At 55.6% G+C, this 57,671-nt stretch carries 54 protein-coding genes and 3 rRNA genes (1 of these 57 running past the window's edge); 32 read left to right on the top strand and 25 right to left on the bottom strand.

Features of this window, described 5'->3' with window-relative positions:
- The 3 genes from rrf to OVA10_RS03880 all read right to left on the bottom strand — a co-directional run.
- Window positions 1-77 (bottom strand): 5S ribosomal RNA (rrf, locus tag OVA10_RS03870); the annotation flags it as partial.
- Between the two features lie 95 nt (window positions 78-172).
- Window positions 173-3,078: ribosomal RNA gene (locus OVA10_RS03875) — 23S ribosomal RNA — on the bottom strand.
- A 233-nt stretch (window positions 3,079-3,311) separates the two neighbouring features.
- A 16S ribosomal RNA gene (locus OVA10_RS03880) occupies window positions 3,312-4,851 on the bottom strand.
- A gap of 501 nt (window positions 4,852-5,352) precedes the next feature.
- Between OVA10_RS03880 and OVA10_RS03885 the strand changes: the two genes are divergently transcribed.
- Window positions 5,353-6,714, top strand: coding sequence for an HdeD family acid-resistance protein (locus OVA10_RS03885; protein ID WP_248859522.1), 1,362 nt, complete (start codon window positions 5,353-5,355; stop codon window positions 6,712-6,714).
- A gap of 64 nt (window positions 6,715-6,778) precedes the next feature.
- Window positions 6,779-7,732, top strand: coding sequence for a nickel/cobalt transporter (locus OVA10_RS03890; RefSeq protein WP_268195384.1), 954 nt, complete (start codon window positions 6,779-6,781; stop codon window positions 7,730-7,732).
- A gap of 33 nt (window positions 7,733-7,765) precedes the next feature.
- On the opposite strand, the gene proP is transcribed toward OVA10_RS03890, so the two are convergent.
- Window positions 7,766-9,268, bottom strand: a complete 1,503-nt coding sequence (proP, locus tag OVA10_RS03895) for a glycine betaine/L-proline transporter ProP (RefSeq protein WP_100777950.1) — start codon at window positions 9,266-9,268, stop codon at window positions 7,766-7,768.
- 653 nt (window positions 9,269-9,921) lie between these two features.
- Here proP and kdgT point away from each other — a divergent pair.
- Window positions 9,922-10,917 (top strand): 2-keto-3-deoxygluconate transporter, encoded by a 996-nt coding sequence (kdgT, locus tag OVA10_RS03900; RefSeq protein ID WP_268195396.1) that lies wholly within the window; start codon window positions 9,922-9,924, stop codon window positions 10,915-10,917.
- Between the two features lie 34 nt (window positions 10,918-10,951).
- Here the strand turns inward: kdgT and OVA10_RS03905 are convergent, their stop codons facing one another.
- Window positions 10,952-11,833, bottom strand: a complete 882-nt coding sequence (locus OVA10_RS03905) for a diguanylate cyclase regulator RdcB family protein (RefSeq protein WP_102105749.1) — start codon at window positions 11,831-11,833, stop codon at window positions 10,952-10,954.
- Complete coding sequence (gene crfC, locus OVA10_RS03910; RefSeq protein ID WP_123429914.1) at window positions 11,830-14,184, bottom strand: clamp-binding protein CrfC; 2,355 nt, start codon at window positions 14,182-14,184, stop codon at window positions 11,830-11,832. The genes OVA10_RS03905 and crfC overlap by 4 nt, the downstream gene beginning before the upstream one ends.
- Window positions 14,185-14,785: 601 nt before the next feature.
- Between crfC and OVA10_RS03915 the strand changes: the two genes are divergently transcribed.
- From OVA10_RS03915 to phnP, 16 genes are all read left to right on the top strand, one after another.
- Window positions 14,786-15,121, top strand: coding sequence for a zinc ribbon domain-containing protein YjdM (locus tag OVA10_RS03915; protein WP_100777954.1), 336 nt, complete (start codon window positions 14,786-14,788; stop codon window positions 15,119-15,121).
- A 145-nt stretch (window positions 15,122-15,266) separates the two neighbouring features.
- Window positions 15,267-15,698, top strand: a complete 432-nt coding sequence (yjdN, locus tag OVA10_RS03920) for a VOC family metalloprotein YjdN (RefSeq protein ID WP_123429913.1) — start codon at window positions 15,267-15,269, stop codon at window positions 15,696-15,698.
- A gap of 132 nt (window positions 15,699-15,830) precedes the next feature.
- Window positions 15,831-16,619 carry a phosphonate ABC transporter ATP-binding protein gene (gene phnC / locus OVA10_RS03925; protein ID WP_123429912.1) on the top strand — a complete coding sequence of 263 codons (789 nt, stop codon included), beginning with the start codon at window positions 15,831-15,833 and terminating at the stop codon, window positions 16,617-16,619.
- Between the two features lie 63 nt (window positions 16,620-16,682).
- Window positions 16,683-17,705 (top strand): phosphonate ABC transporter substrate-binding protein, encoded by a 1,023-nt coding sequence (gene phnD / locus OVA10_RS03930; protein WP_268195400.1) that lies wholly within the window; start codon window positions 16,683-16,685, stop codon window positions 17,703-17,705.
- Window positions 17,706-17,756: 51 nt separating this feature from the next.
- On the top strand, window positions 17,757-18,536 hold the full coding sequence (phnE, locus tag OVA10_RS03935) for a phosphonate ABC transporter, permease protein PhnE (protein WP_268195401.1): 780 nt from the start codon (window positions 17,757-17,759) through the stop codon (window positions 18,534-18,536).
- 20 nt (window positions 18,537-18,556) lie between these two features.
- A complete protein-coding gene (gene phnF / locus OVA10_RS03940; RefSeq protein WP_181827197.1) occupies window positions 18,557-19,282 on the top strand; it encodes a phosphonate metabolism transcriptional regulator PhnF in 726 nt (241 codons plus the stop codon).
- Window positions 19,283-19,735, top strand: a complete 453-nt coding sequence (phnG, locus tag OVA10_RS03945; protein WP_100777959.1) for a phosphonate C-P lyase system protein PhnG — start codon at window positions 19,283-19,285, stop codon at window positions 19,733-19,735. It abuts the gene before it with no gap.
- A complete protein-coding gene (phnH, locus tag OVA10_RS03950) occupies window positions 19,732-20,316 on the top strand; it encodes a phosphonate C-P lyase system protein PhnH (RefSeq protein ID WP_100777960.1) in 585 nt (194 codons plus the stop codon). Before phnG ends, phnH begins: the two co-directional genes overlap by 4 nt.
- Window positions 20,316-21,380: a carbon-phosphorus lyase complex subunit PhnI gene (locus OVA10_RS03955; protein WP_268195404.1), complete on the top strand. Its 1,065-nt coding sequence runs from the start codon at window positions 20,316-20,318 to the stop codon at window positions 21,378-21,380. The genes phnH and OVA10_RS03955 overlap by 1 nt, the downstream gene beginning before the upstream one ends.
- A complete protein-coding gene (phnJ, locus tag OVA10_RS03960; protein ID WP_100777962.1) occupies window positions 21,373-22,218 on the top strand; it encodes an alpha-D-ribose 1-methylphosphonate 5-phosphate C-P-lyase PhnJ in 846 nt (281 codons plus the stop codon). Before OVA10_RS03955 ends, phnJ begins: the two co-directional genes overlap by 8 nt.
- Entirely contained in the window at window positions 22,215-22,970 is a 756-nt protein-coding gene (gene phnK / locus OVA10_RS03965; RefSeq protein ID WP_194514336.1) for a phosphonate C-P lyase system protein PhnK, read from the top strand. The genes phnJ and phnK overlap by 4 nt, the downstream gene beginning before the upstream one ends.
- A gap of 9 nt (window positions 22,971-22,979) precedes the next feature.
- Window positions 22,980-23,660, top strand: a complete 681-nt coding sequence (gene phnL, locus OVA10_RS03970) for a phosphonate C-P lyase system protein PhnL (protein WP_107702422.1) — start codon at window positions 22,980-22,982, stop codon at window positions 23,658-23,660.
- Window positions 23,657-24,793, top strand: coding sequence for an alpha-D-ribose 1-methylphosphonate 5-triphosphate diphosphatase (gene phnM, locus OVA10_RS03975; protein ID WP_268195407.1), 1,137 nt, complete (start codon window positions 23,657-23,659; stop codon window positions 24,791-24,793). Before phnL ends, phnM begins: the two co-directional genes overlap by 4 nt.
- On the top strand, window positions 24,790-25,341 hold the full coding sequence (phnN, locus tag OVA10_RS03980) for a ribose 1,5-bisphosphokinase (protein ID WP_102105739.1): 552 nt from the start codon (window positions 24,790-24,792) through the stop codon (window positions 25,339-25,341). Before phnM ends, phnN begins: the two co-directional genes overlap by 4 nt.
- A complete protein-coding gene (phnO, locus tag OVA10_RS03985; protein WP_107702424.1) occupies window positions 25,334-25,768 on the top strand; it encodes an aminoalkylphosphonate N-acetyltransferase in 435 nt (144 codons plus the stop codon). The genes phnN and phnO overlap by 8 nt, the downstream gene beginning before the upstream one ends.
- Window positions 25,769-25,814: 46 nt before the next feature.
- Complete coding sequence (phnP, locus tag OVA10_RS03990) at window positions 25,815-26,573, top strand: phosphonate metabolism protein PhnP (RefSeq protein WP_268195410.1); 759 nt, start codon at window positions 25,815-25,817, stop codon at window positions 26,571-26,573.
- A gap of 43 nt (window positions 26,574-26,616) precedes the next feature.
- On the opposite strand, the gene yjdP is transcribed toward phnP, so the two are convergent.
- Both yjdP and OVA10_RS04000 read right to left on the bottom strand, forming a co-directional pair.
- Window positions 26,617-26,937, bottom strand: coding sequence for a DDRRRQL repeat protein YjdP (gene yjdP / locus OVA10_RS03995; RefSeq protein ID WP_100777969.1), 321 nt, complete (start codon window positions 26,935-26,937; stop codon window positions 26,617-26,619).
- A gap of 104 nt (window positions 26,938-27,041) precedes the next feature.
- Window positions 27,042-29,321, bottom strand: a complete 2,280-nt coding sequence (locus OVA10_RS04000; protein ID WP_268195412.1) for an ATP-binding protein — start codon at window positions 29,319-29,321, stop codon at window positions 27,042-27,044.
- Between the two features lie 144 nt (window positions 29,322-29,465).
- Here OVA10_RS04000 and OVA10_RS04005 point away from each other — a divergent pair, with 144 nt between their 5' ends.
- From OVA10_RS04005 to OVA10_RS04030, 6 genes are all read left to right on the top strand, one after another.
- Window positions 29,466-30,983 carry a sugar ABC transporter ATP-binding protein gene (locus tag OVA10_RS04005; protein WP_100777971.1) on the top strand — a complete coding sequence of 506 codons (1,518 nt, stop codon included), beginning with the start codon at window positions 29,466-29,468 and terminating at the stop codon, window positions 30,981-30,983.
- Entirely contained in the window at window positions 30,980-31,975 is a 996-nt protein-coding gene (locus tag OVA10_RS04010) for an ABC transporter permease subunit (protein WP_100777972.1), read from the top strand. Before OVA10_RS04005 ends, OVA10_RS04010 begins: the two co-directional genes overlap by 4 nt.
- A 32-nt stretch (window positions 31,976-32,007) precedes the next feature.
- Window positions 32,008-32,949: an ABC transporter substrate-binding protein gene (locus OVA10_RS04015; RefSeq protein ID WP_100777973.1), complete on the top strand. Its 942-nt coding sequence runs from the start codon at window positions 32,008-32,010 to the stop codon at window positions 32,947-32,949.
- A 79-nt stretch (window positions 32,950-33,028) separates the two neighbouring features.
- On the top strand, window positions 33,029-33,715 hold the full coding sequence (locus OVA10_RS04020; RefSeq protein ID WP_100777974.1) for a D-lyxose/D-mannose isomerase: 687 nt from the start codon (window positions 33,029-33,031) through the stop codon (window positions 33,713-33,715).
- 10 nt (window positions 33,716-33,725) lie between these two features.
- On the top strand, window positions 33,726-34,586 hold the full coding sequence (locus tag OVA10_RS04025) for a ketose 1,6-bisphosphate aldolase (RefSeq protein WP_181827909.1): 861 nt from the start codon (window positions 33,726-33,728) through the stop codon (window positions 34,584-34,586).
- On the top strand, window positions 34,586-35,578 hold the full coding sequence (locus tag OVA10_RS04030) for a carbohydrate kinase family protein (protein WP_100777976.1): 993 nt from the start codon (window positions 34,586-34,588) through the stop codon (window positions 35,576-35,578). The genes OVA10_RS04025 and OVA10_RS04030 overlap by 1 nt, the downstream gene beginning before the upstream one ends.
- On the opposite strand, the gene OVA10_RS04035 is transcribed toward OVA10_RS04030, so the two are convergent.
- Window positions 35,575-36,306: a response regulator gene (locus OVA10_RS04035; protein WP_102105730.1), complete on the bottom strand. Its 732-nt coding sequence runs from the start codon at window positions 36,304-36,306 to the stop codon at window positions 35,575-35,577. The two genes, OVA10_RS04030 and OVA10_RS04035, sit on opposite strands and share 4 nt — an antisense overlap.
- 258 nt (window positions 36,307-36,564) lie before the next feature.
- Between OVA10_RS04035 and fdhF the strand changes: the two genes are divergently transcribed.
- From fdhF to OVA10_RS04050, 3 genes are all read left to right on the top strand, one after another.
- Window positions 36,565-38,712 (top strand): formate dehydrogenase subunit alpha, encoded by a 2,148-nt coding sequence (fdhF, locus tag OVA10_RS04040; protein ID WP_123429900.1) that lies wholly within the window; start codon window positions 36,565-36,567, stop codon window positions 38,710-38,712.
- Between the two features lie 324 nt (window positions 38,713-39,036).
- Window positions 39,037-39,189 (top strand): Hok/Gef family protein, encoded by a 153-nt coding sequence (locus tag OVA10_RS04045; protein ID WP_102105728.1) that lies wholly within the window; start codon window positions 39,037-39,039, stop codon window positions 39,187-39,189.
- A 117-nt stretch (window positions 39,190-39,306) separates the two neighbouring features.
- Window positions 39,307-39,981 (top strand): tetratricopeptide repeat protein, encoded by a 675-nt coding sequence (locus OVA10_RS04050; RefSeq protein WP_102105727.1) that lies wholly within the window; start codon window positions 39,307-39,309, stop codon window positions 39,979-39,981.
- Between the two features lie 58 nt (window positions 39,982-40,039).
- Here OVA10_RS04050 and gltP read toward each other — a convergent pair whose 3' ends face one another.
- Window positions 40,040-41,353, bottom strand: coding sequence for a glutamate/aspartate:proton symporter GltP (gltP, locus tag OVA10_RS04055; RefSeq protein ID WP_100777981.1), 1,314 nt, complete (start codon window positions 41,351-41,353; stop codon window positions 40,040-40,042).
- A 421-nt stretch (window positions 41,354-41,774) separates the two neighbouring features.
- Between gltP and acs the strand changes: the two genes are divergently transcribed.
- A complete protein-coding gene (acs, locus tag OVA10_RS04060) occupies window positions 41,775-43,733 on the top strand; it encodes an acetate--CoA ligase (RefSeq protein ID WP_268195416.1) in 1,959 nt (652 codons plus the stop codon).
- Window positions 43,734-43,976: 243 nt separating this feature from the next.
- Here the strand turns inward: acs and OVA10_RS04065 are convergent, their stop codons facing one another.
- The 13 genes from OVA10_RS04065 to OVA10_RS04125 form a co-directional block, all read right to left on the bottom strand.
- Complete coding sequence (locus OVA10_RS04065) at window positions 43,977-44,822, bottom strand: DUF4942 domain-containing protein (protein ID WP_174339962.1); 846 nt, start codon at window positions 44,820-44,822, stop codon at window positions 43,977-43,979.
- 68 nt (window positions 44,823-44,890) lie between these two features.
- Window positions 44,891-45,091 (bottom strand): DUF957 domain-containing protein, encoded by a 201-nt coding sequence (locus OVA10_RS04070; protein WP_174339961.1) that lies wholly within the window; start codon window positions 45,089-45,091, stop codon window positions 44,891-44,893.
- A gap of 29 nt (window positions 45,092-45,120) precedes the next feature.
- A complete protein-coding gene (locus tag OVA10_RS04075; protein ID WP_174339960.1) occupies window positions 45,121-45,612 on the bottom strand; it encodes a DUF5983 family protein in 492 nt (163 codons plus the stop codon).
- On the bottom strand, window positions 45,609-45,986 hold the full coding sequence (locus OVA10_RS04080) for a TA system toxin CbtA family protein (protein ID WP_174339959.1): 378 nt from the start codon (window positions 45,984-45,986) through the stop codon (window positions 45,609-45,611). The genes OVA10_RS04075 and OVA10_RS04080 overlap by 4 nt, the downstream gene beginning before the upstream one ends.
- 61 nt (window positions 45,987-46,047) lie before the next feature.
- Entirely contained in the window at window positions 46,048-46,278 is a 231-nt protein-coding gene (locus OVA10_RS04085) for a hypothetical protein (protein ID WP_174339958.1), read from the bottom strand.
- A gap of 5 nt (window positions 46,279-46,283) precedes the next feature.
- On the bottom strand, window positions 46,284-46,652 hold the full coding sequence (locus OVA10_RS04090; protein WP_050862682.1) for a type IV toxin-antitoxin system YeeU family antitoxin: 369 nt from the start codon (window positions 46,650-46,652) through the stop codon (window positions 46,284-46,286).
- 23 nt (window positions 46,653-46,675) lie between these two features.
- Window positions 46,676-46,897, bottom strand: coding sequence for a DUF987 domain-containing protein (locus OVA10_RS04095; protein ID WP_048961313.1), 222 nt, complete (start codon window positions 46,895-46,897; stop codon window positions 46,676-46,678).
- Window positions 46,898-46,911: 14 nt separating this feature from the next.
- Window positions 46,912-47,391: a RadC family protein gene (radC, locus tag OVA10_RS04100; protein WP_174339957.1), complete on the bottom strand. Its 480-nt coding sequence runs from the start codon at window positions 47,389-47,391 to the stop codon at window positions 46,912-46,914.
- Window positions 47,392-47,402: 11 nt separating this feature from the next.
- A complete protein-coding gene (locus OVA10_RS04105) occupies window positions 47,403-47,888 on the bottom strand; it encodes an antirestriction protein (protein WP_268195424.1) in 486 nt (161 codons plus the stop codon).
- A 16-nt stretch (window positions 47,889-47,904) separates the two neighbouring features.
- Window positions 47,905-48,159, bottom strand: a complete 255-nt coding sequence (locus tag OVA10_RS04110) for a hypothetical protein (protein WP_174339955.1) — start codon at window positions 48,157-48,159, stop codon at window positions 47,905-47,907.
- Window positions 48,159-48,977 carry a DUF932 domain-containing protein gene (locus OVA10_RS04115; protein WP_268195425.1) on the bottom strand — a complete coding sequence of 273 codons (819 nt, stop codon included), beginning with the start codon at window positions 48,975-48,977 and terminating at the stop codon, window positions 48,159-48,161. The genes OVA10_RS04110 and OVA10_RS04115 overlap by 1 nt, the downstream gene beginning before the upstream one ends.
- A 91-nt stretch (window positions 48,978-49,068) precedes the next feature.
- The gene (locus OVA10_RS04120) at window positions 49,069-49,749 is read right to left on the bottom strand and encodes a hypothetical protein (protein ID WP_268195426.1); all 681 of its coding nucleotides are present in this window, start codon (window positions 49,747-49,749) and stop codon (window positions 49,069-49,071) included.
- 68 nt (window positions 49,750-49,817) lie between these two features.
- Window positions 49,818-50,561, bottom strand: a complete 744-nt coding sequence (locus OVA10_RS04125; RefSeq protein ID WP_268195427.1) for a helix-turn-helix transcriptional regulator — start codon at window positions 50,559-50,561, stop codon at window positions 49,818-49,820.
- Window positions 50,562-51,739: 1,178 nt separating this feature from the next.
- Between OVA10_RS04125 and OVA10_RS04130 the strand changes: the two genes are divergently transcribed.
- Entirely contained in the window at window positions 51,740-53,938 is a 2,199-nt protein-coding gene (locus OVA10_RS04130; RefSeq protein WP_174339952.1) for a hypothetical protein, read from the top strand.
- Window positions 53,938-55,644, top strand: coding sequence for a LeoA/HP0731 family dynamin-like GTPase (locus OVA10_RS04135; RefSeq protein WP_268195428.1), 1,707 nt, complete (start codon window positions 53,938-53,940; stop codon window positions 55,642-55,644). Before OVA10_RS04130 ends, OVA10_RS04135 begins: the two co-directional genes overlap by 1 nt.
- 214 nt (window positions 55,645-55,858) lie before the next feature.
- Here OVA10_RS04135 and OVA10_RS04140 read toward each other — a convergent pair whose 3' ends face one another.
- Together OVA10_RS04140 and parM are read right to left on the bottom strand one after the other, a co-directional pair.
- Window positions 55,859-56,200, bottom strand: a complete 342-nt coding sequence (locus OVA10_RS04140) for a plasmid partitioning/stability family protein (protein WP_326493391.1) — start codon at window positions 56,198-56,200, stop codon at window positions 55,859-55,861.
- A 7-nt stretch (window positions 56,201-56,207) separates the two neighbouring features.
- Window positions 56,208-57,164 (bottom strand): plasmid segregation protein ParM domain-containing protein, encoded by a 957-nt coding sequence (parM, locus tag OVA10_RS04145; protein ID WP_268195430.1) that lies wholly within the window; start codon window positions 57,162-57,164, stop codon window positions 56,208-56,210.
- 325 nt (window positions 57,165-57,489) lie between these two features.
- Between parM and OVA10_RS04150 the strand changes: the two genes are divergently transcribed.
- Window positions 57,490-57,671 carry the 5' portion of a hypothetical protein gene (locus tag OVA10_RS04150; RefSeq protein WP_268195431.1) on the top strand. It continues 781 nt past the right edge of the window, so 182 of the gene's 963 nt are visible here — the first part of the coding sequence; the start codon lies at window positions 57,490-57,492; its stop codon lies beyond the right edge, outside the window.

Here is a 57,671-nt window from a genome sequence, read left to right on the forward strand (position 1 = left end):
CTACCATCGGCGCTACGGCGTTTCACTTCTGAGTTCGGCATGGGGTCAGGTGGGACCACCGCGCTAAAGCCGCCAGGCAAATTCTGTATCAACACGCATCTCTGCGCATCAAGTAATCTGTATCAGCTGAAAATCGACTGTCTCTGCTTCGCCAAAACATCTTCGGCGTTGTAAGGTTAAGCCTCACGGTTCATTAGTACTGGTTAGCTCAATACATCGCTGCACTTACACACCCAGCCTATCAACGTCGTAGTCTTCAACGTTCCTTCAGGACTCTCAAGGAGTCAGGGAGAACTCATCTCGGGGCAAGTTTCGTGCTTAGATGCTTTCAGCACTTATCTTTTCCGCATTTAGCTACCGGGCAATGCCATTGGCATGACAACCCGAACACCAGTGATGCGTCCACTCCGGTCCTCTCGTACTAGGAGCAGCCCCCCTCAATTCTCCAGCGCCCACGGCAGATAGGGACCGAACTGTCTCACGACGTTCTAAACCCAGCTCGCGTACCACTTTAAACGGCGAACAGCCGTACCCTTGGGACCTACTTCAGCCCCAGGATGTGATGAGCCGACATCGAGGTGCCAAACACCGCCGTCGATATGAACTCTTGGGCGGTATCAGCCTGTTATCCCCGGAGTACCTTTTATCCGTTGAGCGATGGCCCTTCCATTCAGAACCACCGGATCACTATGACCTGCTTTCGCACCTGCTCGAGCCGTCACTCTCGCAGTCAAGCTAGCTTATGCCATTGCACTAACCTCCTGATGTCCGACCAGGATTAGCTAACCTTCGTGCTCCTCCGTTACTCTTTAGGAGGAGACCGCCCCAGTCAAACTACCCACCAGACACTGTCCGCAACCCGGATTACGGGTCTACGTTAGAACACCAGCCATTAAAGGGTGGTATTTCAAGGTTGGCTCCACGCAGACTGGCGTCCACGCTTCAAAGCCTCCCACCTATCCTACACATCAAGGACCAGTGTTCAGTGTCAAGCTATAGTAAAGGTTCACGGGGTCTTTCCGTCTTGCCGCGGGTACACTGCATCTTCACAGCGAGTTCAATTTCACTGAGTCTCGGGTGGAGACAGCCTGGCCATCATTACGCCATTCGTGCAGGTCGGAACTTACCCGACAAGGAATTTCGCTACCTTAGGACCGTTATAGTTACGGCCGCCGTTTACCGGGGCTTCGATCAAGAGCTTCGCGTTGCCGCTAACCCCATCAATTAACCTTCCGGCACCGGGCAGGCGTCACACCGTATACGTCCACTTTCGTGTTTGCACAGTGCTGTGTTTTTAATAAACAGTTGCAGCCAGCTGGTATCTTCGACTGGTTTCAGCTCCGTCCGCAGGGACTTCACCTACACACCAGCGTGCCTTCTCCCGAAGTTACGGCACCATTTTGCCTAGTTCCTTCACCCGAGTTCTCTCAAGCGCCTTGGTATTCTCTACCTGACCACCTGTGTCGGTTTGGGGTACGATTTGATGTTACCTGATGCTTAGAGGCTTTCCTGGAAGCAGGGCATTTGTTACTTCAGCACCGTAGTGCCTCGTCATCACACCTCAGCGTTAAAAAGGTACCGGATTTACCTGGAACCTCCGCCTACATGCTTAAACCGGGACAACCGTCGCCCGGCTAACATAGCCTTCTCCGTCCCCCCTTCGCAGTAACACCAAGTACAGGAATATTAACCTGTTTCCCATCGACTACGCCTTTCGGCCTCGCCTTAGGGGTCGACTCACCCTGCCCCGATTAACGTTGGACAGGAACCCTTGGTCTTCCGGCGAGCGGGCTTTTCACCCGCTTTATCGTTACTTATGTCAGCATTCGCACTTCTGATACCTCCAGCATGCCTCACAGCACACCTTCAACGGCTTACAGAACGCTCCCCTACCCAACAACGCATAAGCGTCGCTGCCGCAGCTTCGGTGCATGGTTTAGCCCCGTTACATCTTCCGCGCAGGCCGACTCGACCAGTGAGCTATTACGCTTTCTTTAAATGATGGCTGCTTCTAAGCCAACATCCTGGCTGTCTGTGCCTTCCCACATCGTTTCCCACTTAACCATGACTTTGGGACCTTAGCTGGCGGTCTGGGTTGTTTCCCTCTTCACGACGGACGTTAGCACCCGCCGTGTGTCTCCCGTGATAACATTCTTCGGTATTCGTAGTTTGCATCGGGTTGGTAAGCCGGGATGGCCCCCTAGCCGAAACAGTGCTCTACCCCCGAAGATGAGTTCACGAGGCGCTACCTAAATAGCTTTCGGGGAGAACCAGCTATCTCCCGGTTTGATTGGCCTTTCACCCCCAGCCACAAGTCATCCGCTAATTTTTCAACATTAGTCGGTTCGGTCCTCCAGTTAGTGTTACCCAACCTTCAACCTGCCCATGGCTAGATCACCGGGTTTCGGGTCTATACCCTGCAACTTAACGCCCAGTTAAGACTCGGTTTCCCTTCGGCTCCCCTATACGGTTAACCTTGCTACAGAATATAAGTCGCTGACCCATTATACAAAAGGTACGCAGTCACCCCATAAAAGAGGCTCCCACTGCTTGTACGTACACGGTTTCAGGTTCTTTTTCACTCCCCTCGCCGGGGTTCTTTTCGCCTTTCCCTCACGGTACTGGTTCACTATCGGTCAGTCAGGAGTATTTAGCCTTGGAGGATGGTCCCCCCATATTCAGACAGGATACCACGTGTCCCGCCCTACTCTTCGAGTTCACAGCGTGTGCATTTTTGTGTACGGGACTTTCACCCTGTATCGTGCGACTTTCCAGACGCTTCCACTAACACACGCGCTGATTCAGACTCTGGGCTCCTCCCCGTTCGCTCGCCGCTACTGGGGGAATCTCGGTTGATTTCTTTTCCTCGGGGTACTTAGATGTTTCAGTTCCCCCGGTTCGCCTCATGCCACTATGTATTCATGACATGATAGTGTGTCGGAACACACTGGGTTTCCCCATTCGGGTATCGCCGGGTCAAAGGTTCATATCACCTCGCCGACGCTTATCGCAGATTAGCACGCCCTTCATCGCCTCTGACTGCCAGGGCATCCACCGTGTACGCTTAGTCGCTTAACCTCACAACCCGAAGATGTTTCGTAAAACATCATCGTGTCGCGAAAATTTGAGAGACTCGAACACACCGTCACTCTGTTCTTATTACGGAGAACAGACGCAGCGTGTCGTTTCAATTTTCAGCTTGATCCAGATTTTTAAAGAGCAAAACTTCTTAATGCACTCGAAAGTACATTCAGAAGTTCATCATTCATCAGACAATCTGTGTGGACACTACAAAGGCAGGTTCTTTCAGGTAAGGAGGTGATCCAACCGCAGGTTCCCCTACGGTTACCTTGTTACGACTTCACCCCAGTCATGAATCACAAAGTGGTAAGCGCCCTCCCGAAGGTTAAGCTACCTACTTCTTTTGCAACCCACTCCCATGGTGTGACGGGCGGTGTGTACAAGGCCCGGGAACGTATTCACCGTAGCATTCTGATCTACGATTACTAGCGATTCCGACTTCATGGAGTCGAGTTGCAGACTCCAATCCGGACTACGACGTACTTTATGAGGTCCGCTTGCTCTCGCGAGGTCGCTTCTCTTTGTATACGCCATTGTAGCACGTGTGTAGCCCTACTCGTAAGGGCCATGATGACTTGACGTCATCCCCACCTTCCTCCAGTTTATCACTGGCAGTCTCCTTTGAGTTCCCGGCCGGACCGCTGGCAACAAAGGATAAGGGTTGCGCTCGTTGCGGGACTTAACCCAACATTTCACAACACGAGCTGACGACAGCCATGCAGCACCTGTCTCAGAGTTCCCGAAGGCACCAAAGCATCTCTGCTAAGTTCTCTGGATGTCAAGAGTAGGTAAGGTTCTTCGCGTTGCATCGAATTAAACCACATGCTCCACCGCTTGTGCGGGCCCCCGTCAATTCATTTGAGTTTTAACCTTGCGGCCGTACTCCCCAGGCGGTCGACTTAACGCGTTAGCTCCGGAAGCCACTCCTCAAGGGAACAACCTCCAAGTCGACATCGTTTACGGCGTGGACTACCAGGGTATCTAATCCTGTTTGCTCCCCACGCTTTCGCACCTGAGCGTCAGTCTTTGTCCAGGGGGCCGCCTTCGCCACCGGTATTCCTCCAGATCTCTACGCATTTCACCGCTACACCTGGAATTCTACCCCCCTCTACAAGACTCTAGCCTGCCAGTTTCGAATGCAGTTCCCAGGTTGAGCCCGGGGATTTCACATCCGACTTGACAGACCGCCTGCGTGCGCTTTACGCCCAGTAATTCCGATTAACGCTTGCACCCTCCGTATTACCGCGGCTGCTGGCACGGAGTTAGCCGGTGCTTCTTCTGCGAGTAACGTCAATCACTGTGGTTATTAACCACAATGCCTTCCTCCTCGCTGAAAGTACTTTACAACCCGAAGGCCTTCTTCATACACGCGGCATGGCTGCATCAGGCTTGCGCCCATTGTGCAATATTCCCCACTGCTGCCTCCCGTAGGAGTCTGGACCGTGTCTCAGTTCCAGTGTGGCTGGTCATCCTCTCAGACCAGCTAGGGATCGTCGCCTAGGTGAGCCGTTACCCCACCTACTAGCTAATCCCATCTGGGCACATCTGATGGCAAGAGGCCCGAAGGTCCCCCTCTTTGGTCTTGCGACGTTATGCGGTATTAGCTACCGTTTCCAGTAGTTATCCCCCTCCATCAGGCAGTTTCCCAGACATTACTCACCCGTCCGCCGCTCGTCACCCGAGAGCAAGCTCTCTGTGCTACCGCTCGACTTGCATGTGTTAGGCCTGCCGCCAGCGTTCAATCTGAGCCATGATCAAACTCTTCAATTTAAGTTTGATGCTCGTGAATTAAACTTCGTAATGAATTACGTATGTTCACTCAGAGACTTTGGTATTCATTTAGCGTCTTTCGACGTTTAGAATCCATGTCACTTTGAGTGCCCACACAGATTGTCTGATAAATTGTTAAAGAGCAGTGCAACGCGGCTTTCGCTCACCGTTGCGAGGTGGCGTATATTACGCTTTCCTCTTTCAGAGTCAACCCTGAATCTCAGGATTTTTTCTCTTCAACCGAACCGGCTGTTTGTGTGAAGTGATTCACATCTGCCGTGTCGATGGAGGCGCATTATAGGGAGTTCTCGTCAGCCCGCAACCGCTAAATGACAGAAAAATGACTGACTGCTGCATTCCACAGCAAAACCCCGCCTTATACCCTTTTGCACACAGACTTATCCACAACCCGGCCAGTATTACCGACACGTTTCTCACTCATCACGCACTAAACGACCCAATAAGCTATATATGTGGAAGGCTATTTCCGGACGTTTTCCTATGATGCGACTAATCCTGATCCTGCTGGGTATCGATTTTCTGCGTTCACACTGGCGCGGGCTTCGCCGCTTTGGCTGGATCACACTGATCGCCGGCACCGTCATCTTCATCGACGCCATGGACGGGTCGCTGTTCTTCCCGATTGAACCTTTCGCCTGCCTGTTATTGTTCGAAGGTGCCCTTACATTAATGGTGGCGCACAGCGGCATGGGCGGGCAGCGCATCTTACGCTATGTCAAAGGTGCCACCTTTTCACTCGCCGCGGTTCTGATCCTGGCGGGGAACCACGATGGCGATATTGTACTGGCGATCATTTTCGGCACGCTGTTCTTGCTCGATGGTGCGCTACAAATTGCCTCCGCCCTGGTCGTTCGCTATCAACGCTGGCACTCCGCCCTGGCAGGCGGGATCGTCGAGATCGCGCTGGCCATCTTCTTCTATCAGCCATGGCCGTCAAATTATGCCGGCACCGTTCCTTACTGTCTCGGTCTGGGCCTTGCCTTCGCGGGATGGAACATGTTCATCCTCGCCAACCGCGTCAAAGTGGCCGCCGCCAACCCGGGTCTTAAAGGCGAAGAGTATATGGAAGAAGCAGATACGCTCCCGCCCGCCACTGTGGAGTGGGATGGCCCACCGGAAGATGACGAAAAAGCGCTGACGGTTCACGTCTGGACTCCCGTGGGTTCTGCACCGGGTGAAACCATCCCTCGCCCGGTCATTAACCGTTATATCGCCGCCGTGGATCAAAACGGCATTATCTCCACCGGCCACGCTGCGCTGGAATCTCCTGGCGGGATCTATATCAGTCTGTACCCTGCGGAACTCATCGACCGCTCGCCGGATGCCTTCGCCCGACTGTTGCGGGCGACGCCGGAGAATAATGTGCAAGGGCTGTTCCAGCCCGACTATGCAACAGAATCAGCGCAATGGTGCCCCTCTACGCGAAAAGTACGCATCCGCAATTACAGTGAAACCCGCCTGAGCGCCTTCTGGGAAAACTACCGTCAGAATGCATCCTACAATTTGACCCACCGTAACTGCTCCAGCAGCGTGGCGCGTGCGCTGGAAGCCGCGCTGGAGGGATCCGTCGGAAGACTCTGGCAAACGCGCGGGTTCTGGCTGGCGATTGGAAAGCTGATGTCCACGCCGGAACTTTGGGTCGCACTCCAGCTGCGTAAACGCGCCGAGACCATGGCCTGGACGCCAGGACTGGTGCTGGACTACGCCCGCGCCCTGAGCATGCTTGCCGATCCACGCCCGACAGGCTGGTTTAATACCCTGGGCCGGGCGTTGAAAAAAATGTTCCATCGCCGGGTCGCATGGGTGAAAGGTAAAAGCGGCGAAGGGATGACGGAAGAGTAAACCTCAGCGCGCCCGCGATCATAAACGCTATACTTGCCAAAAATCCTCTCCCGCAGGCCATACCATGACCACACAACGTCTCGCACGTGACTGGCGCCTCCCCACTGCCGGGCTGATGGCGCTGGGCATTCTGCTGGCAACCTTTACGCTACACGCCCACTGGAACGCCTTTATTCAGTGGTGCCTCGCAACGCAAATCACCCTGCACCGCTATCTGGTGATGTACCTTCTGCAACTCAATAATCACCAGTACGCCGGTGGGCTGTGGCTACTGACGGGCGCGTTCTTTTATGGTGTGCTTCACGCCATTGGGCCAGGCCACGGCAAATTTATCGTCACCACTTATCTCTCTACTAATAAAGAAAGCCAGCTCGCCGCACGCGTGGTGCCCTTCCTCGGCAGCCTGATGCAGGGTGTAAGCGCCATTCTTTTCGTCTTTATTCTGGCCGTGGGGTTTAATCTCGCCTCCGGCGATCTCAGCGCCAGCCGCTGGTATGTGGAAAAAATCAGCGCGGTCATGATTGGTGCGTTTGGCGCGTTTGTCATTTACCAGGCGCTGAAAAGCCTGCGCCCTCGCAGGATGACGGTTCACGCCCTTAAACCTCTTCATCAACATGATGAAAGCTGCGGCTGTGGTCACCACGGTGTGGGTGCCGCGCTGAAGGAGGAAAACTGGAAAATACGTCTGGGGGTAATCCTGGCCATCGGCGCTCGCCCATGCAGTGGGGCGATCATGATTCTGATGTTCTCGAACGCGCTGGGAATTGTGACCTGGGGAATTGCGGCGGTAATGACCATGTCCCTCGGCACGGCGCTGTCGATCATGGGGCTGTCGCTGGCGGTGCGCTATGCGCGCGAACGCACGGTGGCGCTCTTCGGCGGAGGATCACACCTGAGCGGGCTGGTGCCGGTGGCAAAAATTGCCGGTGGGATTGTGCTGATTCTGTTCGCGACGGTGCTGTTCTTAACGGTCATTCCCATCAGCGCTAACGGCGACTACATTGCCGCAGGCTGCTAATAAAAAACCCGCCAATGGCGGGTTTTTCGTTTGTTACTCGTTAATCCGTGGATGCTGATCCACCAGACGAGAACGTTTCTTCTGCAGCTCTTCAATCTCTACGTCAATGTCATCAATTTTCTGTTCAACATTATCGTAGTGCTCGCGAAGGATATCTTTCGCTTCCTGAATATCCGATGCCGCCGGCGTCGCCCCTTTCAGCGGTCGGTTAGCCGTCTCTTTCATCGTCAGACCGGTCGCTAAACCGATAACCGCGATAACCATCAGATAATAAGCCGGCATCATCAGGTCCTGGGTGCTTTCGACCAGCGAGGCCGCCAGTGTCGGCGTCAGACCCGCAATCAGTACCGAGATATTAAATGCAGCCGCCAGCGCACTGTAACGAATGTGCGTTGGGAACATCGCCGGGAGCGTGGACGCCATCACCCCGATGAAGCAGTTCAGGATCACCGCCAGCATCAGCAGACCGGCAAAAATCAGCCCCAGCACATTACTGTTAATAAGGATAAAGGCCGGAATCGCCAGGGCGAATAACGCGACGCTACCCAGAATAATGAACGGACGACGACCAAAGCGGTCACTCATCAGACCCATAATCGGCTGCACAAACAGCATACCAACCATGATGGCGATGATAATCAGCACGCCGTGATCTTCTGAATAGTGCAGGTTATGCGACAGGTAGCTCGGCATATACGTGAGCAACATGTAGTAGGTCACGTTGGTCGAAATCACCAGACCAATACAGGTCAGCAGGCTACGCCAGTGTTTGGTCGCAATTTCGCGGAACGAAACTTTCGGTCCATCCTGCAGGCCTTCGCGATCGCCCTGCTCCAGTTTCTCAACGTGCTGCTGGAACGCCGGGGTCTCTTCTAAAGCATGACGCAAATAGAGGCCGATGATACCCAGCGGCAGCGCCAGGAAGAACGGAATACGCCAGCCCCACTCGAGGAAATTCTCTTCCCCGACGACGGTGGAAATCAATACCACCACGCCCGCACCCAGCACAAACCCGGCAATCGAGCCAAAGTCCAGCCAGCTTCCCATAAAGCCGCGTTTACGGTCCGGGGAGTATTCGGCAACGAAGATCGATGCGCCCGTATACTCACCGCCGACGGAGAAGCCCTGTGCCATTTTACACAGCAGCAGCAATATCGGTGCCCAGATGCCAATGGTGGCGTAAGACGGGATCAGGCCGATACAGAAGGTACTTATCGACATAATCACGATTGTGATGGCGAGAATTTTCTGGCGACCATATTTATCGCCCAGCATCCCGAAGAACAACCCACCGAGCGGGCGAATCAGGAAGGGTACAGAGAAGGTACCTAGCGCTGCAATCATCTGCAGGCTGGGATCGGCGCCGGGGAAGAAGACCTTACCGAGTGCATAGGCAACGAAGCCGTAAACACCGAAGTCAAACCATTCCATCGCGTTACCCAGCGATGCGGCAGTGATGGCCTTGCGCAGCTTGCTGTCATCAATAATGGTGACATCGCCGAGCGTAATGGGTTTTACTTTTTTCCTTTTAAGCATTGCTATCCTCGTAGACTCAGCCCTGTCCATACCACAGAAACTCATGCGGTCTGTAAAGTGAGATTCGCCTCATGCGAATCTTCTTCTTCAAGCGTAGCAGGTTTACTTACATTGACATTTACTGTCGATACAACCGAACCTGTTGACGCCTGCCTGGGCAGTTAGTGACCTCTTTACCCTACCAGCGTTTAAATTAGTGATCAACTTCACAAAAACTTACGTATGGCGTCAGAAGTTGTCAGAAAACGTAAGCACCCCTCTCTCTTTCGTTACGTTTTAATCGCATTCAGACGATTCTTCCGCTGGTTATTATTCCTCTCGCAATTAAATAAAACACTGACTTTCATTTACATCCTTTTCACAGCTTTTTTAATTACAAGCGGTCAATGTCTTCGTTTACGCAAATATGTGATCAAGATAACTAAAACACTGTTTTATTTTCATTGAATCGCAATTCCAATGATCGCATGATAATCCCGAACACGCCGCGATGGCTGCAACTCACCAACCGTTTAACACGTGTAAACGGGCTGCGGTTTGTGCATTACCAGACGGAACTTCAGACAGTTAAATTTTCGTAATCATTTGAATGTAATCATTAATATTACCTGACTTGTCCGCCAGAAACGCGAGATGAGATGTGAGGATTTATCATGAAGATTAAAGCCACAATTGAACGCATCCCTGGCGGGATGATGCTGGTTCCCCTGGTCCTTGGCGCAATATTAAATACCCTTGCGCCAAATACCGGCGCTTATTTTGGCGGATTCACAAAAGGGATGATCACCGGCACCGTTCCCATTCTGGCGGTCTGGTTCTTTTGTATTGGCGCCTCTATTAATTTACGGGCTACAGGTACCGTTCTGCGTAAATCAGGTACGCTGGTCATTACCAAAATTGCGGTCGCCTGGGTCGTCGCAATGGTCTGCGCCATGTTTATTCCCGAGAACGGAATTCAGACCGGATTCTTCGCCGGATTGTCCATTCTGGCGATTGTTTCGGCAATGGATATGACCAACGGCGGTCTCTACGCCAGCCTGATGAACCAGTACGGCACCAAAGAAGAGTCTGGCGCCTTCGTTTTAATGTCGCTGGAATCCGGTCCGCTGATGACCATGCTGATCCTGGGCTCCGCCGGTCTGGCCTCGTTTGAACCGCACCACTTCGTCGGCGCAATTCTGCCGTTCCTGATCGGTTTCGCACTGGGTAACATGGACACCGATCTGCGCGATTTCTTCAGCAAAGCCACGCCGGTGTTGATTCCGTTCTTCGGCTTCGCACTAGGTAACACCATCAACCTGGGCGTGATTATGGATACCGGTCTGCTGGGCATCGCCCTGGGCGTCGCGGTTATCATCATCACCGGTATTCCACTGATTATCGCAGACCGCGTGATTGGAGGAGGGAATGGGACCGCAGGTGTCGCTGCGTCATCTGCTGCAGGTGCAGCCGTGGCGAACCCGGTGATTATCGCGCAGATTAACCCGGCCTTCGAACCTGTGGCCGCCTCGGCAACCGCGCTGGTTGCAGCGGCTGTGATTGTGACCGCGATTCTGGTACCGATTATTACGGCGCTGTACGCCAAACGCTACGGCAATATCCCGCAGGCCGAGTCAGAGCCGCAGCCGGTTGAATCCTTACATCACTAAGATTTCTACGCCCTCTCTTCGGAGAGGGTTTTGGTTATCCCTCGCCAAACACCTCACTCACCATCGCATCCGCCAGCCTTTTCGCTGAGCAGAGTCTCGGCATTCCCAGTGCCACCGTCTGCCAGCTCTGCGTCACAGACCAGCTCACCGGATGACGGTCAGGATGACACCAGTCCCCCAGCCAGCCCAGCATATCCTTATGGTCCATTAAGCCCGTTGAAATCGGTGTGGCAAGCCACTGGTGATAGAAATGGCGAGTGGCGGGAGAAGCGTTGATACCCTGCGCCAGATAATTTGCCGCCAGGCTGCGTAAATTATCTTTCAGCATCGCGCCAACGTCTTCGTTTGCCAGGCGACAGGCATCGCCAAACGCCCCCCAGCGCAACTCTTCCAGCGCGAGGTAACAACGCCCGGCCAGCGACCAGCCATCGTATTGCCCGGCCCGCCAGTGGGTAAAAATTTGTTCACTATGTTCGCCCGCCTGCACCGTCAGGCCACGCTGGGAAAGCGCTTTCTCTTTATAGGCGGCACGCTGGGAAAAATGGGCAGAGAGATCGTCGTACTGCTGCATCAGGCCCGGAGACTGTTGCCCCTGGCGGCTGGTCTGCTGGCGCAGCGTGGTGAGTTTTTCCGTCATGCGCGTCAGCGCCAGATGGCCGGGATCGAACATCCCCGCCAGTTTTTCCGCAAGTCCCAGCCGCAGGGCAGCATTTTCGCTGAACATTCCCGTCATCGCCCAGGGCCGAAGCTTCGTCTGGGTCATGATCTCCTGAGTTAAACGCTCACGAAATTGCTGCTGCTGAGGGGCGAGAGGGGGAAGACGCACCGCGTCCACCCCTTGTACCAGATCGACCATAAACTTCGGATGAATACACTCCAGCGTCCGCCCGGGACCGTCCAGTAGTTGTGTTGTCATAGTTGCTCAGCCGCGAATAAGGTTTGAATATCATCGCGTAACAGTCGGGTATCTTCCTGAATCCACGTCGCAGTGGTAATACTTTGCTGCAACAGCTGGCTAAGCGCTCGGGTGGAGTGCTCGTTTTGCTGGCGCACTGCGAGGCTATCACGCAAGCTTTCCTGTAACCCGGTCAGACATAACGAGAATTCTGCGAAAAACGTCGCCATTCCTGCCGTAACAGAGACATCGACCTGCGCCACCAAAGCTTTACAGATTTGTTCACAAAATTGATCAATATGCTGTTTAAATCGCTCATGAAGCTGCGCGATGTCAATAACATATCGGGTGCGTGTCATCACGTAATCTTCAAAGCCCCAGCCCGGATTGTTCAGCCAGCGCGACACCGTCTCACGCACGCTGCCTGAGGCCGACACATCACCCGCCGGACGATTTTCCGACGCAATGGCGTCAGTAAACAGCCCACGCGTGTTGAAATTAAGCTGACTCGCCTGGAATGCCGGGAAGCTGATCCGCGCCCGGAAACCGGCATGGCTCAGCTCTTCTTTAATGCGTTTCTCAATGGGGCGCATCGCTTCGTTAAGGGAACGCGCCAGCGTGGACTCAAGCTGGTCAAAGCGCAGCGCCAGCTCGCGGCTGATTTTTCCCTGCGCATCGAGCATGATCAGCTCGCAGGAGGAGCGGATTTTGCTCAACACAATCTGCGCCTGCCCTTCATCATCCAGCACCAGTTGCCCCATCTCTTCAGGGGAGCTATTTCTCAGGCTCATGGGCTGGATGCCCGCTAAATCGAGAATATTATCTCTGTTAAAGATGTGGCCAATAGCCTGCTGAATCTGGCTTTTCTGCTGCGAAATAAACGCGTTCGCCGCATCCAGCGCCTGCTCCACTTCATGCCCCACTTCGTCGCTGACGACCTCCTGGCGCATCTGCAACAGCGCCATATCCTCTTCCAGGCGCGAGATGTTTACCTGCAGCTCCTCGAAGGCCACCGTCAGCCCCTGATAGCGAAAATCCAGGTACTCGCGGGCATTCTGTGCGTAATTCAGCAGCTTATGGGAAGCCGATCGCAGGGCATAGAGCGACGCGTTGGCGTAAGCGGCGTAAATCAGTTTACGGATCGGCTGTTCGAATAACGAATCTTCCCACAGCAGATCGGCGGCGTGGCGAATATGCTCCACATCATCCAGATCCGCCGTCCGCCAGCGACGTCCAAGCGCCGCTTCGGCAAAATCCTGCACCCAGCGCTGCTCCTGAGGGTTCGGCAAGCGGCCATGGCTGGCAATTTCATAGCGCGCGCGGTTGGCGAGATAGGCCCACATCGACGACACAGGATAAATCTGCCCCGGCGAAATATTGCCTTTCATCAGCGTGCCGGAGATCATCGCCCGCACCTGCTCTTCGTCATCGCTGTTGCGATCTTTCTGATCAAACTTATTCACCAGCGCATACAGCGGCACCGATTTTCCTACCGCCGAAATAGCCTGTCGCACCTCTTCATCGGAGATCGATTTCAACTGGGTGTAGTCCATCACCGCCAGCACCGCCGACGATCGTGCCAGTTGTTCACTGAGCATTTTCTGCAGATGCGGCTGTCCGGCTTCGTTCGGCCCTGGGGTGTCGAGCAGTGTCAGCTGGCCCAGATGGGAATCCAGCCCGGCCAGATGGACAAATTCCACCTCAATAACCGGAATATGTTCAATCGCCGCATATTCCGAGAACGGAAAATCGACGCCGAGCGCTTTCGACAGACGCACCAGATCGTTGAGGTTTTTCAGACACTGGAAAATCGGCTGCGCGCCCAGATAGTGTTTTTCGAACGCTTCGCCCTGCTCAATACGCCCGAGCAGCGCGTTCATGTCTTTATCGATCTCAAGGCGCTGAGTCAGTTTTCCGCGATCGTGATTGCAGAGTTTCTCCTGCAACTGCTTGATCAGCGTATCAATTGGCGACACATGGGCGAAATGCAGCACCGGCTCGGTCTGGCCCGGCGTGTGGCGGATCAGGGTCGGCAGCGCGGTCATCGGGCGGTTGCGGTTTGGCAACACCTCGGTCCCGACGATGGCATTTATAGTGGTCGATTTCCCAGCTTTCATGGTCCCGACAATCGCCAGCACCATCTCCAGACGGGTAATTTTGCGTAATTCGTTATTAAGCATAGAAAGCTGCGTTTCAACGCCACGGGTGCTGAAATGCAGAGGCAGAACATTATTCGTCTCCCCGGTCATCGCAGCGGTGGTGCTATCCAGCACCGCAATCGGCATTGATTTCAGGGCGTCAAGATTCTGCAAAGCAAGTTGCAGAAGCCTTTCCGCTTCCTGGCTTAATTCAAAAATTGTTTGTGTATGCATGATAAAAGCCTTTCCTTAACGCAAATTTATTACTTTTATTTAGCCGGATAGTTTTAATAATGAAATTTCGGCTTTTTAGATTACGCGTGGAAAATATGTTCAATGAATATAAGCGCCTGATGACAAACCGGAATATATTCGGCCTGAAGCGTAGAGCGCTCGTACGCTCCTCTCGACAAAGAAAGCCGAAAGATAATGAGCGTAGACCATTTCTTATGAAGCTATAGGATATATCAAAGTAATTTACCCACCCAAAATGAGAGGTAATTCCCGCACGCCTAAGGAGGAATGGCAATCGCGGGTGCCGTTGATAAATAACAACTGCTCACCTCACCTTATCCGAAATGACAGTACCTGGCAATTTACGCAATAAAATATTCGATATATTTCGTCGCGCCGTTTAAATCTTAAGTACGCTGTTAGCATCGCTTAAGTGACTGACAGAAAGTGTCACTCCAGACACGGTGATTTCACTCTTCGCAAAAAAAATAATATCACCGACAACGGTGTGGACTTACGCTATACTTGACGCCTTTTTCGGCAAACTGCCATCTTTTGGCTGGCGCTTTCCAGCCCCGTTAGCACTTTTGAGGAACTCAATATGTCACTTCCACACTGCCCAAAATGTAATTCCGAATACACCTACGAAGATAACGGGATGTTCATTTGTCCTGAATGCGCCCATGAATGGAATGATGCAGAGCCAGCGCAAGACAGCGATACACTGATTGTAAAAGATGCCAACGGTAATCTGCTGGCCGATGGCGATAGCGTCACCGTGGTAAAAGACCTTAAAGTCAAAGGCGCCTCTTCGATGCTGAAAATCGGCACCAAAGTGAAGAATATTCGTCTGGTTGAAGGCGATCATAATATTGACTGCAAAATTGACGGCTTTGGCCCAATGAAGCTCAAATCTGAGTTCGTGAAAAAGAACTGATATATAAGCTTTTATTGTTTTGTAGGCCGGATAAGCGCAACGCATCCGGCCAGTTGCCCGGTGGCGCTGCGCTGACCGGGCCGACAGAATATTGTACAAAATTCGTACTACACTTAACGAGCTTCTCTTACCTGAGGTAATGATTATGTCGTTAAGTCCCTACATCTCATTCGCCGGAAACTGTGCAGAAGCCATCGCCTTCTACCAGCAAGCCGTCGGCGCAGAACTCACCTATAAAATCACCTACGGCGAAATGCCCAAAGACGAAAACAGCGAAGAAGGCTGCCCGTCTGGCATGACATTCCCGGACACCGCGATTGCTCACTCCAACGTTCGTATCGCTGGCAGCGAAATCATGATGAGCGACGGCGTGCCCGGCGGTAACGCCCAGTACGAGGGTTTCACGCTGGTGCTCGACACCCAGGACGTCGCCGAAGGCAAAGGCTGGTTCGACAAGCTCGCCGCGGGCGGTAACGTTGAAATGGCCTGGCAGGAGACCTTCTGGGCACACGGTTTCGGCAAAGTGACCGATAAATATGGCGTGCCATGGATGATCAACGTCGTTAAACAGCAGTGATCGTCTGGCGGAGGCGCCCCCTCCGCCTGTCATCCCATTCACTTCAACTCTTCAAAATCCCGCAACCAATACTTAACCTAAATGTCACATTAATCCGCCAGCATGAGGCCACATTTATCGTGAGGCCTGAACATGCAAACTGTCATCCGCGTCGAGAAACTGAGCAAGACCTTTCATCACAACAAGGCTCTGCATGCCGTTGATCTGACTGTCCAGCAGGGCGACATGGTAGCGCTGCTCGGGCCTTCCGGCTCCGGAAAATCCACCCTCCTGCGCCATCTCAGCGGCCTCATCACCGGCGATAAAACGCCGGAAAGTCACGTCGAGCTGCTGGGGAATACCGTGCAGCGCGCGGGCCGTCTGGCGGGCGATATTCGTAAAAGCCGCACGCAAACGGGCTGCATCTTCCAGCAATTTAACCTGGTGAATCGTCTGACGGTGCTGGAGAACGTGCTGATCGGCGCCCTCGGCAGTACCCCCTTCTGGCGCACCTGCCTGCGCTGGTTCTCCCCGGCACAAAAACAGCAGGCACTCCAGGCCCTGACCCGCGTCGGGATGGCCCATTTCGCCCATCAGCGCGTCTCCACCCTTTCCGGCGGCCAGCAGCAGCGCGTAGCCATCGCCAGAGCGCTAATGCAAAAAGCCAAAGTGATCCTCGCCGATGAACCCATCGCCTCGCTGGACCCGGAATCAGCCCGCATCGTGATGGAAACCCTGCGCGACATTAACCAGAACGACGGCATCACCGTCGTGGTCACGCTGCATCAGGTGGATTACGCCCTGCGCTACTGCGAGCGCATCGTCGCCCTGCGTCAGGGCCATGTGTTCTACGACGGCGCAAGCCAACACTTTGATAACGAACGTTTTGACCACCTGTACCGCAGCATTAACCGCGTCGAAGAGAACGCGCAGGCTGCGTAATTTCACGAAGCGTTCAGGCTGGCAAATGAACTGGCCTGGAACAATGCCAAAAGAGGATGATAGATGAGCTATAAAGCCGTTGCCGCGCTGGCCTTCACCAGCATGTTCAGCATCAGCACCCTGTTAAGCCCCGCCTATGCGCAGGAGCAGGAACAGGAAAAAGCCCTGAACTTCGGCATTATTTCGACAGAATCACAGCAAAACCTGAAACCCCAGTGGGAACCTTTCCTGAAAGATATGGAAACCAAACTGGGCATCAAAGTGAACGCCTTCTTCGCCCCGGATTACGCGGGCATCATCCAGGGGATGCGCTTTAACAAAGTCGATATCGCCTGGTACGGCAACCTCTCCGCCATGGAAGCGGTGGACCGCGCCAACGGTCAGGTCTTCGCCCAGACCGTCGCCGCAGACGGCTCCCCGGGCTACTGGAGCGTGCTGATCGTCAACAAAGACAGTCCGATCAACAACCTCAACGATATGCTCGCCAAACGCAAAGATCTCACCTTCGGCAACGGCGATCCAAACTCCACCTCCGGCTTCCTGGTCCCAGGCTATTACGTCTTCGCCAAAAACAACGTCTCCACCAGCGAGTTCAAACGCACGGTTAACGCCGGACACGAAACCAACGCGCTGGCCGTTGCCAACAAGCAGGTCGACGTCGCCACCAACAACACCGAAAACCTCGACAAACTGAAAACCTCCGCGCCGGAAAAACTGAAACAGCTGAAGGTGATCTGGAAATCACCGCTCATTCCGGGCGACCCGATTGTCTGGCGCAAAAACCTCTCTGAGAGCACCAAAGACAAGATCTACGACTTCTTTATGAATTACGGCAAAACGGCGGAAGAGAAAACGGTTCTCGAACGTCTGGGCTGGGCGCCGTTCCGCGCCTCAAGCGATCTGCAGCTGGTGCCTATCCGTCAGCTGGCCCTGTTTAAAGAGATGCAGGGCGTGAAGGACAACAAAGGGCTGAACGCCGACGAGAAGACCAGCAAAGTCTCTGTGATTCAGGCGCAGCTGGAAGATCTGGACCGCCTGACCGCCGCGCTAAGTGCGATGACGTCGGTGAATAAAGCGGTGCAGTAACCGTCCCTCTCCCTCTTCCACACGAAGAGGGAGAGAACATTAGGAGAACTCATGCAAACCATCACCGTCCCACCCCCGAAACGCAGCTGGTTCTCGTTGATAAGCTGGGCCATTCTGCTGGCGGTGCTCGTCATCTCCTGGAAAGGTGCGGAAATGGACCCGCTGATGCTGGCCAAAGACTCCGGCAACATGGCGACCTTCGCGGCAGACTTCTTCCCGCCAGACTTCAGCCAGTGGCAGGACTACCTCGGCGAAATGGCCGTCACCATGCAAATCGCCGTCTGGGGCACCGCACTGGCGGTCATCCTCTCCATTCCGTTTGGCCTGATGAGCGCCGAAAACATCGTCCCCTGGTGGATTTACCAGCCGATGCGCCGCCTGATGGACGCCTGTCGCGCCATCAACGAAATGGTCTTCGCGATGCTGTTCGTGGTCGCCGTCGGTCTCGGCCCGTTTGCTGGCGTCATGGCGCTGTTCATCCACACCACCGGCGTGCTCTCCAAACTGCTGTCTGAGGCGGTTGAAGCCATCGAACCCGGCCCGGTGGAAGGCATCCGCGCCACGGGGGCCAACAAAATCGAAGAAATTCTCTACGGCGTCCTGCCGCAGGTCATGCCGCTGCTGATCTCCTACTCCCTCTACCGTTTCGAATCCAACGTTCGCTCGGCAACGGTGGTCGGCATGGTCGGCGCGGGCGGGATTGGCGTCACCCTGTGGGAAGCGATTCGCGGCTTCCAGTTTCAGCAAACCTGCGCCCTGATGGTGCTCATCATCATCACCGTCAGCCTGCTGGATTTCCTCTCTCAACGTTTGCGTAAGCACTTCATCTGAGAAGCGAGGCTTTGATTTCCATGCACTTATCCAGACATCCGACCAGTTACCCCACGCGCTGGCAAGAGATCGCCGCCAGGCTCGAAATCGAGCTGCGCACCCACTACCGCTGCGGCGACTATTTGCCCGCCGAACAGCAGCTCGCCGACCGCTACGAAGTCAACCGCCACACCCTGCGCCGCGCCATTGACCAGCTGGTGGAACGCGGCTGGGTCCAGCGCCGCCAGGGCGTTGGCGTACTGGTGCTGATGCGCCCCTTCGACTATCCGCTGAACTCCCAGGCGCGTTTCAGCCAGAACCTGCTCGATCAGGGCAGCCACCCGACCAGCGAAAAACTGCTCTCGGTGCTGCGCCCGGCCTCCAGCCACATCGCTGATGCGCTGGGGATTCAGGAGGGCGACAACGTCGTGCATCTGCGCACCTTAAGACGCGTCAACGGCGTGGCGGTCTGCCAGATCGACCACTACTTCGCCGACCTCACCTTCTGGCCGACGCTGCAACATTTTTCCAGCGGCTCGCTGCATGACTTTCTCTTCGACGCCACCGGCATCGCCCTCAGGCGCACCCAGACGCGGATCAGCGCCCGTCGCGCGCAGGCCAAAGAGAGCAAGGTGCTGGAGATCCCGAACATGGCACCGCTGCTCTGCGTGCGCACCCTCAACCACCGTGACGGCGAGGTCAACGCGACGGAATACTCCGTCAGCCTGACCCGCGCCGACATGATTGAATTCACCATGGAGCACTGAATGCACTTCGATACTCCCACTCGCCAGCGCTGGATGAGCGCCCTGGCCCACAGCCAGCCCGCCGCCCTGCGCGAGCGTCTGCGCCTGCTGAACCTCGCTCCGGAATACGACACCCTGCGCGCCCCCGAGATCGGCCTGGTGCAGATACAGGCGCGGATGGGCGGCACCGGCGACCGTTTTTTTGCCGGAGACGCCACCCTGACCCGTGCGGTGATTCGCCTTAAGAGCGGCACCACAGGCTACAGCTACCTGCTGGGGCGCGATAAACAGCACGCCGAGCAGTGCGCCGTGGTCGACGCGCTGTTGCAGGAACCGACCCATTTTCAGTCATTAATGGAAACCTTAATTGCCCCACTGGAAGCCGACCGTGCCGCGCGCATCGCCGCCCGTCAGGCCGAAATCAACACCAGCCGGGTCGACTTCTTTACGCTCGTTCGCGGAGATAACGCATGACGCTTCAACCCGCTTTTACCCACGCCGTGCAGGATGCCCAGCACAGTTTTCGTCGCCTCCTGAAAGCCATGAGCGAGCCGGGCGTAATTGTCTCGCTGCATCAGCTCACCCACGGCTGGCAGCCGCTGAATCTCGCCACCACCAGCGTACTGCTGACATTGGCGGATAACGACACGCCGGTCTGGCTGTCGGCCAGCATGGCCAACGACATTGCCAGCCAGAACCTGCGCTTTCACACCAGCGCCCCACGGGTGGATCAGCCGCAGCAGGCGGTGTTTGCCGTGGCCGACGAGCTGATCAGCCACGAGCAGCTGAATGCGCTCTCGTCCGGCAGCGCCGTCGCCCCGGAGACCAGCGCCACGCTGATTCTGCAGGTCGCAAGCCTCAGCGGTGGGCGCATGTTGCGCCTGACCGGAGCCGGGATCGCCGACGAGCGCATGGTCGCGCCACAGCTGCCCGAATGCATCATTCACGAGCTCACTGAACGTCCGCATCCGTTCCCACTGGGGATCGACCTGATCCTCACCTGCGGCGAACGCCTGCTGGCAATCCCACGGACCACACATGTCGAGGTGTGCTGATGTACGTTGCCGTTAAAGGGGGCGAGAAGGCGATAGCTGCCGCCCATGCGCTGCAAGAGCACAGAAGACGCGGCGATGAAACGCTTAGCGAGCTGAGCGTCGCGCAAATCGAACAGCAGCTAAACCTGGCCGTTGACCGGGTGATGACCGAAGGCGGAATTGCCGACCGCGAGCTGGCGGCACTGGCGCTGAAACAGGCCAGCGGCGATAACGTCGAAGCCATCTTCCTGCTGCGCGCCTACCGCACCACGCTGGCCAAACTGGCCGTCAGCGAGCCGCTGGACAGCGCGAAGATGCGACTGGAGCGCCGCATTTCCGCCGTCTACAAAGACATTCCCGGCGGCCAGTTGCTCGGCCCCACCTACGACTACACCCATCGCCTGCTCGATTTCACCCTGCTGGCGAACGGTGAGGCCCCGAGGCTGAACACCTTAGACGCAGAGCAGGAATCCGCTCCCCACGTCTTTAGCCTGCTGGCGAACCAGGGGCTGGCGAAAGCCGAAGAGGACTCAGGCCGCGTGCCGGACGACGTCACCCGTACACCGCCGGTCTATCCGTGCTCGCGCGCCTCGCGCCTGCAACAGCTAATGCGCGGGGACGAAGGCTATCTGTTAGCGCTGGCCTACTCCACCCAACGCGGTTACGGGCGCAACCACCCGTTTGCTGCCGAAATCCGCAGCGGGTTCGTTGAGATCGATATCGTGCCCGAAGAGCTAGGATTTGCGGTCAACGTCGGCGAACTGCTGATGACGGAGTGTGAAATGGTAAACGGCTTCGTGGCCCCTGAAAACGACGCGCCGCACTTTACGCGCGGCTACGGCTTAGTGTTCGGCATGAGCGAGCGCAAGGCGATGGCGATGGCGCTGGTCGATCGCGCGCTCCAGGCCCCGGACTACGACGAGACGATCTCCGGCCCGGCGCAGGACGAAGAGTTCGTGCTGGCCCACGCGGATAACGTTGAAGCAGCGGGCTTCGTCTCGCACCTCAAACTGCCGCATTACGTCGATTTCCAGGCGGAACTGGAACTGCTGAAACGTCTGCAACGGGAGCGCAATCATGGCTAATCTCAGCGGCTATAACTTTGCCTATCTGGACGAACAAACCAAGCGCATGATCCGCCGCGCGATTTTAAAAGCCGTGGCGATTCCCGGCTATCAGGTCCCGTTTGGTGGCCGCGAAATGCCGATGCCCTACGGCTGGGGCACCGGCGGCATTCAGCTGACTGCCAGCGTGATTGGCGAAGCGGACGTGCTGAAAGTCATCGACCAGGGGGCGGATGACACCACCAATGCAGTGTCGATTCGCAACTTCTTCAAGCGCGTCACCGGCGTGAACACCACCGAGCGCACGGAAGATGCCACCCTGATTCAGACCCGCCACCGCATCCCGGAAACGCCGCTGACGGAAGATCAGATTCTGATTTTCCAGGTGCCCATCCCTGAGCCGCTGCGCTTTATCGAGCCGCGCGAAACGGAAACCCGCACCATGCACGCCCTCGAAGAGTACGGCGTGATGCAGGTGAAACTGTACGAAGATATCGCCCGCTTCGGTCATATCGCCACCACCTACGCCTACCCGGTGAAGGTGAACGGGCGCTACGTGATGGACCCGTCGCCAATCCCGAAATTCGATAACCCGAAAATGGACATGATGCCCGCACTGCAACTGTTCGGCGCCGGACGCGAAAAACGCATTTATGCCGTGCCGCCCTACACCAGCGTCGAAAGTCTCGATTTCGACGATCACCCGTTCCGGGTGCAGGAGTGGGACGAGCCGTGTGCCATCTGTGGTTCAAAACACAGCTATCTCGACGAAGTGGTGCTCGACGACACGGGCAAACGCATGTTTGTCTGCTCCGACACCGATTTCTGCCGCCAACAGAGTGAGGCGAACGGCCAATGAAACCGCTGCTTTCGGTGAACAACCTGACCCATTTGTATGCGCCCGGCAAAGGCTTTAGCGACGTGTCGTTTGAGCTGTGGCCTGGTGAAGTGCTGGGGATTGTCGGCGAGTCCGGCTCCGGCAAAACCACCCTGCTCAAGTCCATCTCCGCACGCCTGACGCCGCAAACCGGCGAGATCCGTTATCAGGATCAGTCCCTGTACGACATGAGCGAAGCCGAGCGCCGTCGCCTGCTGCGCACCGAGTGGGGCGTGGTGCATCAGCATCCCATGGACGGCCTGCGCCGCCAGGTCTCGGCGGGCGGAAACATCGGCGAACGGCTGATGGCAACGGGCGCGCGCCACTACGGCAATATCCGCGCGACCGCCCAGCAGTGGCTGACCGATGTCGAAATCCCGGCGTCGCGTATCGACGATCTGCCAACCACCTTTTCCGGCGGAATGCAGCAGCGCCTGCAAATCGCCCGCAACCTCGTCACCCATCCGAAACTGGTGTTCATGGATGAGCCGACGGGCGGGCTGGATGTCTCCGTGCAGGCGCGTTTGCTCGACCTGCTGCGCGGCCTGGTGGTAGAGCTGGATCTGGCGGTGGTGATTGTTACCCACGATCTGGGCGTGGCCCGCCTGCTGGCAGACCGTCTGATGGTGATGAAGGAGGGTCAGGTGGTGGAAAGTGGATTAACCGACCGCGTGCTCGACGATCCGCACCACCCGTACACTCAGTTGCTGGTTTCATCGGTATTGCAGAACTAAGAGGCCAACATGATCCGCGTAGAAAATGTGAGTAAGACGTTTGTGCTCCACCAGCAAAACGGCGTGCGACTGCCGGTGCTGCAAAATGCCTCTCTTGAGGTCAAAAAGGGGGAATGCGTGGTGCTGCATGGCCATTCGGGCAGCGGAAAATCGACGCTGCTGCGCTCCCTTTACGCCAACTATCTGCCCGACCAGGGCCACATTCATATCTGTCATGGCGACGAGTGGGTGGATCTGGTGCAGGCCCCGGCGCGCAAAGTGCTGGAAGTCCGCCGGGCGACGATCGGCTGGGTGAGCCAGTTTCTGCGGGTGATCCCGAGGATCTCCGCGCTGGACGTGGTCATGCAGCCCCTGCTGGATCTGGGCGTCTCCCGCGACGAATGCGCGGCGAAAGCTGCCCGGCTGCTGACGCGCCTCAACGTCCCGGAACACCTGTGGCACCTGGCACCGTCGACGTTCTCTGGCGGCGAGCAGCAGCGCGTGAATATCGCCCGCGGCTTTATCGTCGATTACCCGATTTTACTGCTCGATGAACCGACCGCCTCGCTGGATGCCAAAAACAGCGCCGCCGTCGTCGAGCTGATCGAACAGGCCAAGGCGCGCGGGGCGGCGATCGTGGGGATCTTCCACGACGCCGCAGTCCGCGATCGCGTGGCGGATCGTCTTCATCCGATGGGAGCCGCAGCATGATCATCAATAACGTCAAACTGGTACTGGAAAACGACGTGATCGCGGGATCGATCGACATTCAGGACGGCGTGATTCGCACATACGCCGAAACCCAGAGCCGCTTGCCGGAGGCGATGGATGGCGACGGCGGCTGGCTGCTGCCGGGGCTTATCGAACTGCATACGGATAATCTGGATAAATTCTTCACCCCGCGCCCAAAGGTGGACTGGCCAGCCCACTCGGCGATGAGCAGCCACGACGCGCTGATGGTTGCCAGCGGCATCACCACGGTGCTCGATGCCGTGGCGATTGGGGATGTGCGCGACGGCGGCGACCGTCTGGAGAATCTCGAAAAGATGATCAACGCGGTGGAAGAGACGCAAAAGCGCGGCCTGAACCGTGCCGAGCATCGCCTGCATCTGCGCTGCGAACTGCCGCACCACACCACCCTGCCGCTGTTTGAAAAGCTGGTTGACCGCGAGCCGGTCTCTCTGGTGTCGCTGATGGACCACTCACCGGGCCAGCGTCAGTTCGCCAATATCGAGAAGTACCGTGAATATTATCAGGGCAAATACGCCCTGAATGACGAGGAAATGGCGCGCTACGAAGAGGAGCAGCTGGCGCTGGCGGCCCAGTGGTCGCAGCCGAACCGCCTGTCGATTGCGGCGATGTGCCGGGAGCGTAACATTGCGCTGGCAAGTCACGACGACGCCACGCACGACCATGTGCGGGAATCCCATCAGCTTGGCAGCGTGATCGCCGAATTTCCTACCACGTTTGCCGCAGCAGAAGCCTCCCGCCTGCACGGAATGAACGTCCTGATGGGCGCGCCCAATATCGTGCGCGGCGGCTCCCACTCCGGCAACGTGGCGGCCAGCCAGCTGGCAGCGCTCGGCCTGCTGGATATTCTCTCCTCTGATTACTATCCGGCGAGCCTGCTGGATGCGGCCTTCCGCGTCGCCGATGACACGGGCAACCCTTTCACCCTGCCGCAGGCCATTCGTCTGGTGACCAAAAACCCGGCTGACGCGCTGAACCTGAGCGATCGCGGGGTGATTGGCGAAGGCAAACGGGCGGATCTGGTGCTGGCACATCGCAAGGGTGAGCACATCCATATCGACCACGTCTGGCGTCAGGGAAAACGGGTGTTCTGATGGGAAAACTGATCTGGCTCATGGGGCCGTCCGGCTCCGGAAAAGACAGCCTGCTGTCGGCGCTGCGCCAGCAGGAGCATACGCAATTGCTGGTGGCGCATCGCTACATCACGCGCGCGGCGAATGCGGGCAGCGAGAATCATATCGCCCTGAGCGAGCAGGAGTTTTTTACCCGTGCCGGGCAGAACTTACTGGCACTGAGCTGGCACGCGAACGGCTTGTACTACGGTGTGGGCATTGAGATCGACCTGTGGCTGCACGCCGGTTTCGACGTGCTGGTGAACGGCTCGCGCGCTCATCTGCAACAGGCCCGCGCGCGCTACGCCCAAGCGCTGATGCCGGTCTGTTTGCAGGTTTCACCGGAAGTGCTGCGCCAGCGTTTGCAGCAGCGTGGGCGCGAAAGCGCGCGGGAGATCGACCTGCGCCTGGCGCGTGCAGCGCGCTACACGCCGTCGGACTGCCATCTGCTCAATAACGACGGAAGTTTGCTACAGTCAGTCGAGAATTTGTTATCGCTTATCCGTCAAAAGGAGAAACAACATGCCTGACTGCCAGCTGCGCCCCGCCACTGCGGACGATGCGCAGGCCGTTTACGGTCTGATCTGTGAGTTAAAACAGGCGGAATTCGACCAGAAAGCCTTTCACGCCGGGTATCTCGCGAATCTTCAGGATCGCAACATGCACTACCACCTTGCGGAGCTGGACGGGCACGTCGTCGGGATGATTGGCCTGCATTTGCAGTTTCATCTGCATCACGCCAACTGGATCGGTGAGATTCAGGAGCTGGTGGTATTGCCGCAGGCCCGTGGTCTGAAAGTCGGCAGTCAGCTGCTGGCCTGGGCCGAAGCGCAGGCGCGACATGCAGGTGCTGAGATGACCGAGCTGTCGACCAGCGTAAAGCGCGTGGATGCGCACCGGTTTTATCTTCGCGAAGGGTATGCCCAGAGCCATTTTCGTTTTACCAAAGCGCTATAAAACCTAAGCACAGCGCCGCCTGGCAATGTCGTTAAAGGGGGAAACCATGGCCCTAACTCTCCAACTGACCGGCACCGGCGGTGCCCAGCTGGTACCTGTCTTCGGCTGCGACTGCGCGGCCTGCCGCCGGGCACGTTTGCAGGAGGCGTATCGCCGTCGGCCGTGCAGCGCGGTCGTGACCTTCAACGACGCGGTGACGCTGCTGGACGCGGGCATTCCGCACCTGATGGACGACTGGCCCGCGGGCAGTTTCCAGCAATTTTTACTGACCCACTATCATATGGATCATGTCCAGGGGCTGTTCCCGCTGCGCTGGGGCGTGGGGGCGACGATTCCGGTGTACGGCCCGCCGGACGAGACGGGCTGCGACGATCTGTTCAAACACCCCGGTCTTCTCGATTTCAGCCATACCGTCCAGCCCTTTGTGGTGTTTGAGCTGCAGGGGCTGCGCGTGACGCCGCTGCCGCTCAATCACTCAAAACTGACCTTCGGCTATCTGCTAGAGAGCGCCCACAGCCGCGTGGCGTGGCTGTCGGACACTGCCGGGCTACCGGACAAAACGCTGAAATTTTTACTCAATAATCATCCGCAGGTGATGGTGATCGATTGCAGCCACGAACCGCGCGAGCAGACGCCGCGCAACCATTGTGATTTAAACACCGTCATCGCGCTCAACAAAGTCATTGGCTGTCCGCAGGTCATTTTGACGCACATCAGCCATCAGTTCGACGTATGGATGATGGATAACCCGCTGCCAGAAGGGTTTGAGGCGGGGTATGACGGGATGAGAATGGTGCTGGACTGAGCGGTACGCCGGGCGTCAGGCAGCACGCATCTTACGGATTTCCTCACCGGTCGTAATCATCTTCCAGCCTGCGTTCATCATCCTCCAGCTGACGCCGGTCCTGATCGAGCTGGCGCTGCCTGTCGTCTAACTGACGGCGACGATCCTCAAGCTGTCGACGACGATCATCGTACTGGCGACTGTCGGTACGACGGCTCTCTTCATAGCGGTCATCGTCGTCATTCTGACGGCTGCTGGTGGGGTTGTACGCTTCGCCGATCGCCTGCTGGATGTTCCCAATGGCGTCGTCAATGATATCAGCGTGGGCAAGCTGGCTGGTTAATGACAGCAGGCCAAATAACAGAGCGGTGGTAGAGCGTTTCATAGAGCCAGTCTCGCAGCAGGTGAGCTGGCTTTACGTTAATCATCGGCGCTCAGACGGAGTAGCGGAGGAATCTCAAAACGCGCCTTTCGTGCAGGCGGTACGCGTTATGCCGACGCCTTACGGAGCGCCTGCGCCAGCTGCGCTCGGGTGAAGGGTTTTCGTAGCAGCTCCACGTCCGGCAGCTGCGGATTGTGGGCGGGGCGTAAATCCTGCCCGCTCACCAGCAGCACCGGCAGATGCGGGAAATGGGTGCAGACATGGTGGATCACCTCTGCGCCACTTAACGCCCCCGGCAGCATCAGGTCGCTGATAAAGAGTTCGATATCGGCCGAGGCCTCCAGCATCTTCAACGCCTGCTCGCCCGTTTCCGCTTCGAGCGTCAGGTAGCCGAGCTGATGCAGCTGTTCGCATAACGTCTGACGCACGTCGCTTTCATCTTCAAGCACCAGCACCAGCCGGTCGCTCTGCTCTGACTCCGTCGCCGCCAGCCCTTCATCATGCTCCACCACCGCCTGCGCGGAGCGCGGAAGCTGCAGGCGCACGGTGGTTCCTTGCCCCGGTGCGCTTTCGATTTCAACGCGCCCACCGGACTGGCGCACAAAACCGTAGACCATCGACAAACCCAGCCCGCTACCGCTGCCGGTCTGTTTCGTGGTGAAGAACGGCTCGAAGACCTGAGATTTCACCTCCTGCGACATCCCGCAGCCATGGTCGATCACCTCCAGCGCCACCATATCCTGCCTGCGCCTGTCGCTGCGGGTGACACGCTGATTCCAGGTACGAATGCGGATCACACCGCTCTGCCCCTCCATCGCGTCGCGGGCGTTCATGACCAGATTGATAATTGCGTTTTCCAGCTGGCTGACGTCAATCCATGCGGGCCACGCCGGGTGCTGCGCTTCGATATCCAGCGTCAGGGTGGCCGGGAGCGAGTGGCACATCAGCTCGCCGAGGTTTTCCAGCAGCGGTTTCATCTCCACCGCGTGCGGATGCAGAGACTGTTTGCGCGAGAAAGCCAGCAGTCGCTGGGTCAGGAGCGCGCCCCGCTCGGCGGCTTTCAGCGCGCGGGTGATGCGCGGCGCATCCGGCGACTCGGGATCAACCAGCTCCAGGCTGCCGATAATGACCGCCAGCAGATTGTTAAAATCGTGCGCCAGCCCGCCCGTCAACTGCCCGACCGCCTTCATTTTCTGGCTGTGCAGCAGCGCCTCTTCCAGCCCCACGCGTTCGAGCCGGTCGATCTCCATCTGCGTCGTTTTCTCTTTCAGCAGGCGGGTGGTGTGCTCAAGCGACGCGGTGTTACGCGTAAACACGTTGAACGCACGCGCCAGCTCGCCAAGCTCGTCGCGGCGCTGGAGGGCCGGCACCGACACGTCCGGCTCGCCGTGGGCCAGGCGCGACATCGCTCTGGAGATGGCCGTCAGGTTGGAGCCTAAATTGCGGTAGATATACCAGCAGGCGCAGCCGGTGATCATCAGCGCCAGTACAGCAAACACGCTGATAAAGACGCTAATAGAGCGTAGCTCCTGATGACTCTGGGCGGTGCGCAGCTCCGACGCCTGGGCCACCTGCGCCACGTACTGGTTGATATCGCTGTTTAAAATCGCCACCAGCGCTTTGATGTGAAACATGTACCAGTTGATCGTCAGATCGCTCTCTTCAAGCTGCTTCGAAAGCGGCGCGAGCTTTTGCAGCTCGGCGTTGAAATCGGGCAGCACAAAATCGATCACCGGCTGGCGGGCGGTCTCTGGCAGTGTGGTGGTTACGGTATTCAGCTGCTGAATGGTGGCGCGCGGCGACGGCGTTTCGATAGCCGCCATAATCAGGCGGTCCATTTCAGCCAGCTGGCGCGCGTCCGGCACGTTGTCGCCGAAGCGACGGTTGATATCCTGCAAATGGCGTAAAAAACTTTGGCTTTGATAAAGCGAACTGAGCAGCGCGTTGCGCTCCAGATGACGTCGCTGACCGCGCTCCAGCATCCCGGTGACGCTTTGCTGTAACTCATTACTGCGGCGAATGATTCGCGCCACCAGCGCCGGTTCCTGCTGCGCCAGCGGCGCATCGGCGAGTTGCTCAAGGGAGTGACGCAGCGCCGTCTGTGTCTGCTTCAGGCGATCCGCTTCGCTTTTGTACTCCAGCGCCCCCACCACCTGCGAAAGACGCACCGCCGCCGTGGCCACATTGGCGGTGTCGCGCGCCAGATTCATGCTGCCGGTCATGTCGTTTAAGGTCTGCTGCTGCACCTGCTCCTGAATCTGGCTGGCATGCCGAAAGCCCAGCACCGCCACGCCGCTGACCATCAATGTCACCGCCACCACCAGCAGATTGAAGATCAGCAGGCGGCCACGGGCGCTGGCAAAAAAGGGAGGGCGGCGTGATGGCATGGTGGCTCCGGTGAGAGGAAAAAGGCTCAGAATTGTGACGCCCGTTAACTATTCATAACTATGACAAATATGAACGGCTTCTGACATTTTGCATTTACCGGGATGTGATGCACTGCTGATATCGACCTTCACAGGAGATCCGCCATGAGCAGGACCCCGGTATTAGAGATGCGCAACATTGCCAAAACCTTTGGCAACTTTCACGCGCTCAAGGGTGTGGATCTGACGGTCTGGCCCGGCGAGATCCACGCGTTAATGGGCGAAAACGGCGCAGGCAAAAGCACCCTGATGAAAATCCTCGCCGGGGCGTATACCGCCACCAGCGGCGAGATATTGATTGACGGCCAGCCGTACCACATCAAAGGGCCGAAAGACGCGCTGGCCGCAGGTATTACCCTGATTTATCAGGAGATGCAGCTCGCGCCAAACCTCACGGTGGCGGAAAACATCTTCCTCGGCAGCGAGCTGTCGCGTGGCGGGCTGGTGAAGCGGAAAGAGATGGCCGCGCAAGCCCAGACGGTGATTGACCGCCTCGGCGCCCATTTCAGCGCCACCGATCTGGTGATGAAACTGACCATTGCCGAACAACAGCAGGTAGAAATCGCCCGCGCGCTGCACCGCAACAGCCGCGTGCTGGTGATGGATGAACCCACCGCCGCCCTCTCCTCGCGCGAAACCCATCGCCTGTTTGAACTGATTTTGCGTCTGCGCGATGAGGGGATGGCGATTATCTATATCAGCCACCGCATGGCGGAGGTGTACGAGCTTTCCGACCGCGTCAGCGTGCTGCGCGACGGGCAGTATGTCGGCAGTTTGACCCGCGACAAACTCAACGCTTCGGAGCTGGTCAGGATGATGGTGGGCCGCCCCTTAAGCGACCTGTTTAACAAAGAGCGCGATATCCCTCTTGGCAGCGCGCGGCTCAACGTCCATCACCTCACCGACGGCAAAAAAGTGCAGCCGTGCAGCCTGCAGGTGCGTTCCGGGGAGATCGTCGGTCTCGCCGGGCTGGTAGGGGCCGGACGTTCGGAGCTGGCGCAGCTGATCTTCGGCGTGCGCAAAGCGACGGGCGGAATGATTGAAGTCGACGGCGAGCCGGTGGTGATCCACTCCCCGCGCGCCGCCATCGACCACGGCATCGGTTTTTTAACCGAGAACCGCAAAGAACAGGGGCTGTTTTTGGAGCTGGCGGCGCAAGAGAACATCACCATGGCGACGCTGGAACGCGACGCCACCTGGGGCATGCTGGACCGCAAAAAAGCGCAGTCGATCTCCGATGACGCCATCGCCCTGCTCAATATTCGCGTGCCGCATTCGCAGGTGCGCGCGGGTGGGCTGTCAGGCGGTAATCAGCAAAAGCTGCTGATCTCCCGCTGGGTAGCGATCGGCCCGCGCATTCTGATCCTCGATGAACCGACGCGCGGCGTGGACGTCGGGGCGAAAAGCGAGATCTATCGCATCATGAACCAGATGGCGCGCAAAGGCGTGGCGATCCTGATGATCTCCAGCGAGCTGCCGGAAGTGGTGGGCATGAGCGACCGGGTCTACGTGATGCGTGAAGGGAGCATTGCCGGGGAGTTACACGGCCCAACCATCACTCAGGAAAATATTATGACGCTGGCAACTGGCGTGAACGACACTCATCAGGCGGTGCAATCATGACACATTCAACTAACCCGCAGCAGGTGGCGAAATCCGCCTCCGCCAAAAAAATGCTGATGAGCGATCTGATGCAAACGGTCGGGATTTTGCCGATTCTGATCCTGATCGTGGCGGTCTTTGGCTTTATCGCGCCGAACTTCTTCACCGAGAGCAATCTGCTCAATATTACCCGTCAGGCGTCGATCAATATCGTGCTGGCCGCCGGGATGACCTTCATCATTTTGACCGGCGGGATCGACCTGTCGGTGGGGTCGATTCTCGGCACCACGGCAGTGGCGGCGATGGTGGTCTCCCTGATGCCTGAGCTGGCGATGCTGTCGATTCCGGCGGCGCTGATGCTCGGCATGGTGCTGGGTCTCTTCAATGGCGCACTGGTGGCCTTTGCCGGACTCCCGCCGTTTATTGTCACCCTCGGCACCTATACCGCCCTGCGCGGCGCGGCCTATCTGCTGGCCGACGGCACCACGGTGATTAACTCGAACATTAATTTTGAATGGATCGGCAATAACTATCTCGGCCCGGTGCCGTGGCTGGTGGTGATCGCCCTGGCGGTGATCGTGGTGTGCTGGTTCATTTTGCGCCGCACCACGCTCGGCGTTCATATCTACGCGGTGGGCGGTAACATGCAGGCTGCGCGTCTCACGGGGATCAAAGTCTGGCTGGTGCTGCTGTTTGTCTACGGCATGAGCGGCCTGCTGTCCGGTCTTGGCGGGGTGATGAGCGCCTCGCGGCTTTACAGCGCCAACGGCAACTTAGGCACCGGCTACGAGCTGGACGCCATCGCGGCGGTGATCCTCGGCGGGACCAGTTTTGTCGGCGGGATCGGCACGATCACCGGCACGCTGGTGGGCGCGCTGATTATCGCCACCCTGAATAACGGCATGACGTTAATGGGCGTTTCTTACTTCTGGCAACTGGTGATCAAAGGGGCGGTGATCATCATTGCGGTACTGATCGACAAATACCGTACCCGACACCATCAAAGTGCATAACAACAACACCCTACGATAATGAGGAAAACAGCATGAGATTGAAGCCATTGGTCACCGCGCTCTGTGCTGGCGCACTGCTTGCCGCAGCCCCGTTTGCGCAGGCGAAAGATCTGAAATCCATCGGCGTGACGGTGGGCGATCTCGCCAACCCGTTCTTCGTGCAGATCACCAAAGGTGCGGAGCTTGAAGCCCGCAAACTGGCGGGGGATAACGTAAAAGTGACGCTGGTCTCCAGCGGCTACGATCTGGGCCAGCAGGTTTCCCAGATTGATAATTTTATCGCCGCGAAGGTCGATATGATCATTCTCAACGCCGCTGATTCGAAAGGGATTGGCCCGGCGGTGAAGCGCGCAAAAGAAGCGGGGATTGTGGTGGTCGCCGTTGACGTGGCGGCCGAAGGGGCCGACGCCACTATTACCTCGGATAACACCCAGGCGGGCGAAATGGCCTGTAAATACATCACCGATCGCCTGAAAGGCAAAGGCAACGTGGTGATCATCAACGGACCGCCGGTCTCCGCAGTACAGAACCGTGTGGAAGGCTGTCAGACCGAGTTCAAGCGCCACCCGGATATCAAAGTGCTGTCGGATAACCAGAACGCCAAAGGCAGTCGCGAAGGTGGCCTGGAAGTGATGACGGCGTTGCTGGCCGCGAATCCGAAGATCGACGGTGTCTTCGCGATTAACGATCCGACAGCGATCGGTGCCGATCTGGCGGCGAAACAGGCGCAGCGCAGCGAGTTCTTTATCGTTGGCGTGGACGGCAGCCCGGACGGTGAAGAGGCGCTGAAGCGCGAAAACTCTCTGTTTGTGGCAACCCCTGCGCAGGATCCGCAGGTCATGGCGGCCAAAGCGGTAGAGATCGGCTATGACATTCTGCAGGGCAAACCGGCACCCAAAGAGCCGGTGCTGATCCCGGTGACGATGATCGATAAGAAGAGCGTCGGGACGTACAAGGGGTGGACGGTTAAATAAGGTTTGTGTGCGTTGATGCCCTCACCTCTCCCGCAAAGAGGGTGAGGGGTCAGCGCAGCGCACCACTAAAGGAGTTCCCATGAAACGCTCCGAAATCAACGAAATCCTCGGCCATACGCGGCAGTTCTTTTCGATGCATGACGTACACCTGCCGCCGTTTGCCAGTTTCCCGCCGACCCAGTGGCGGCAGCTCGATCGCCACGCCTGGCGCGAAGTCTTCGATCTCAAACTCGGCTGGGACGTCACCGCCTTCGGCGGGAACCATTTTGCCGCACAGGGACTCACCCTTTTCACCCTGCGCAACGGCTCGCCGAACGGCGTACCTTACGAAAAATGCTACGCGGAGAAAATCATGCATGTCCGCGACGGGCAGGTCACGCCGATGCATTTCCACTGGCGTAAACGCGAGGACATCATTAATCGCGGCGGAGGAAATCTGATTATTGAGCTGTGGAACGCGGGCGGGCATGAAGAGACGGAAAACACCGACGTTACGGTGGTGGTTGACGGCTGCATTCAGACTCACGCTCCCGGCAGCCAGCTGCGCCTCACACCAGGGGAAAGCATCTGTCTCACGCCCGGCCTGTACCACAGTTTCTGGGGGGAGCGAGGTTTTGGCGATGTGCTGGTCGGCGAAGTGTCATCCGTGAATGACGATGAGCACGACAACCACTTTTTACAGCCGCTCGCGCGCTATAACAATATTGAAGAAGACGAAACGGCGGTGCTGGTGCTCTGTAACGAGTACAGCCTGTTTCGAACCTAAGGAGTGAATGATGCCGCTAATTTCTCTCGCCGCCGGGCTGGAACACGCCCGTGAACATCGCTACGCCCTCGGCGCATTTAACGTTCTCGACTCCCACTTTTTGCGCGCCCTGTTCGCCGCGGCAAAACAGGAGCGCTCACCCTTTATCATCAACATCGCCGAAGTGCATTTTAAGTATTTATCGCTCGATTCATTAGTTGAAGCGGTCCGGTTCGAGGCCGCGCGACACGATATTCCGGTGGTCCTCAATCTCGATCACGGCCTGCATTTTGAGGCGGTGGTACGGGCGCTGCGCTTAGGCTTCAGCTCCGTGATGTTTGATGGCTCCACCCTGAGTTACGAAGAGAATATTCGCCAGACCAGGGAAATCGTGAAAATGTGTCACGCAGTGGGGGTGTCGGTGGAGGCCGAACTGGGCGCCGTGGGCGGTGACGAGGGCGGTGCGCTGTACGGCCATGCCGATGAAGCCTTTTTCACCGATCCGGCCCTGGCGCGCGATTTTGTCGATCAGACCGGCATTGACGCGCTCGCCGTCGCCATCGGCAATGCGCACGGCAAATACACAGGCGAGCCGAAGCTCGATTTCGCGCGGCTTGATGCGATCCGCCTGCAAACCGGCCTGCCGCTGGTGCTGCACGGGGGTTCCGGGATCAGCGACGCCGATTTCCGCCGCGCGATTGAGCTGGGCATTCACAAAATCAATTTCTACACCGGGATGTCGCAGGCGGCGCTGGCCTCCGTCGAGCAGCGGATCACCCATCGTCAGCCGATTTACGACGAATTTGCCGAACTGCTGCTGGGCATTGAAGAGGCGATTACCGACACCGTATCGGAACAAATGCGCATCTTCGGTAGCGCGGGGAGAGCCTGATGGTACGCCGGGGCGTTATCGCCGCAGGGAATATGCTCGTCGACCACGTGCATCAGATTGTGCAGTGGCCGGAGCGCGGCTGGCTGGCGGAAATTATTCATAGCGAACGGGCCACCGGCGGCGCGCCGCTGAACGTCCTGCTGACGCTCGCCAAAATGCACGTCGGTCTGCCGCTGCAGGCGGTGGGGCTGATTGGCGACGACAGCGACGGGGACTACATTCTGGCCATGCTCGATCAGTACCACGTCAACCGCCAGCGGGTGCAGCGCACCACTTTTGCGCCGACCTCCATGTCGCAAGTGATGACCGATCCCAGCGGGCAACGTACCTTTTTCCACTCTCCGGCGGCCAACCGGCTGCTGGATCTTCCGGCCTTCGACCGCCTCGACCCGACGATGAAAATTTTCCATCTGGGCTATTTGCTGCTTCTCGACAGCCTGGATATGCCGGACGACGAGTTTGGCACCCGCAGCGCACGCCTGCTGTCTCAGATGCGCGATCTGGGGTATGAAACCTCACTGGATTTGGTGTCGCGCAAAGGCGATCCGCGCTATCAGCCGCTGGTGCTCCCTGCCCTGCGCTATGTGGATTATCTGGTGATTAATGAGCTGGAGGCCGGTGAGTTTAGCGGGCTGGAGATGCGCGACGAGTTTGATGCGCCGAACATTTTGCATATCGCCGAAGCCGCGTCGCAACTGCTGGCGGCCGGAGTGCGTCAGCGCGTGGTCATTCATTGTCCGGAAGGCGCCTGGGGCGAAGCGCCGGGTGAGCCAGGCCAGTGGGTGCCGTCACGGCAGCTTGAAAAGGATGAGATTATCGGCAGCGTCGGCGCGGGCGATGCGTTTTGCGCGGGCTTTTTGTACGGCTGCCACGAGGCGTGGCCGCTGCCCGAGAGCATTGCCCTGGCGCACGCCTGCGCGCGGGCCAGCCTGCTGGCGGCCAATGCTATCGACGGGGCGAAAACGCTGGACGAACTGAAGTTGAATCTTTAAGCGGCTTTGTCGTGGTGAGACACGTCCGCGGCAAATACGTAGCCGAGGCCGCGAATGGTTTTGATCAGCAGCGGCTGATGAGGGTTAATTTCGATTTTTCGCCGCAGGCGCATGATCAGCACGTCGATGGTGCGGTCAAAGACTTCGGCGCTTTCGCTGTGGGTCAGCTCCAGCAGCTGTTCACGGCTCAATACCCGCCGGGCATTCTGCGCGAGGGCCAGCAGTAAACCGTACTCCCCCTGAGTTAACGGCACCGTCACCTGCTTCGGATCGCTTAATTCGCAGCGGGTGGTGTCGAGGGTCCAGCCGTTGAAGCCCATGCCCGACGTGCGCGGTGCGGTGGGTTCCGCCGCCAGCACGCCCGTGCGGCGCAGTACCGCTTTTACGCGGGCGACTACCACGCGCGGATTAAACGGCTTGCCGATGTAATCATCCGCGCCCATCTCCAGCCCCACCACAACGTCCGATTCGCTGCCAAGGCCGGTGAGCATAATCACCGGCAGCTCGGCGCGCTGCTTTTGTAGCTGCTGTAAAACCTGTAACCCATTGATATCCGGCAGCATCATATCCAGCAATACCAGCGCAATGCCCGGTTCTCGCTGAGCCAGCGCCAGCGCGTCCAGCCCGTTGTGACAGACGTGCACCGTAAAGACGTGCTCGTTAAGCACATCCTGCAGCAGTTCGCAGACCGCCGTATCGTCATCAACCACCAGAATCGCCGGTTTCATCGTATGCTTCCGTCAGGGGATTATGTTAAGTCTGACCTATTCTGCAAACGGCTCCAGCCAAATCCATCGTTGCGTGATGGAATTTCAACCCATGTCACATCCATTGCCCTTTCGACACGTCAATTTTGACGATTGCCTGCTTCTCGTCAGGGTTTTGACCAAACTTTGGCCGTAAAGTCAGGGGATACCCACAATAAAAACATGGCATAGAAGCTGCATAATAGGGTGGGAAAGCATTGATTAACTGGAGCGAGACCGATGAAAAAAGTCGTCACGGTTTGCCCCTATTGTGCCTCAGGTTGCAAGATAAACCTGGTGGTCGATAACGGCAAAATCGTCCGGGCGGAGGCTGCACAGGGTAAGACCAATCAGGGTACGCTGTGCCTGAAAGGCTACTATGGCTGGGATTTTATTAACGATACCCAGATCCTCACCCCCCGTCTGAAAACCCCTATGATTCGCCGTGAGCGCGGCGGCAAGCTGGAGTCCGTCTCCTGGACGGAAGCGCTGGACTATGTCGCCCGCCGTCTGAGCGAGATCAAAGCCAAATACGGCCCGGACGCGATCCAGACCACCGGCTCTTCACGCGGGACGGGGAATGAAACCAACTATGTAATGCAAAAATTCGCGCGCGCCGTTATTGGTACCAATAACGTCGACTGCTGCGCTCGCGTCTGACACGGCCCATCGGTTGCAGGTCTGCACCAGTCGGTCGGTAACGGCGCAATGAGTAACGCTATCAACGAAATCGATAACACCGATCTGGTGTTTGTTTTCGGCTATAACCCGGCGGATTCCCACCCTATCGTGGCAAATCACGTCATTAATGCGAAACGCAACGGGGCGAAAATCATCGTCTGCGATCCGCGTAAAATCGAAACCGCGCGCATTGCGGATATGCATATCGCCTTACGCAACGGCTCGAATATCGCGCTGCTTAACGCCATCGGGCACGTGATTATTGAAGAAAATCTCTATGACCAGGCGTTTGTGGCTACACGTACGGAAGGTTTCGAGGAGTATCGCAAGATTGTCGAAGGCTATACGCCGGAGTCGGTCGAAGAGATTACAGGCGTCAGCGCACAAGAGATTCGCCAGGCTGCGCGCATGTACGCCGCCGCGAAAACCGCGTCGATTCTGTGGGGTATGGGTGTAACCCAGTTCTATCAGGGCGTCGAAACCGTGCGGTCACTGACCAGCCTCGCAATGCTGACGGGCAACCTCGGCAAACCGCATGTGGGCGTAAACCCGGTGCGCGGGCAGAACAACGTTCAGGGTGCCTGCGACATGGGCGCGCTGCCGGATACCTATCCGGGCTATCAGTACGTCAAGTACCCGGAAAACCGGGCGAAATTCGCCAGGGCCTGGGGCGTTGAAAGCCTGCCGGAGCACACGGGCTATCGCATCAGCGAGCTGCCGCACCGCGCAGCACACGGTGAAGTGCGTGCCGCTTACATCATGGGCGAAGATCCGCTGCAAACCGACGCTGAACTGTCGGCGGTGCGCAAAGGCTTTGAGGATCTCGAACTGGTGATTGTGCAGGACATCTTCATGACCAAAACCGCGGCGGCGGCGGATGTGATTTTACCGTCAACGTCGTGGGGTGAGCACGAAGGCGTCTATACGGCAGCGGATCGCGGTTTCCAGCGCTTCTTTAAAGCGGTCGAGCCGAAGTGGGATCTGAAAACGGACTGGCAGATTATCAGCGAAATTGCCACCCGCATGGGCTATCCGATGCACTACAACAATACCCAGGAGATCTGGGATGAGTTGCGCAATCTGTGTCCGGATTTCACCGGGGCGACCTACGAGAAGATGGGCGAGCTGGGGTATATCCAGTGGCCCTGCCGGGACGAATCCGAGGCGGATCAGGGGACGTCATACCTCTTCGCCGAGAAGTTCGATACCCCGAACGGGCTGGCGCAGTTCTTCACCTGCGACTGGGTGGCGCCTATCGACAAACTCACCGACGAGTACCCCATGGTGCTCTCGACGGTGCGTGAAGTGGGTCACTACTCCTGTCGCTCGATGACCGGGAACTGTGCCGCGCTGGCTGCACTGGCAGACGAGCCAGGCTATGCGCAGCTCAACACCGCCGATGCCGCCCGTCTGGGCATTGAGGATGAAGCGCTGGTGTGGGTGAATTCGCGCAAAGGTCGCATCATCACCCGCGCACAGGTCAGCGATCGTCCGAACAAAGGGGCGGTTTATATGACCTACCAGTGGTGGATTGGTGCCTGTAACGAGCTGGTGACGGAAAACCTCAGCCCAATAACCAAAACGCCTGAGTATAAGTATTGCGCCGTGCGCGTGGAGCCGATTGCCGATCAGCAAAGCGCCGAGCAATATGTGATTGATGAATACACGAAATTGAAAGCCCGCCTACGCGAAAGCGCAATGGGTTAAATAAGTAGATGTTCAATGAATAAATGGGGTGAGATATTCACCCCATTTTTATTTGTATATTTAGCATTAATTTTATCAATATTATTCTGGAATGTAGCTCGCAGAAATCAATGCAACTTTTAAATGCGGGAATTACATCTTTGCATTTTAATTCAGAAGGATAAGATGGCGGCGGGTGCTTAAGACTTTCTGTTTTGAGCATGTGTGAGGAGCAGAAAGTTGAAAGCCCCGGGAAAGTTAAACTCACCCGAGGCTACAAAACAACATCAACTCCCACAAGTTGAAGTTAGCCTCTTATTCTTATAAATGCAAGGAGTAAAAGGCATGACGCCATTAAAAACTGTGTTAGGCATTGTTTTTATTATTTGCCTGACCATCGTGATTTTTACCTTTATTAATCGCGGCAAACTTTGTGAGCTGACAATAAAGAGTGAACATCAGGAAGTGGCGGCAAAATTAGCCTGTATATCAGGATGATTTTGTGCGCGGGGAAACCCGCCCGGCTTGTCTGGACGTTGAGGTCTTAACGCACCCTTTTTATTCTTCATTGACCGCGCTTATACTGCGCGCTATGTACCCGGATGATAAGAACTCATGAAAACCCTTTTGATGTTGCTCTTCCTTTTTACCGCGTTTGCTCACGCTGACGAACCCGGTAGCCAATATAAAGAACAGGCCGAAGCGGGCGACGCGCGCGCTCAGTACTATCTGGCCGATACCTACTTCAGCGCAGGTGACGATAAGCAGGCTGCGCTGTGGGCGGAGAAAGCGGCAAAAGGCGGCGATGTCGATGCCGTGGCGCTGCTGTCGCAAATCCACTTTAAGCATGCCGATTACGCCCAGTCCAAAACCCTGGCGCAACAGGCGACCATTGCTGGCAGCAAACGCGGGGCGATCATGCTGGCGCGCCTGCTGGTAAATACTCAGGCCGGTAAAACGGACTATCCGCAGGCAATCAAACTGCTGCAAACCGCCACGGATGATATCGACAACGACTCTGCAGTCGATGCCCAGATGCTGTTGGGGCTGATCTACGCCAACGGCGTATCAATGGCTCAGGACGATGCTCAGGCGCAAATGTGGTTCAAACGCAGCTCAGCGCTTTCGCGTACCGGTTACGCGGAATATTGGGCAGGAATGGTTTTTCAGCAGGGCGAAAAAGGGTTTATTACCCCGAACAAACAGAAGGCGCTGTACTGGTTCAATCTGAGCTGTAGCGAAGGGTTTGATACCGGATGCGAAGAGTTTGATGCCTTGAGCGGGGAGTAACTCCCCACACTTAAAAAGTTCAGCCGGGTCAGGCGAAACCGCCCCCCGGCTTTTTATATTACTGATCGGCAGTCTTATCAAAACGACCCAGCACGTCGCGTTCGTACGCCAGCGCCTTTTTGCGGTCGAACTGATGTTCCCACTTGGCGATCACCAGCACCGCCAGCGCATTCCCCACCACATTCAGCGCGGTACGCGCCATATCGAGGATACGGTCAACACCGGCGATAAACGCCAGGCCTTCCAGCGGAATACCGACGCTACCAAGCGTTGCCAGCAGCACCACGAAGGAGACACCCGGTACGCCTGCGATCCCTTTCGAGGTCACCATCAGGGTCAGCACCAGGACGATCTCCTGCCACAGGGAGAGATCGATACCGTACAGCTGTGCGATGAAAATTGCCGCGATACTTTGATACAGGGTTGAGCCATCGAGGTTAAAGGAGTAGCCCGTCGGCACCACGAAACTGGTGATCGACGCCGGTGCGCCGTAGGCTTCCATCTTCTCAATAATACGCGGCAGCACGCTTTCGGAGCTGGCGGTAGAGTACGCCAGAATCAGCTCGTCTTTCAGGATGCGAATCAGGATCCAGATGCTCAGGCCGCACAGACGCGCAACCAGCCCCAATACGACCAGCGCAAAGAACAGAATCGCGAAGTGAACCAGAATCACCAGCTTCGCCAGCGGCCACAGAGAGGCAAAGCCGAAGTTGGCAACGGTCACGGCAATCAGCGCGAACACACCCACAGGGGCGTAGCGCATCACCATGTGTGTCACTTTAAACATGGTTTCGGAGATAGAACGGAACACGGTCACCAGCGGTTCGCGGTGCGTGGCAGGCAGGGAAGAGAGGCCCAGACCAAACAGCACCGAGAAGAAGATAATCGGCAGCATTTCGCCCTTCGCCATCGACGCCACGATATTGGTCGGCACCAGCGACAGGATGGTTCCCATCAGGCCATGCGCATGGCTTTGCACGTCTGCGGTTGTGCTTTGGTATTTCGAAATATCCACCGTTGCCAGCTGCGACATATCAATCCCGGCACCCGGCTGGAACACATTCGCCAGCGTAATACCCAGAATGATAGCAACCGTAGTGATCACTTCGAAATAGATGATGGTTTTCGCACCGATACGCCCGAGCTGCTTCGCATCACCGACACCGGCAATACCGACGATAAGCGTTGAGATCACAATCGGGACGACAATCATTTTGATCAGGTGAATAAAGATATCGCCCGCCGGTGACAGCATATTCGCCACCAGCCACTCGCGGTCGTCACTGTGATAATGCAGATAACTGCCCAGCAAGATGCCCAGCACCATGGCCAGCAAAATTTGCCAGGCGAGGCTGATTTTCAAGTTTTTCATAAAAACAGACTTCCTCAATGAAGCGCCCTTCCCCCCATCACTGGCAGGAATGACACATACTGAAAGGGTATGAATTGTGTTGCGTTGGTTTATGGGGTTTTTTAACGCGCCGTATCAGTATCATTTGCATGGCCTGCTGCGCAAGCCTTAAAGAACAAGGCTTTCCACTGCAAAAAGGTCATAGGACGCTAATTTGTAATAATTCTTATAAATAACCTTTTGTTATAAAAACGGTTTTTTTCAACTAATTGTGAATAATCGACTGTGTAAATTATTTTCCTTCAAAGTTTCATTTGCTGCTTTTTTCACCTGTTCATTTATTGCGTGATCTGTCGCCCAAATAACAAACAAAGCTACCAAAGCCCCTACAATTAACGTTTTTGCGACATATTATTAACATCCTAAAAGGAGAACAAAAGCCATGAGCGAAATTCACAAACATGACATTCCCGCAAATATTGCGGACCGTTGCCTGATAAATCCGGAGCAGTACCAGCAAAAGTATCAACAATCTCTCACCGACCCTGATGCCTTCTGGGGCGAGCAGGGCAAAATCCTTGACTGGATCACCCCCTACCAGAAGGTGAAGAACACCTCCTTCGCGCCAGGCAATATCTCGATTAAATGGTACGAAGACGGCACCCTGAACCTGGCCGCGAACTGCCTGGACCGACATCTGGCCGAGCGCGGCGATCAGACCGCCATTATCTGGGAAGGCGACGACGCCTCGCAGAGCAAACACATCACCTATAAAGAACTTCACCGCGACGTCTGCCGCTTTGCCAACGTGCTGTTAGCGCAGGGCATCAAAAAAGGCGATGTGATTGCCATCTATATGCCCATGGTGCCGGAAGCGGCCGTGGCGATGCTCGCCTGTGCGCGCATCGGTGCCGTGCATTCGGTGATTTTCGGCGGTTTCTCGCCGGAAGCCGTCGCCGGGCGCATCATTGATTCCAGTTCAAAACTGGTGATCACCGCCGACGAAGGCGTGCGCGCCGGTCGCGGCATTCCATTGAAGAAAAACGTCGACGAAGCGCTGAAAAACCCGAACGTCAAAACCATCAGCAACGTCATCGTCCTTAAGCGCACCGGCGGCAACGTCGAGTGGAAAGAGGGGCGTGACCTGTGGTGGAGCGACCTGATTGAAAAAGCCAGCGATCAACATCAGCCCGAAGCGATGAACGCGGAAGATCCGCTGTTTATCCTCTATACCTCCGGCTCGACCGGCAAGCCGAAAGGTGTGCTGCACACCACCGGCGGCTATCTGGTTTACGCGGCCACGACCTTTAAATATGTCTTCGACTATCACCAGGGCGATGTTTACTGGTGTACCGCCGACGTGGGCTGGGTCACCGGCCACAGTTACCTGCTGTACGGCCCGCTGGCCTGCGGCGCGACTACGCTGATGTTCGAAGGCGTTCCTAACTGGCCGACACCTGCCCGTATGTGTCAGGTGGTTGATAAGCATAAGGTCAACATTCTCTACACCGCGCCGACCGCGATCCGCGCGCTGATGGCCGAAGGCGACAAAGCCATCGAAGGCACCGACCGCTCCTCCCTGCGCATTCTTGGCTCCGTCGGCGAGCCGATTAACCCGGAAGCCTGGGAGTGGTACTGGAAGAAAATCGGTAACGAAAAATGCCCGGTGATGGATACCTGGTGGCAGACCGAAACCGGCGGCTTCATGATTACTCCGCTGCCGGGCGCAATCCCGCTGAAAGCCGGTTCCGCCACCCGTCCGTTCTTCGGCGTGCAGCCTGCGCTGGTGGATAACGAAGGTAACCCGCTCGACGGCGCGACCGAAGGCAACCTGGTGATCACCGACTCCTGGCCGGGCCAGGCGCGTACCCTGTTTGGCGATCACGATCGCTTCGAGCAGACCTACTTCTCGACCTTTAAAAACATGTATTTCAGCGGCGACGGCGCGCGCCGTGACGAAGACGGCTACTACTGGATCACCGGGCGCGTGGACGATGTCCTGAACGTCTCCGGCCACCGTCTGGGCACCGCTGAGATTGAGTCGGCGCTGGTTTCCCATCCGAAAATCGCCGAAGCGGCAGTGGTTGGGATCCCACACAACATCAAAGGCCAGGCGATTTACGCCTACGTCACCTTGAACCATGGCGAAGAGCCGACGCCTGAGCTGTACACCGAAGTGCGTAACTGGGTGCGCAAAGAGATCGGCCCACTCGCCACGCCGGATGTGCTGCACTGGACCGACTCGCTGCCGAAAACCCGCTCCGGCAAGATCATGCGCCGCATTCTGCGCAAAATCGCTGCGGGCGACACCAGTAACCTCGGTGATACCTCAACGCTCGCCGATCCTGGCGTGGTGGACAAACTGCTCGAAGAGAAGCAGGCCATCGCAATGCCTTCGTAACTGAGTTCCCCTCAACCTAACCCTCTCCCTGTTTAAGAGGAAACTTAAAACTTCAAATATTTGAATTAAAATGGATTTTGTTTTCAACTCTAAATTTATAGCCCCCAATAAGGCCCCCGTACTGAAGTTGTTAACCATGGAGTATAGTTGACCCCGGTTGAGCTGTTACCTGTGATGATAGAGAGACTGGAACGCCCCTGCAACTCAGGTTTCAACCGGGAGATCATTGCTGAGGAGATACACTTATACGGAAGAAGGCAGTATGCCCGGATAGTGTCTGGCAATGATGTCGTTCAGTTTCTCAGTCAGATCCGCTCGTCTGAATACGATATGCGCCGTCCCCTTCTGAAAATACGTAATCACAAACATCTCATCTTCATAGCGGTTGCGGTGCCTGTTCTCATGGATATGATCGCCCAACCGACGGGTCACGTCGGCCCGGTTGTCGGGAACCGGCTTTCCATCCAGCAACATCAGCATACGCTCCAGATCTGCTAACCGATCGCGCTGCCAGCCCCAGTTAAGCCCGAATCCCCATCGGTCGTGTTTCACCAGTCCGTTCACGATGATCTTTTTGCCGAACTTGCACGGGCTATTACTTTTGTAATCCCAGCTCAGACCTTTGAAAACGTTAATCACCCCGCGCTCAAACACCTCGCCTTTGCTCTGGTGCAATTGTTTAAATGTGCTGAGGATATTTTCTTCACAGATAGCAGGAATATCGTCTTTCTCCAGGCTGTTGTACCACTGTTCACGGGCCTGTGCGTCCATCAGCGAAAGCATACCCGAACGTTGCATCAGGTCGCGCCAGAGGCTGCGATCGAGATTGCGGGTGATGGCTTTCATCGCGGTTGCGGGCTTCTCCATCAGCCAGCAGTCGTAACGGTACTGGCGCACTGCCCACTCATTCGCTCTGCCGCCGCCGATACTGGCTGTCAGTGCTGAGATATCGTCGAGTTGCTGAATGAGCGCTTCAATCTGCGCCAGTGCAGCGTGACGTCCGGTGACAATGCGTTCGATGCTGGTGGAGCAAATTACACCGGTGTGCCCGGTTAATACTTCAGGTTCAGTGTGGATAATGTCTGACATTGTGTCTTCCTTATATATAAACAAAAACGCCAGCCGGTAAGGGCTGGCGTTTATGGCGTCTGTCACGTTCAGGAGCGGGCGCTCTGCAGAAGCCGGAGATGGCGCAGATCCAGTACGTCGTTTCGCGCCTGTTCGATCCAGGGTAAAAGCCTGGCGGAATCGGTATTGTCTTCATCGTTGTCGAAGATGATCACGCTGCCGCAATCGATGTTGTCCTTCAGCCACTCAATCAGAATGTTGAGAGCGGCTTCGGTGGTTAATTCTGGCATCAGAACTCCCTGTTGTGACTGATGTCGGGTTACCATTCAAAGGTGGTAAAGCCTGGCAGCACTTCGCCGCAGGCATCAAGATGGACAATGCCAACGGCGTAACGACGGATAAGCGTCACTATCAGGCGACGGCAGGCTTTTGAAAGACCGAGACGTTTGAGGCGCAACACGGGAAACGACCATGCTTCCAGGCGGAGCAGGTAGCCGGCCCCTGAGTAGTGGATCCATTCCGACTCGCCAAAATCAATATCCTGATGCGACAGGGCATACAGCAGCGAATTGTCTTCCGCAGTGATGTGGGCTGTACTGCAGCAGATCCCCGGTAATGACGTAAAGGGGGGAAGTGATGATTCAACGATTGCTGAACCCGGCTTATCTGCGATCCGCAGCGTGCAGCCATTCTGGTTTACTGCGGCGATCAGTTCAGAGAGTTCAATGCCGTCGATATCAAGGACGATCCGGCCCATGTTGAGGGCCAGAACGTTGATGGCGTCGGCTTCCACGTTAACGGACAGCTTCACTGGACCTCCCCGCTGTATTTGCCACCGGTGATATTGGTCACCACTTTGTAACCGCTGCGGGTCATCAGTCCGGTAGCCTTACGGGCACGAAGAATATCGATGCTGCTGATAAGCGGTGACTGTGTTTCCGCACTGAAACCGCGACGATCGGTGCGCACCAGATCGTATTTCTCCACGATAAAATTTACGGCATCGCACAGTGAGAGCCCGGCGTCGATATGCTGCTGAATGACACCGTCGTTGCCAAACTGTGTGTCGTTAAGCGAAAGGCCGTAATGTCTTTCCAGCAGATACGTAAGAAGTTGCTGCCAGATTTCTACAGGTGACAGGCGTGACGATGCCTCCCGGTTTCGGGATACAGGTAAAATCTTCATTAAAGTTATCTCTGTTAAATAAATGAAAGGAATGAATGGCGGAGGGATTTAACGCGGTATGTTACTGCCGGATGGCTTCCAGCGCGGCTTCCAGTGTGAACCAGTTAATGCCCTGTTCTGCGTCGTGATGGCTGGCAGCATGGCGTAATGCCGCTCTGGCCTCTTCTGTGGTAACAGCGTCATCCACATTACGTACATCGTCTTCGTACCAGAGTGAACATAAGACGACCTCGTCGTGCTGATGCTGTTGCAGCCGTTCAATAACCTCGCTGATTTTACAGGCATGCGTCATGGCGATTAGCCTCCGGATTGTGCTACAGGTGGTGTTGGGTAAATCGCTATATAGATGTACCCGTGCGAACCGAGGGAGTCGGCCTCACAGGTCAGTCCTTTTGCATAAAGCGTAACGCTGTGCGAGTGGCGGGGACTGAGTTCACCGCTGGTGAGCATCAGTTCCAGTTGCTTCAACAGCAGTGGAAATGCCTGGTCCAGATGGCGTAAGTCGGCGTCGCTGAACGTCCCGGTAATACTGGCGCGGTCGGCCAGGTAATGCAGGCGATTGCCCTCCTGCACCAGCCGTGCGCCCAGGCACGGGGTCACGCTGCGTTGCAGACCCCACCAGGGTTCACTGATATCATGGGGTGCTGCCGGTGTTTGATTCGACAAAGTGGGTTATCCTTAAAGTTAAGTTAATTCAGGGTAACGCTGCGCAATACGACATACGGCCCGTTGCGGTCCTGGCGGCGCTCCGCGAAGACCGCGAGCACGCCGCTGATATCCTGTACCTCCCGGCCGGCATAGTGGCAGACGCTGCCGCTCCATTTGTACTTTCCGCTACAGAAGCGAAACAGGCGGGACTGCGGGTGCTGGCGGTATATCGCCATCGCCTGGCGTTTGCTGATAATCTTCATCGCTGTTTATCTCATTAAAGCCAGCCGCGCTCAGAAAACGAGACGATATCCATACCCCCCACCACCAGGTGGTCCGGTAGGCGAATACCGACCAGCTCCAGGGCCTGTTTCAGGCGTTCTGTTATTCGTCTGTCGGCCTGACTGGGCTCAGCCTCTCCGGACGGATGATTGTGCGCGAGTATCGCTGCGGCAGCGTTGTGGTGAAGCCCGGCCTTCACGACCTCCCGTGGATGGACGGTGATGCTGTTGATGGTGCCGATAAACAGCGTATCGCAGGCGATGAGGCGGTGCTGGTTGTCCAGCCACAGCACCATCAGCGACTCCCTCTCCTGCGCGGCGAGATGCAGGCGCAGCCAGTCGCGCACGGCATTGCTGGACGTAAATGACGCGCCGGGTTCACGGAGCTGCCCTTCCAGCAGGGTTAAGGCTTCCCTGACCGTCAGCTGGCCGGCAGGGGGTAATTCACGGGCAAACAGCGGTAACTGTTGTTCCATGGCGGCATACCTCAGTCGATGATGTGCATAATGGCGCTGCGTTCAGGGTGGGTCAGGGCGTAGTCCCGCAGTCGGTAATAGTGCGCGGTCATGGCCTCGCTGCCGGTGCGGCAGGCATGGTGGCTGTAGGCCATGAGGCAGACGGCAATGCCTGCGGCAACGGCGCTCATCTCTGCGTCGTTGCCGTTCATCGCGTTGAAGAGCGACCAGGGTTCACTGCTGTCACCGTCAGCTTCCGGGGCCATAAATGCCCCGCCGTTGCTCAGCGTGTAAAACTGCCAGATACCCCCGCTGTAGTCTGCACAGAAGCGGTCCATCCAGGCGAAGACAGCTGGCTCAAGGATTATCCACTGCGGGATGCTGCCGAAGTGCTGCGGCCAGAAGCCGATGCGCTGTTCGTCCTGTACGAGAGTGGCGGTCAGCTCTGGTTCAGGACCGGCACCGGCAGGTTGTGACTGTAACGGGAGGGTATCGTTAAGGTTAATAATGTCGGACATGTGACTTTTTCCTTGTTTATTTATCGGGTTGGGGATGCTGGTTAAGCCGGAGTGACGGGCAGGACTGCGCATAGCCGTCCTCATCACAGCGTGACGGCCAGTGACCCTCCGGGAGGCTTAAGCGGCAGAGACTGAGTTCACCGGGACGATAAAGCAGGTGTGAGCACCAGGCGCACAGGTCGTCATCGGAGATGGAGCGGCTGCAGGGATTGTTTTCCAGAGCGGTCGGATTAAGGGGGGCCTGGCGGGCGTTATCAGGCAGCGGTGGCATCAGCTCAGCGCCTGCTGCAGTTCTTCTGCCATTACCCAGAGCGCCCGGTTGAGCTTAACGTCGCCGTCTATGCCTCTGACCGCGCGGGTATGGCTGCGTTTGCCTTTGGCAGTACGTCCTGGCAGACCACCTTTCAGCAGGTTCTCCTGGCAACGATTGAAAACTGACCACAGGTCGTCCTGACGGTCTTCATACCTGCGGGGCGTCAGTATCTGCGCGGCGGTCACCGGCTGATGTTCTTCGCCAAAACGGTACGTCAGTGCGGCGTTCGCCAGCGCGTGTTGTGCAGGTGGGGGTAACAGCAGCGACTGCATAGCCTCTCGTTTCTCCTCCACCCGGTCGAAAATGCCGAGTACTTCGTAAGCGCCTTCAATCACTTTCCCGACGATATTGCCGCGGTGCGGAACTCTGATGTCGCCAAACGACTGGCCGCAGACCAGGCTGTTGGTGCACACGCTTCTGAAGATGCCCGGAAGTAACTGAAAACTGGACTCACCGCCGTGCGAATTAAGAATAATGATTTCAGGCACATGCTGACCGTTTATCTGACCGGCCCGACGCAGGCGGAGCAGGTGTTTTGTATGCTCCCGACGACTGGGGTCACGAACCCGTGACTGACAGGCAAAGAACGGCTGAAACCCTTCGCGCTGCAGGTTCTCCAGCAGGGTAATCGTCGGTATATAGCTGTAACGCTCAGAGCGCGACGCGTGCTTGTCTTCGCTGAAAACGCTGGGAACATGCTGCATCAGCTCTTCACGGGTTAACGGACGGTCACGGCGTATCTGGTTAATGTGACCAAAACGGCTGGCTAAGCGCATCTGTGGACTCCTTATTACTGGCATGAGAGAGCGGGCCGTCCCCCGCAGAGGACGGTCCCGGTTTTAAAGCGTGAGGATTTGACGGCCGGGCTTACGGCTGCCCGGGGGCCGGCGTGTGCAGGAAGGTGTCAAAGGCCAGGTGGCCGATGGTGCGGGTGGAGACCGCATCCACGGTGCCGCTGACCACCCCGCCCGCCAGCGGGAGCAGGCGCACCAGCTGGCCGCCGGTGCTCATCCCGGTGCGGGCGAGCATGAGCACCAGGGTTTTCTCCGCAACCCGGCAGGTCAGGACGGGTGTCCACTGCTCCGCCATCTTCATCACCATGTCCTGGAGCAGGGCTTTTGCGGCGTTGCCGCACAGGCAGAGCCCGCAGAGGGCGCGGATACGCTCGTCGGAGAGGCGGTGTCCGCCGAGGCAGGCGAGGGCGGCAACCAGCCGGGTCTGGATAAAGAGCACGCTGGTTATATTGAGAGGCAGGGTGAGCGGAAGGGCGGCCAGGCCGCCTGCGCCGGAGAGAAAGCCGCTGCTGCCGGCCTTGATGCTCTCCCAGCGAATCATGTTGCGGGCGGCAAGGGCTGCATCGCCGCCGGCGTCGTCAAGGTAGCGCTCAGCGAGGGTGGCGGCAGACTCAATGCCGGCGATGCCGCTGACGGCGCGGTCATAGAGCCAGCCCATAACGGCCTGCAGGCCTCGTGGCGTGTCGGGGGACGGTTCGCTGAGTGCATCGTCGTGGCGGGGATCGTATTCGTCGGGTGGGGCGTCATGGTACATAAAACCTCCGGGGGTAGGATAAAAGAAAGCCGGCTCCGCTGTGACGCGGAACCGGCCGGTGGTGCGCTTCAGGGGGCATAAGACGACGTGCCATGCTCCCCGGGGGAAGCATGGACGTTGCTGATGTGAAGCGGTGAAACGCGGCGCAGTACGCTGACAGTCAGCGCAAAGCTGGGCAGGGAAGAAATAAAGTCGTCGTCTGTCGTCAGACGGATAATTTCTTCCCGGTGCGTGTAACCCTCTCCGCTCAGCGAGACCGCATTGATGGTTGTCAGGTCAAACACGCAAAGGCTGCCCGAATGGCAGGCCACCAGATACCAGGCTTCTCCTGAGTGGATAAGTCGGTAAGGCTCAAGTCCGCTGTACTCTCTCCCGTCAGCCTGAAGGGAAATACAACGCTGACCGCTGATGGCTTGTGCCAGTGAGCAGAAAAACGTGGATAAGGCATCGTGTGATTTAAGCGGTGCATGCCCGATGATGCAGGGCGGGATGCCCGATTCTGCCGTCAGAAGCTGCAACAGGTGCCGGTTATGACCGGGAAGGAGCTTCGCTATACCGGTGTTACGGATAAAGGAAAATACCCTGTGTAAATTATCCCTGAGCGGATTTGTCCGCAAACGGTAGCAGCGGCCATCGTGCTGAATATCAAGATGGAGCAGACGCTGCTGAATGTCGCGCTGGAGGGTGCGGAGTGAGACGCCAAACTCTTCACTCAGAGGTCTGAGGGCGAGCGATTCGCCCGCCATCAGGCGACTGATGATAACGGAAAGCCTGAGCGCCAGGCGGTCATGACGGGTTTCCTGTTCTTTCATAAAGGCTGTCCCGGTACGGTCACTAAAGAAGGGGATTTCATTTTTCGTGTCGCCTCAGGGGCGGGGGGGAGCCTGGGTATGAGTGCCTCCTGTGATAGCGATGCAGGAAGCGGTTCTTCCTGCTCTTCACATGAGTAATATGGGCGTGAGATTTTCTGGAATGGTGTTACGACCAGACGAATGCGTACCGTACCGGTCGCGACATATCAATACTGGCGCGCGGAGCGGAAGAAAAAGAGAGGGATTTTGCAGGCAACGTGCTGAAACGCAGACGTGTTCAGAGCGTTGTCGTTGAAGAGAACAACGTGACCCGCGTGCTTATTGTCAACATTGTTGTTTTTGAGCCGGGGGCGAGTTATGAGCATTCGTCGGCGGAGCCAGGACGGGTTCGCAGTCAGAAACGGCCTGAAGGTGTGCCCCCGTCCTGACTTTATACCCTTCTCAATTTTGTTAACAAAAAGTCTCTTTTGGTTACCGCAGGTTATACATCCTCGTTGCATTAAATGCGTGTTAAATTCAAACATCACTTAAGGCTAAAGCCGCTTACTGTCTGCTTTTTCCGGCCATTTCTTCCCCTGTGTGCTCTGTAAGCCTTTCATTTATTTGAAAGGATTTGGCGATCAATTGCCTGTTATTGATTTGCTATATCGATAGATAAAAACGATCAATAATTGCTAATTGATCGTTAAAATAGATCAGTATATGCTGCACAGTACTGGCAATAGCGATGTAGTGCGAAGCAAAAATCATCACTGACAGAGTTATCTGTCAGGTCAATGACGTTGATAGTGTGTTCTTTCTTGACTCACGCGTAAGGTGCGCAGCAGAAAAGCTAATGCACTTGATGAAAGACGCGATGGGTTCGTTTAATGAGTGATTGAAAATCAATTCTGATAAGGGCTTAAATATGGTTATGCCGATCCCACCACGAACCGTTTCGTGTAAACAATGCGGCTGGAAGAAAAACATTCCGCAAACTTCCGATTGCTTGCAAGAAGGACTTACCGCTTTTGAAGCATGCCTGAAATGTGGTAATTCAGATTTAGACGTCAAATACAACACAAAAGAGAGTGCTGTGCTGAATGTGTTATTACGTTTGTTACCATGGAAATAATTTTAAAAATTAATTATGTAAATAAGTACAGGAATGAATAAACTTTTTAAGACGGAAGATAATTATGGATGCTGGTGTTTTTACCCCTGAAAAGGTATATCAAAAAATATCACTGGAGGTTGATCGCATTCTGAAAAGACTGACATCGACTACAGATGATACAAAGCTCCAGAAAGCCTGTGAGCTTTTACGTAGCAAGGTTGATGAGTTGCGTCAGCAACTGAATTTCGATATTGAAAGCCTTCAGAAGAACACGGAGTGGGATACATTCACGATTGCCTTTTATGGCGAAACCAATGCCGGAAAATCAACTATTATCGAAACCCTGCGTATTTTGCTCAGGGAGCCCGGTAAGCTCTCCCGCCAGCAGGCGTTTCGTGAATTTCAGTCGCAGCATCGGCTTACTGAAAACGATATCAACAAGCTGCAAAACGCCATTAGCGAAAAAGAAAAACGTTGCTGTGAACTCGTTCATGCAATTGATGCCATAAATATTGAATATCTGAATCGTGAAAAGGCCTTTCAGACACAGATAGAATCTATCACCGCACTTATTTTCACACAGCGCCAGAAATTTTCACTGTGGCGTAAATTCATCAATTTGTGGATAAAAACTGCCGGGCAAAAAGAGAAAGAGCGACTTCATAGCCTGAAAGAAGCGCTGGCATACGAAAAGAGCGAAACGCTTAAACCCATGCTAAGGGAAAAAGCAGACTGCAATTCTGACATCGATGCACTGCGACAAATGCAGGCTAAACAGAAGAGTAAACTGGACGAACTGTCATTGATGGCTGATGGAGAAATCATCGGCTCAGGCATGTCCGATTTTACTATGAATACGACCCTGTACTCTTTCAAAGCAGATGGCCAGCGTTTTGCACTTCTTGATGTGCCTGGAATTGAAGGAAAGGAGAGTAAAGTTCTGGAGCAAATAGAAAGTGCGGTCGAAAAAGCTCATGCTGTTTTCTACGTTACCAGCAAGCCGACAGCACCACAAAAAGGTGATGACACAACACCAGGAACGCTTGATAAAATAAAAAAACATCTGAATGCGCAAACAGAAGTCTGGACGCTGTTTAACAAGCGCCTTACTAATCCGCAGCAGCTAACCCGTCCTGCTCTTATCAGCGAAGATGAGCAGCTCAGTCTGGATGATCTTAATAAAAAGATGAGCGAGCAACTGGGGGATAATTATTGCAGTACCTGGTCAGTGAGCGCGATGCCAGCATTTTTGAGCGTGGCTGAACATTTGCTTCCTGGTTCAGAAAACGCCAAAAAGCGTGACAAGTTATTAGAAAAACTAGATCGCGATACGATTCTGGAAAAAACAGGCTTGAAGGGATTTCTGTCTTTATTGACCAGGCAGCTGGTGTCAGACAGCAAAGCCAAAATCACGCGATCAAATTTTAATAAAGCACGTACAACGCTTGACAATGTTACGTCCGGTCTGAGTGAGGCACAACATAATTTTGACAGAGTTGTTAATGAATTACAAAAAAATACCTGCAATGTTAACAAAACGCTTGATAATGCCCTTGCTTCCTTAAAAATACGCCTTCACAACCAGAGTGAAGATGTGATTAATTTTTTTAGCAAGAGTGTTCGTGAGGGAGTTTACGAAAAAATAAATGGCGACATTAGCAATGAAGGTTTTAAAAATGAGTTGGAAATACTCATTAAAGATTGCCTCTGTAAGACAGAGAATAACCTCCGTGATACCTTTAAAACGGAGTTTGAAAAATTCAATGACGAGATGGGAGATATTGTAGAACGCTTCCAGAAATATTCGCTTGATATTGTTCAGAGTTACTCAAAACTGCAGGGGTATAAGATAAACAGGCAGTTTGATTTGAATGTAGATATCGATAATGGTGTTAGAGTAACCAGCCTGATCGCTACCCTGACTGGTGGCGCGCTGCTATTCTGGAATCCTGCAGGCTGGATTGTGCTTGCACCTGCTTTAGCAGGTATGGTGTTTTCTTTTTATAAAGCTGTACGCGGCTTTTTCAGCTCTGATTACAAAAAATCGCAGCAAAGAAAATCCGCAGATGACAATATTAAAAAGGTTGCAAATAATATTAAAGAAATGATTGAAGGCATTATCCATAAGGTTTTCCCGGAGTTCGAAGAAAAAATTAATGAAATCAAGAAAAATCTTGAAGAGCCATTCCATCAGGCCTCCGATGATAATCACATTCTGATTAATGCAATCGCCAGTTTACAACATCTTTCACTCGTCATTGATGCTTCAGGAGATAAATAATGGAACATACACTGGATATATTTAAATCTCAGAAATCAAAAAACATTGAAACTCTTAATAATCTTAAGGTTTTTTTACAGCAGGGTAAAGAATTGGGTATCGAAATAGAACCCTATTTGCTTCACAAATTAGAAATTGCGCAAGAAAGTGCAGCCAATGGAAAACTGCATATCGCATTAATTGGCGGTTTTTCGGAGGGTAAAACGTCTATTGCGGCTGCCTGGATGGAGAAACTCGACAAGACGACCATGAACATCAGCCATCAGGAGTCGTCCAGTGAGGTGAAAATTTACAATGTGGGCTCGGACTTTGTCCTGATTGATACACCAGGGCTTTTCGGTTTTAAAGAACAGTTTGATGAGGAAACCCGTTCTGTTGAAAAATATAAAGACATGACGAAGAAGTACGTCAGCGAAGCGCACCTTATTCTGTATGTCATGAACTCAACCAATCCCATCAAAGAGAGCCATAAACAAGATCTTGAATGGATGTTTCGTACCCTGAATTTGCTCGATCGAACTGTATTTGTACTGAGTCGTTTTGATGAAGTCGCAGATGTGGAAGATGAGGAGGATTACCAGTCCAGTTACCGGGTAAAGCGCCATAATGTAGTCTCGCGTCTGCATGACTTGATCGACCTTACTCCACAGGAGCGTGACGCTCTCAGCATTGTTGCTGTCGCAGCCAATCCATTCGATATGGGAACGGAATACTGGCTGCAAAATCCGGAGAAATTCCGCACCCTGTCTCACATCCACACTCTGCAGGCGGCGACCAGCCAAAAGATTGCAGCCGGTGGCGGGCTGCATGCATTGTGCGAAGAGACGAAAAAGAGTGTTATTCTCGATATTCTGACATGTAAATTGCCTGTTGCTATCGAGCTGGATGAGCGCATTCAGGAAGAAGTGAAAGGGCTGTTGTTCATAAAGGAGCGGACGAGCGATGAGATGAGCACGATGATGGTTAAAATTGATGAGATCCGCAGGTCATTGAAAACATTCGTCAGCGATTATTTCAGTGAACTGATCCTTCAGGCGAAAGGGCTGAGTATGGAAACTTTTTTGGCGTTTTTTGAACGCGAAGTCGGAGATGAAGGGATCGTCTTATCGACTCGTCTTCAAAACGAATTCGATCGCCGCCTGCAGGCTGTTTCTCTGTCTCTTGAGAAGATTCAAATAGGCTACAATGCTGACATCAATCATCATAACAGCATTCTCACAACTTTGGGCAAACGCGGCCTTGACTATGTAGTCAAAAGTAACGTAATCAATAATTCAACTGTTATTGCCACTCGTGATGGCGCGGTGTCTCTGGCGAAAATGGTCGGGCTGGATTTGGGAAAACTCTTAAAATTTAAACCCTGGGGAGCTATTAATTTAGCCAAGGGCCTTAACGGTGTGCTGTCATTTGCAGGTGTCGCTCTGGAGGTGTGGGATTCGTTCGAACAAGCGCAACGAGAGAAAAAATTCAGGGAATATATCGGGGATATGGTGGAACACTTCAATAAGCAACGTAAAGAGTTAATTGCTTTACTCGACTCAGATGACTACGAGGAGAGGTTCTTTCCGGGGTATGCAGTCATGAAGGAAGAGCTTGAAGTGCTCAATGATACTTTGCGGCGTAGCCATGAGCAAAAAAAGCAATTTGCAGACTGGCGTGCGCAGGCACAAGCGATTGATGGAGAATTCATTCGGGTTAACGACTGATATTTTAGTTAATCACCTTTTTTTATTAAGGTGGCAGCCTTCTGTAATCCTGTAGTTTGATATCCGGTATCACGCACTTTGACAAGATAAAAATATGGTGTTGCTGTGCATCAAGTCGTGGATAAGCTCATGCGATGATAAATCGCAAAAAAACAGAACACCCGGCCCTGTGGGGCTGAGTGTCCTCTTTATGCCGTTTTGCAACGGTGTTCAACTACCCCGGCAGCATCCCGGCAAGGTTTGTGGCCGACTTGCTTACCGGTGACGGCTGCTCAAGCTGTACCCCAGGGGCCGGGATCGCCGCAGGCACGTTCAGAAACGACGTGAGCATCCTCAGCAGTGTGTCTGCACCGGTATCGTCCGCCAGCAGTGCGGCCAGTAACGGGGGCAGCCTGGCGTCGATCTGCCCCAGCGCAATGCCTGCCAGCAACGCCGTTCTGGCCTGTTCGCTGCGATCGCCACGCGGGCAGGCATCAAGGTAGCTGTCAGCAATGCGTTCACCGGCATGCGTCTCCGGGCGCAGGTAAATCAGCACTTTTCTGCGGTTCATCGGCAATACTCCCTTACCCCAGCGCCAGCAGACCATGCACCAGCGCGAGCTGCGGATCGTCAGCGACATAAAAACGATCGTTGCGCAGGTTTACATGATCGCGGATGGCGTCGGCCACCAGGAATGCGCCTCCACCCGCTACCGTCACATGCGTGTATCCTTTAAACCTGTCGATGATCTCAATGCCCCGGTCGCAGAGACGTTCGATACCCTGCCGGATAGCCTGTCTGACCTCCTCAACTGCCCCGGGATCGTTGATGTTGTTTTTCATAAAAACGTCGTCGTGACGGTTGATGATGAGCTGATCCATATTGTAACGTGAGGTCTCCATATGGGTTCTTCGTAGCGCCTGCCCAACCGCATCGGTGACCAGCGATATCCCGAGATCAGGGTAGCCCTGGATACGCGAGATGGATGACATCTGGCCTGCAACCATCGCGATATCGAGCGTGGTTCCGCCCAGGTCAATAATCAGCACGGAATGCGTGGGTAAGAGCTTATCGCACAGCCCGATGCCGGCGGGAATGGACTCAGGCCGAACGATGACGCGGGAAATCGTAAATACCTTGCCCTTATCAAGTTCAACGGCCTGGCGCAGGCTTTTCTTCTTGCGGTCGATGTTCTCAGTGCGAACCTGGGCGTATTCATCGTAAAACTCACTGAGCGGCAGGGTGACCACAATTTCGGCCTCCTGAGGCATCAGGCCGCTCGTCAGCAGGGCGTGATGCACCGCCACGGCGTTAAGCGGACTGTACTGCCATTCGATGTGATTCGTCGGCAGCGTATCCGGTGAGATCCGGTCAAATGAATACCGCTCACCACCCGCGATGTAGTTGAATGCCTTCCCTGTGCCGAGCGTTGCGCACCATTCGCGCCTGAAGCTGTTGGGGCTGACGTGGGTGTGCGTCCGGCCCTGGTGTTCCCAGAGTACCTTGATATTGGTTGAACCATCGTCGATAAAAATACGCATTATTTGAGTCGTTACTGAGCTGATGCTGAGCCACGCGCAGGCTGTGCGCCATTGCTGAGACAAAAATGAGACGCAGGTAAACGGCTCACAGGAAAAAGTGCGTGGCGCGTAAAAGCCCGCGGTGAGTCAATCCGGTTATGGGGACAGGGTTCCCGTATGTCATTTTGCCCCTCGTCATGGCGACGTCGTCAGCTGGGGCGCAATGGAGCCTAAAGAAGGTTTAAGCCAGCAACTCACCGGCAGAGGTTGAAAACTGTGATAATGGCGTGATAAAAGGTGCATGCTGCGAGGGTGATGATTTTTATGGGTTCGGGGAGGCTGGTTAATGCATAGCCATGACATCATGCGAAGGTATGAAGCTATAAATAATGCAGGGGTTAAAGGCCGTGTTAAAGCCCTTAAGGGAAGTAAGGCATGGCTTCATGTTCAGCAGGTCCTCAGAAGAAGTGGTCGCACCTGCGCCCCCATGAATAACGTTTTGAATCCCATCGTTTTATCTCATACTGA

The sequence above is a fragment of the Lelliottia sp. SL45 genome (genome assembly GCF_026672535.1).
GTDB lineage: Bacteria > Pseudomonadota > Gammaproteobacteria > Enterobacterales > Enterobacteriaceae > Enterobacter > Enterobacter nimipressuralis.

Bases quoted from the DNA above. Each gene is read 5' to 3' on its own strand.
- OVA10_RS04015 (WP_100777973.1), top strand. From the start codon at position 32,008: ATGAGATTGAAGCCATTGGTCACCGCGCTCTGTGCTGGCGCACTGCTT.
- OVA10_RS03915 (WP_100777954.1), top strand. From the start codon at position 14,786: ATGTCACTTCCACACTGCCCAAAATGTAATTCCGAATACACCTACGAA.
- kdgT (WP_268195396.1), top strand. From the start codon at position 9,922: ATGAAGATTAAAGCCACAATTGAACGCATCCCTGGCGGGATGATGCTG.
- radC (WP_174339957.1), bottom strand. From the start codon at position 47,391: ATGGAACAACAGTTACCGCTGTTTGCCCGTGAATTACCCCCTGCCGGC.
- OVA10_RS04095 (WP_048961313.1), bottom strand. From the start codon at position 46,897: ATGAAGATTATCAGCAAACGCCAGGCGATGGCGATATACCGCCAGCAC.
- proP (WP_100777950.1), bottom strand. From the start codon at position 9,268: ATGCTTAAAAGGAAAAAAGTAAAACCCATTACGCTCGGCGATGTCACC.
- OVA10_RS04130 (WP_174339952.1), top strand. From the start codon at position 51,740: ATGGATGCTGGTGTTTTTACCCCTGAAAAGGTATATCAAAAAATATCA.
- OVA10_RS04035 (WP_102105730.1), bottom strand. From the start codon at position 36,306: ATGAAACCGGCGATTCTGGTGGTTGATGACGATACGGCGGTCTGCGAA.
- OVA10_RS04065 (WP_174339962.1), bottom strand. From the start codon at position 44,822: ATGTCAGACATTATCCACACTGAACCTGAAGTATTAACCGGGCACACC.
- phnF (WP_181827197.1), top strand. From the start codon at position 18,557: ATGCACTTATCCAGACATCCGACCAGTTACCCCACGCGCTGGCAAGAG.
- OVA10_RS04085 (WP_174339958.1), bottom strand. From the start codon at position 46,278: ATGACGCATGCCTGTAAAATCAGCGAGGTTATTGAACGGCTGCAACAG.
- OVA10_RS04110 (WP_174339955.1), bottom strand. From the start codon at position 48,159: ATGCCACCGCTGCCTGATAACGCCCGCCAGGCCCCCCTTAATCCGACC.
- OVA10_RS04120 (WP_268195426.1), bottom strand. From the start codon at position 49,749: ATGTACCATGACGCCCCACCCGACGAATACGATCCCCGCCACGACGAT.
- OVA10_RS04000 (WP_268195412.1), bottom strand. From the start codon at position 29,321: ATGCCATCACGCCGCCCTCCCTTTTTTGCCAGCGCCCGTGGCCGCCTG.
- acs (WP_268195416.1), top strand. From the start codon at position 41,775: ATGAGCGAAATTCACAAACATGACATTCCCGCAAATATTGCGGACCGT.
- crfC (WP_123429914.1), bottom strand. From the start codon at position 14,184: ATGCATACACAAACAATTTTTGAATTAAGCCAGGAAGCGGAAAGGCTT.
- OVA10_RS04045 (WP_102105728.1), top strand. From the start codon at position 39,037: ATGACGCCATTAAAAACTGTGTTAGGCATTGTTTTTATTATTTGCCTG.
- phnK (WP_194514336.1), top strand. From the start codon at position 22,215: ATGAAACCGCTGCTTTCGGTGAACAACCTGACCCATTTGTATGCGCCC.
- OVA10_RS03905 (WP_102105749.1), bottom strand. From the start codon at position 11,833: ATGACAACACAACTACTGGACGGTCCCGGGCGGACGCTGGAGTGTATT.
- parM (WP_268195430.1), bottom strand. From the start codon at position 57,164: ATGCGTATTTTTATCGACGATGGTTCAACCAATATCAAGGTACTCTGG.
- OVA10_RS04135 (WP_268195428.1), top strand. From the start codon at position 53,938: ATGGAACATACACTGGATATATTTAAATCTCAGAAATCAAAAAACATT.
- OVA10_RS04070 (WP_174339961.1), bottom strand. From the start codon at position 45,091: ATGCCAGAATTAACCACCGAAGCCGCTCTCAACATTCTGATTGAGTGG.
- OVA10_RS04080 (WP_174339959.1), bottom strand. From the start codon at position 45,986: ATGAAGATTTTACCTGTATCCCGAAACCGGGAGGCATCGTCACGCCTG.
- gltP (WP_100777981.1), bottom strand. From the start codon at position 41,353: ATGAAAAACTTGAAAATCAGCCTCGCCTGGCAAATTTTGCTGGCCATG.
- phnE (WP_268195401.1), top strand. From the start codon at position 17,757: ATGCAAACCATCACCGTCCCACCCCCGAAACGCAGCTGGTTCTCGTTG.
- OVA10_RS04025 (WP_181827909.1), top strand. From the start codon at position 33,726: ATGCCGCTAATTTCTCTCGCCGCCGGGCTGGAACACGCCCGTGAACAT.
- phnP (WP_268195410.1), top strand. From the start codon at position 25,815: ATGGCCCTAACTCTCCAACTGACCGGCACCGGCGGTGCCCAGCTGGTA.
- OVA10_RS03890 (WP_268195384.1), top strand. From the start codon at position 6,779: ATGACCACACAACGTCTCGCACGTGACTGGCGCCTCCCCACTGCCGGG.
- yjdN (WP_123429913.1), top strand. From the start codon at position 15,267: ATGTCGTTAAGTCCCTACATCTCATTCGCCGGAAACTGTGCAGAAGCC.
- phnO (WP_107702424.1), top strand. From the start codon at position 25,334: ATGCCTGACTGCCAGCTGCGCCCCGCCACTGCGGACGATGCGCAGGCC.
- phnL (WP_107702422.1), top strand. From the start codon at position 22,980: ATGATCCGCGTAGAAAATGTGAGTAAGACGTTTGTGCTCCACCAGCAA.
- OVA10_RS04030 (WP_100777976.1), top strand. From the start codon at position 34,586: ATGGTACGCCGGGGCGTTATCGCCGCAGGGAATATGCTCGTCGACCAC.
- OVA10_RS04105 (WP_268195424.1), bottom strand. From the start codon at position 47,888: ATGTCCGACATTATTAACCTTAACGATACCCTCCCGTTACAGTCACAA.
- phnC (WP_123429912.1), top strand. From the start codon at position 15,831: ATGCAAACTGTCATCCGCGTCGAGAAACTGAGCAAGACCTTTCATCAC.
- OVA10_RS04125 (WP_268195427.1), bottom strand. From the start codon at position 50,561: ATGAAAGAACAGGAAACCCGTCATGACCGCCTGGCGCTCAGGCTTTCC.
- phnM (WP_268195407.1), top strand. From the start codon at position 23,657: ATGATCATCAATAACGTCAAACTGGTACTGGAAAACGACGTGATCGCG.
- phnJ (WP_100777962.1), top strand. From the start codon at position 21,373: ATGGCTAATCTCAGCGGCTATAACTTTGCCTATCTGGACGAACAAACC.
- OVA10_RS04050 (WP_102105727.1), top strand. From the start codon at position 39,307: ATGAAAACCCTTTTGATGTTGCTCTTCCTTTTTACCGCGTTTGCTCAC.
- phnD (WP_268195400.1), top strand. From the start codon at position 16,683: ATGAGCTATAAAGCCGTTGCCGCGCTGGCCTTCACCAGCATGTTCAGC.
- OVA10_RS03885 (WP_248859522.1), top strand. From the start codon at position 5,353: ATGATGCGACTAATCCTGATCCTGCTGGGTATCGATTTTCTGCGTTCA.
- OVA10_RS04115 (WP_268195425.1), bottom strand. From the start codon at position 48,977: ATGCGCTTAGCCAGCCGTTTTGGTCACATTAACCAGATACGCCGTGAC.
- OVA10_RS04005 (WP_100777971.1), top strand. From the start codon at position 29,466: ATGAGCAGGACCCCGGTATTAGAGATGCGCAACATTGCCAAAACCTTT.
- OVA10_RS04020 (WP_100777974.1), top strand. From the start codon at position 33,029: ATGAAACGCTCCGAAATCAACGAAATCCTCGGCCATACGCGGCAGTTC.
- phnH (WP_100777960.1), top strand. From the start codon at position 19,732: ATGACGCTTCAACCCGCTTTTACCCACGCCGTGCAGGATGCCCAGCAC.
- OVA10_RS03955 (WP_268195404.1), top strand. From the start codon at position 20,316: ATGTACGTTGCCGTTAAAGGGGGCGAGAAGGCGATAGCTGCCGCCCAT.
- OVA10_RS04010 (WP_100777972.1), top strand. From the start codon at position 30,980: ATGACACATTCAACTAACCCGCAGCAGGTGGCGAAATCCGCCTCCGCC.
- yjdP (WP_100777969.1), bottom strand. From the start codon at position 26,937: ATGAAACGCTCTACCACCGCTCTGTTATTTGGCCTGCTGTCATTAACC.
- phnG (WP_100777959.1), top strand. From the start codon at position 19,283: ATGCACTTCGATACTCCCACTCGCCAGCGCTGGATGAGCGCCCTGGCC.